Origin of the sequence: Pseudonocardia sp. CA-142604, assembly GCF_050948475.1 — a bacterium.
GTDB lineage: Bacteria > Actinomycetota > Actinomycetes > Mycobacteriales > Pseudonocardiaceae > Pseudonocardia > Pseudonocardia alaniniphila.
The window spans coordinates 3,398,718-3,454,992 of the sequence record NZ_CP192045.1 but is presented as its reverse complement, the minus strand read 5'-3'; the positions used below and the strand labels follow the sequence as shown (position 1 = coordinate 3,454,992).

The 56,275-nt window shown below is 68.5% G+C and carries 54 protein-coding genes and 3 pseudogenes (2 of these 57 only partly in view); 23 read left to right on the top strand and 34 right to left on the bottom strand.

What is annotated here, in order from left to right:
- The 5 genes from ACQPZQ_RS15845 to ACQPZQ_RS15825 all read right to left on the bottom strand — a co-directional run.
- Window positions 1-2,321: the 5' portion of a xanthine dehydrogenase family protein molybdopterin-binding subunit gene (locus ACQPZQ_RS15845; protein ID WP_433296344.1), read on the bottom strand. It extends 64 nt beyond the left edge of the window; 2,321 of the gene's 2,385 nt are visible here — the first part of the coding sequence; the start codon lies at window positions 2,319-2,321; the stop codon falls past the left edge of the window.
- Window positions 2,318-2,860 (bottom strand): (2Fe-2S)-binding protein, encoded by a 543-nt coding sequence (locus ACQPZQ_RS15840; RefSeq protein ID WP_433296342.1) that lies wholly within the window; start codon window positions 2,858-2,860, stop codon window positions 2,318-2,320. Before ACQPZQ_RS15840 ends, ACQPZQ_RS15845 begins: the two co-directional genes overlap by 4 nt.
- Window positions 2,757-3,242 (bottom strand): Rieske 2Fe-2S domain-containing protein, encoded by a 486-nt coding sequence (locus ACQPZQ_RS15835; protein ID WP_433296340.1) that lies wholly within the window; start codon window positions 3,240-3,242, stop codon window positions 2,757-2,759. Before ACQPZQ_RS15835 ends, ACQPZQ_RS15840 begins: the two co-directional genes overlap by 104 nt.
- 44 nt (window positions 3,243-3,286) lie before the next feature.
- Window positions 3,287-4,099, bottom strand: a complete 813-nt coding sequence (locus ACQPZQ_RS15830; protein WP_433296338.1) for an LLM class F420-dependent oxidoreductase — start codon at window positions 4,097-4,099, stop codon at window positions 3,287-3,289.
- A 274-nt stretch (window positions 4,100-4,373) separates the two neighbouring features.
- Window positions 4,374-4,664, bottom strand: coding sequence for a LysR substrate-binding domain-containing protein (locus tag ACQPZQ_RS15825; RefSeq protein WP_433296335.1), 291 nt, complete (start codon window positions 4,662-4,664; stop codon window positions 4,374-4,376).
- A gap of 750 nt (window positions 4,665-5,414) precedes the next feature.
- Between ACQPZQ_RS15825 and ACQPZQ_RS15820 the strand changes: the two genes are divergently transcribed.
- The 3 genes from ACQPZQ_RS15820 (at window position 5,415) to ACQPZQ_RS15810 (ending at window position 7,721) form a co-directional block, all read left to right on the top strand.
- On the top strand, window positions 5,415-6,023 hold the full coding sequence (locus tag ACQPZQ_RS15820) for a molybdopterin-dependent oxidoreductase (protein ID WP_433296333.1): 609 nt from the start codon (window positions 5,415-5,417) through the stop codon (window positions 6,021-6,023).
- A gap of 91 nt (window positions 6,024-6,114) precedes the next feature.
- On the top strand, window positions 6,115-6,735 hold the full coding sequence (locus tag ACQPZQ_RS15815; protein ID WP_433296331.1) for a hypothetical protein: 621 nt from the start codon (window positions 6,115-6,117) through the stop codon (window positions 6,733-6,735).
- Window positions 6,732-7,721: an Acg family FMN-binding oxidoreductase gene (locus ACQPZQ_RS15810; protein WP_433296329.1), complete on the top strand. Its 990-nt coding sequence runs from the start codon at window positions 6,732-6,734 to the stop codon at window positions 7,719-7,721. The genes ACQPZQ_RS15815 and ACQPZQ_RS15810 overlap by 4 nt, the downstream gene beginning before the upstream one ends.
- Window positions 7,722-8,234: 513 nt before the next feature.
- On the opposite strand, the gene ACQPZQ_RS15805 is transcribed toward ACQPZQ_RS15810, so the two are convergent.
- Window positions 8,235-8,480 (bottom strand): hypothetical protein, encoded by a 246-nt coding sequence (locus ACQPZQ_RS15805; RefSeq protein ID WP_433296327.1) that lies wholly within the window; start codon window positions 8,478-8,480, stop codon window positions 8,235-8,237.
- A gap of 243 nt (window positions 8,481-8,723) precedes the next feature.
- Entirely contained in the window at window positions 8,724-9,206 is a 483-nt protein-coding gene (locus ACQPZQ_RS15800) for a MarR family winged helix-turn-helix transcriptional regulator (protein ID WP_433296325.1), read from the bottom strand.
- Between the two features lie 239 nt (window positions 9,207-9,445).
- On the opposite strand from ACQPZQ_RS15800, the gene ACQPZQ_RS15795 reads away from it, so the two are divergent.
- From ACQPZQ_RS15795 to ACQPZQ_RS15785, 3 genes are all read left to right on the top strand, one after another.
- Complete coding sequence (locus ACQPZQ_RS15795) at window positions 9,446-10,531, top strand: SDR family oxidoreductase (RefSeq protein WP_433296322.1); 1,086 nt, start codon at window positions 9,446-9,448, stop codon at window positions 10,529-10,531.
- 422 nt (window positions 10,532-10,953) lie between these two features.
- Window positions 10,954-11,712: an enoyl-CoA hydratase/isomerase family protein gene (locus tag ACQPZQ_RS15790; RefSeq protein ID WP_433296319.1), complete on the top strand. Its 759-nt coding sequence runs from the start codon at window positions 10,954-10,956 to the stop codon at window positions 11,710-11,712.
- 572 nt (window positions 11,713-12,284) lie between these two features.
- The gene (locus ACQPZQ_RS15785; RefSeq protein ID WP_433296316.1) at window positions 12,285-13,103 is read left to right on the top strand and encodes a maleylpyruvate isomerase family mycothiol-dependent enzyme; all 819 of its coding nucleotides are present in this window, start codon (window positions 12,285-12,287) and stop codon (window positions 13,101-13,103) included.
- Window positions 13,104-13,303: 200 nt separating this feature from the next.
- Here the strand turns inward: ACQPZQ_RS15785 and ACQPZQ_RS15780 are convergent, their stop codons facing one another.
- The 5 genes from ACQPZQ_RS15780 to ACQPZQ_RS15760 all read right to left on the bottom strand — a co-directional run bounded on the left by ACQPZQ_RS15780 (window position 13,304) and on the right by ACQPZQ_RS15760 (window position 20,798).
- Window positions 13,304-13,504, bottom strand: a complete 201-nt coding sequence (locus ACQPZQ_RS15780) for a hypothetical protein (protein WP_433296314.1) — start codon at window positions 13,502-13,504, stop codon at window positions 13,304-13,306.
- Between the two features lie 1,499 nt (window positions 13,505-15,003).
- On the bottom strand, window positions 15,004-15,201 hold the full coding sequence (locus ACQPZQ_RS15775) for a hypothetical protein (protein ID WP_433296312.1): 198 nt from the start codon (window positions 15,199-15,201) through the stop codon (window positions 15,004-15,006).
- Between the two features lie 1,134 nt (window positions 15,202-16,335).
- Window positions 16,336-17,221, bottom strand: a protein-coding gene (locus ACQPZQ_RS15770) for an IS5 family transposase (protein ID WP_433299213.1) whose coding sequence is annotated in 2 segments (ribosomal slippage) — window positions 16,336-16,833 and window positions 16,835-17,221 — 885 coding nt in all. Because the reading frame shifts where the segments join, the coding sequence is not laid out codon by codon here.
- Window positions 17,222-17,830: 609 nt separating this feature from the next.
- Window positions 17,831-19,219, bottom strand: coding sequence for a mercuric reductase (locus tag ACQPZQ_RS15765; RefSeq protein ID WP_433296309.1), 1,389 nt, complete (start codon window positions 19,217-19,219; stop codon window positions 17,831-17,833).
- 928 nt (window positions 19,220-20,147) lie between these two features.
- Window positions 20,148-20,798: a CGNR zinc finger domain-containing protein gene (locus ACQPZQ_RS15760; protein WP_433296307.1), complete on the bottom strand. Its 651-nt coding sequence runs from the start codon at window positions 20,796-20,798 to the stop codon at window positions 20,148-20,150.
- Between the two features lie 135 nt (window positions 20,799-20,933).
- On the opposite strand from ACQPZQ_RS15760, the gene ACQPZQ_RS15755 reads away from it, so the two are divergent.
- The 3 genes from ACQPZQ_RS15755 to ACQPZQ_RS15745 all read left to right on the top strand — a co-directional run bounded on the left by ACQPZQ_RS15755 (window position 20,934) and on the right by ACQPZQ_RS15745 (window position 22,295).
- Window positions 20,934-21,482 (top strand): carboxymuconolactone decarboxylase family protein, encoded by a 549-nt coding sequence (locus ACQPZQ_RS15755; protein WP_433296305.1) that lies wholly within the window; start codon window positions 20,934-20,936, stop codon window positions 21,480-21,482.
- A gap of 139 nt (window positions 21,483-21,621) precedes the next feature.
- Window positions 21,622-21,975 (top strand): hypothetical protein, encoded by a 354-nt coding sequence (locus ACQPZQ_RS15750; RefSeq protein WP_433296303.1) that lies wholly within the window; start codon window positions 21,622-21,624, stop codon window positions 21,973-21,975.
- A 68-nt stretch (window positions 21,976-22,043) separates the two neighbouring features.
- Complete coding sequence (locus ACQPZQ_RS15745; RefSeq protein ID WP_433296301.1) at window positions 22,044-22,295, top strand: hypothetical protein; 252 nt, start codon at window positions 22,044-22,046, stop codon at window positions 22,293-22,295.
- 1,503 nt (window positions 22,296-23,798) lie between these two features.
- Here ACQPZQ_RS15745 and ACQPZQ_RS15740 read toward each other — a convergent pair.
- The 3 genes from ACQPZQ_RS15740 to ACQPZQ_RS15730 are packed head-to-tail and all read right to left on the bottom strand — an operon-like array spanning window position 23,799 to window position 27,269.
- On the bottom strand, window positions 23,799-24,551 hold the full coding sequence (locus tag ACQPZQ_RS15740) for a hypothetical protein (protein ID WP_433296299.1): 753 nt from the start codon (window positions 24,549-24,551) through the stop codon (window positions 23,799-23,801).
- On the bottom strand, window positions 24,538-26,088 hold the full coding sequence (locus ACQPZQ_RS15735) for a substrate-binding domain-containing protein (RefSeq protein ID WP_433296297.1): 1,551 nt from the start codon (window positions 26,086-26,088) through the stop codon (window positions 24,538-24,540). Before ACQPZQ_RS15735 ends, ACQPZQ_RS15740 begins: the two co-directional genes overlap by 14 nt.
- Complete coding sequence (locus ACQPZQ_RS15730) at window positions 26,088-27,269, bottom strand: hypothetical protein (protein ID WP_433296295.1); 1,182 nt, start codon at window positions 27,267-27,269, stop codon at window positions 26,088-26,090. The genes ACQPZQ_RS15735 and ACQPZQ_RS15730 overlap by 1 nt, the downstream gene beginning before the upstream one ends.
- A 262-nt stretch (window positions 27,270-27,531) precedes the next feature.
- On the opposite strand from ACQPZQ_RS15730, the gene ACQPZQ_RS15725 reads away from it, so the two are divergent.
- Entirely contained in the window at window positions 27,532-27,741 is a 210-nt protein-coding gene (locus tag ACQPZQ_RS15725; protein WP_433296293.1) for a DUF397 domain-containing protein, read from the top strand.
- A 44-nt stretch (window positions 27,742-27,785) separates the two neighbouring features.
- Here the strand turns inward: ACQPZQ_RS15725 and ACQPZQ_RS15720 are convergent, their stop codons facing one another.
- Together ACQPZQ_RS15720 and ACQPZQ_RS15715 are read right to left on the bottom strand one after the other, a co-directional pair.
- Window positions 27,786-28,493 carry an alpha/beta hydrolase gene (locus ACQPZQ_RS15720; protein ID WP_433296291.1) on the bottom strand — a complete coding sequence of 236 codons (708 nt, stop codon included), beginning with the start codon at window positions 28,491-28,493 and terminating at the stop codon, window positions 27,786-27,788.
- Between the two features lie 210 nt (window positions 28,494-28,703).
- Window positions 28,704-29,684, bottom strand: a complete 981-nt coding sequence (locus ACQPZQ_RS15715; protein WP_433296289.1) for an alpha/beta hydrolase — start codon at window positions 29,682-29,684, stop codon at window positions 28,704-28,706.
- Window positions 29,685-30,090: 406 nt separating this feature from the next.
- Here ACQPZQ_RS15715 and ACQPZQ_RS15710 point away from each other — a divergent pair.
- The 3 genes and pseudogenes from ACQPZQ_RS15710 to ACQPZQ_RS15700 all read left to right on the top strand — a co-directional run.
- Window positions 30,091-30,552: pseudogene (locus tag ACQPZQ_RS15710) on the top strand (MEKHLA domain-containing protein); the annotation flags it as partial.
- Complete coding sequence (locus ACQPZQ_RS15705) at window positions 30,549-31,625, top strand: hypothetical protein (protein WP_433296287.1); 1,077 nt, start codon at window positions 30,549-30,551, stop codon at window positions 31,623-31,625. The pseudogene ACQPZQ_RS15710 and the gene ACQPZQ_RS15705, both read left to right, overlap by 4 nt.
- Window positions 31,626-31,713: 88 nt before the next feature.
- Window positions 31,714-32,109, top strand: coding sequence for a hypothetical protein (locus ACQPZQ_RS15700; RefSeq protein ID WP_433296285.1), 396 nt, complete (start codon window positions 31,714-31,716; stop codon window positions 32,107-32,109).
- Window positions 32,110-32,278: 169 nt separating this feature from the next.
- On the opposite strand, the gene ACQPZQ_RS15695 is transcribed toward ACQPZQ_RS15700, so the two are convergent.
- Window positions 32,279-32,677, bottom strand: a complete 399-nt coding sequence (locus ACQPZQ_RS15695; protein WP_433296283.1) for a VOC family protein — start codon at window positions 32,675-32,677, stop codon at window positions 32,279-32,281.
- A 91-nt stretch (window positions 32,678-32,768) separates the two neighbouring features.
- Between ACQPZQ_RS15695 and ACQPZQ_RS15690 the strand changes: the two genes are divergently transcribed.
- Window positions 32,769-33,761, top strand: coding sequence for a helix-turn-helix transcriptional regulator (locus tag ACQPZQ_RS15690; protein WP_433296280.1), 993 nt, complete (start codon window positions 32,769-32,771; stop codon window positions 33,759-33,761).
- Window positions 33,762-33,870: 109 nt separating this feature from the next.
- Here ACQPZQ_RS15690 and ACQPZQ_RS15685 read toward each other — a convergent pair whose 3' ends face one another.
- The 9 genes from ACQPZQ_RS15685 to ACQPZQ_RS15645 form a co-directional block, all read right to left on the bottom strand.
- On the bottom strand, window positions 33,871-34,530 hold the full coding sequence (locus ACQPZQ_RS15685; protein ID WP_433296278.1) for a TetR/AcrR family transcriptional regulator: 660 nt from the start codon (window positions 34,528-34,530) through the stop codon (window positions 33,871-33,873).
- A 129-nt stretch (window positions 34,531-34,659) separates the two neighbouring features.
- Window positions 34,660-36,984: a hydantoinase B/oxoprolinase family protein gene (locus ACQPZQ_RS15680; RefSeq protein WP_433296276.1), complete on the bottom strand. Its 2,325-nt coding sequence runs from the start codon at window positions 36,982-36,984 to the stop codon at window positions 34,660-34,662.
- Window positions 36,985-36,995: 11 nt separating this feature from the next.
- The gene (locus ACQPZQ_RS15675; RefSeq protein ID WP_433296274.1) at window positions 36,996-39,098 is read right to left on the bottom strand and encodes a hydantoinase/oxoprolinase family protein; all 2,103 of its coding nucleotides are present in this window, start codon (window positions 39,096-39,098) and stop codon (window positions 36,996-36,998) included.
- A 14-nt stretch (window positions 39,099-39,112) separates the two neighbouring features.
- Window positions 39,113-40,714, bottom strand: a complete 1,602-nt coding sequence (locus ACQPZQ_RS15670) for an FAD-dependent monooxygenase (protein WP_433296272.1) — start codon at window positions 40,712-40,714, stop codon at window positions 39,113-39,115.
- The gene (locus ACQPZQ_RS15665) at window positions 40,711-41,454 is read right to left on the bottom strand and encodes an alpha/beta fold hydrolase (RefSeq protein ID WP_433296270.1); all 744 of its coding nucleotides are present in this window, start codon (window positions 41,452-41,454) and stop codon (window positions 40,711-40,713) included. Before ACQPZQ_RS15665 ends, ACQPZQ_RS15670 begins: the two co-directional genes overlap by 4 nt.
- A complete protein-coding gene (locus tag ACQPZQ_RS15660; protein WP_433299237.1) occupies window positions 41,451-41,759 on the bottom strand; it encodes a cysteine hydrolase family protein in 309 nt (102 codons plus the stop codon). The genes ACQPZQ_RS15665 and ACQPZQ_RS15660 overlap by 4 nt, the downstream gene beginning before the upstream one ends.
- Window positions 41,760-41,766: 7 nt before the next feature.
- On the bottom strand, window positions 41,767-41,916 hold the full coding sequence (locus ACQPZQ_RS15655; protein WP_433299728.1) for a hypothetical protein: 150 nt from the start codon (window positions 41,914-41,916) through the stop codon (window positions 41,767-41,769).
- 84 nt (window positions 41,917-42,000) lie between these two features.
- On the bottom strand, window positions 42,001-42,159 hold the full coding sequence (locus ACQPZQ_RS15650) for a hypothetical protein (protein WP_433296267.1): 159 nt from the start codon (window positions 42,157-42,159) through the stop codon (window positions 42,001-42,003).
- Window positions 42,160-42,244: 85 nt separating this feature from the next.
- Window positions 42,245-42,412: a hypothetical protein gene (locus ACQPZQ_RS15645; RefSeq protein ID WP_433296265.1), complete on the bottom strand. Its 168-nt coding sequence runs from the start codon at window positions 42,410-42,412 to the stop codon at window positions 42,245-42,247.
- Window positions 42,413-42,913: 501 nt separating this feature from the next.
- Between ACQPZQ_RS15645 and ACQPZQ_RS15640 the strand changes: the two genes are divergently transcribed.
- From ACQPZQ_RS15640 to ACQPZQ_RS15625, 4 genes are all read left to right on the top strand, one after another.
- Window positions 42,914-43,471: a hypothetical protein gene (locus tag ACQPZQ_RS15640; protein ID WP_433296263.1), complete on the top strand. Its 558-nt coding sequence runs from the start codon at window positions 42,914-42,916 to the stop codon at window positions 43,469-43,471.
- A gap of 108 nt (window positions 43,472-43,579) precedes the next feature.
- The gene (locus tag ACQPZQ_RS15635) at window positions 43,580-44,749 is read left to right on the top strand and encodes an acyl-CoA dehydrogenase family protein (RefSeq protein ID WP_433296260.1); all 1,170 of its coding nucleotides are present in this window, start codon (window positions 43,580-43,582) and stop codon (window positions 44,747-44,749) included.
- Window positions 44,750-45,380: 631 nt separating this feature from the next.
- The gene (locus ACQPZQ_RS15630) at window positions 45,381-46,274 is read left to right on the top strand and encodes a TIGR03619 family F420-dependent LLM class oxidoreductase (RefSeq protein ID WP_433296257.1); all 894 of its coding nucleotides are present in this window, start codon (window positions 45,381-45,383) and stop codon (window positions 46,272-46,274) included.
- Between the two features lie 1,152 nt (window positions 46,275-47,426).
- Window positions 47,427-48,002, top strand: coding sequence for a TetR/AcrR family transcriptional regulator (locus ACQPZQ_RS15625; RefSeq protein ID WP_433296255.1), 576 nt, complete (start codon window positions 47,427-47,429; stop codon window positions 48,000-48,002).
- 370 nt (window positions 48,003-48,372) lie between these two features.
- Here the strand turns inward: ACQPZQ_RS15625 and ACQPZQ_RS15620 are convergent, their stop codons facing one another.
- Window positions 48,373-48,855, bottom strand: a complete 483-nt coding sequence (locus tag ACQPZQ_RS15620) for a sigma-70 family RNA polymerase sigma factor (RefSeq protein WP_433299235.1) — start codon at window positions 48,853-48,855, stop codon at window positions 48,373-48,375.
- 385 nt (window positions 48,856-49,240) lie between these two features.
- Here ACQPZQ_RS15620 and ACQPZQ_RS15615 point away from each other — a divergent pair, with 385 nt between their 5' ends.
- Both ACQPZQ_RS15615 and ACQPZQ_RS15610 read left to right on the top strand, forming a co-directional pair.
- Window positions 49,241-49,855: an alpha/beta fold hydrolase gene (locus ACQPZQ_RS15615; RefSeq protein WP_433299233.1), complete on the top strand. Its 615-nt coding sequence runs from the start codon at window positions 49,241-49,243 to the stop codon at window positions 49,853-49,855.
- A 7-nt stretch (window positions 49,856-49,862) separates the two neighbouring features.
- A complete protein-coding gene (locus tag ACQPZQ_RS15610) occupies window positions 49,863-50,732 on the top strand; it encodes a VOC family protein (RefSeq protein ID WP_433296253.1) in 870 nt (289 codons plus the stop codon).
- 629 nt (window positions 50,733-51,361) lie between these two features.
- Here ACQPZQ_RS15610 and ACQPZQ_RS15605 read toward each other — a convergent pair.
- The 5 genes from ACQPZQ_RS15605 to ACQPZQ_RS15585 form a co-directional block, all read right to left on the bottom strand.
- Window positions 51,362-52,114: an amino acid ABC transporter ATP-binding protein gene (locus ACQPZQ_RS15605; RefSeq protein WP_433296251.1), complete on the bottom strand. Its 753-nt coding sequence runs from the start codon at window positions 52,112-52,114 to the stop codon at window positions 51,362-51,364.
- Window positions 52,111-52,779 carry an amino acid ABC transporter permease gene (locus ACQPZQ_RS15600; RefSeq protein WP_433296249.1) on the bottom strand — a complete coding sequence of 223 codons (669 nt, stop codon included), beginning with the start codon at window positions 52,777-52,779 and terminating at the stop codon, window positions 52,111-52,113. The genes ACQPZQ_RS15605 and ACQPZQ_RS15600 overlap by 4 nt, the downstream gene beginning before the upstream one ends.
- Entirely contained in the window at window positions 52,780-53,538 is a 759-nt protein-coding gene (locus ACQPZQ_RS15595; protein WP_433296247.1) for an amino acid ABC transporter substrate-binding protein, read from the bottom strand.
- A gap of 110 nt (window positions 53,539-53,648) precedes the next feature.
- Window positions 53,649-53,783 carry a putative leader peptide gene (locus ACQPZQ_RS15590; protein ID WP_433296245.1) on the bottom strand — a complete coding sequence of 45 codons (135 nt, stop codon included), beginning with the start codon at window positions 53,781-53,783 and terminating at the stop codon, window positions 53,649-53,651.
- Between the two features lie 345 nt (window positions 53,784-54,128).
- Complete coding sequence (locus ACQPZQ_RS15585) at window positions 54,129-54,503, bottom strand: winged helix-turn-helix transcriptional regulator (protein ID WP_433296243.1); 375 nt, start codon at window positions 54,501-54,503, stop codon at window positions 54,129-54,131.
- A gap of 78 nt (window positions 54,504-54,581) precedes the next feature.
- On the opposite strand from ACQPZQ_RS15585, the gene ACQPZQ_RS15580 reads away from it, so the two are divergent.
- Window positions 54,582-54,992, top strand: a complete 411-nt coding sequence (locus ACQPZQ_RS15580; protein WP_433296241.1) for a RidA family protein — start codon at window positions 54,582-54,584, stop codon at window positions 54,990-54,992.
- Window positions 54,993-55,231: 239 nt separating this feature from the next.
- On the opposite strand, the pseudogene ACQPZQ_RS15575 reads toward ACQPZQ_RS15580, so the two are convergent.
- A pseudogene (locus ACQPZQ_RS15575) lies at window positions 55,232-55,664 on the bottom strand (ammonium transporter); the annotation flags it as partial.
- 162 nt (window positions 55,665-55,826) lie between these two features.
- On the opposite strand from ACQPZQ_RS15575, the pseudogene ACQPZQ_RS15570 reads away from it, so the two are divergent.
- A pseudogene (locus ACQPZQ_RS15570) lies at window positions 55,827-55,943 on the top strand (alpha/beta hydrolase); the annotation flags it as partial.
- A 165-nt stretch (window positions 55,944-56,108) separates the two neighbouring features.
- A protein-coding gene (locus tag ACQPZQ_RS15565; RefSeq protein WP_433299726.1) for an SDR family oxidoreductase crosses the window boundary here: on the top strand, window positions 56,109-56,275 show its 5' end (the start). Its footprint extends 688 nt past the window's final position; 167 of the gene's 855 nt are visible here — the first part of the coding sequence; the start codon lies at window positions 56,109-56,111; its stop codon lies beyond the right edge, outside the window.

Here is a 56,275-nt window from a genome sequence, read left to right as displayed (position 1 = left end):
GGCATGTCCATCTCCCGCACCCCGAGGTGCCAGAGCGCGTCGATCACCGCATTGATGATGGTCGGCGGAGCCGCGATCGCACCCGCTTCACCTACCCCCTTGGCGCCCAGCGGATTGGTCTGTGCCGGGGTCTCGACGAACGAGGTCTCGAGTCGGGGAACCATGTCGAACCGAGGCATCGGAGGATCGGCCACCGGATGTCCCGAGTCGTCGTAGTAGGCGCCCTCGAACAACGCCTGCCCGAGTCCTTGGACGAGACCGCCGTGGATCTGTCCACGGGCCAGCAGCGGATTGATGACCACCCCGAAGTCGTCGACCGCGACGTACCGGAGCACGTCGACGTCACCGGTCTCCCGATCGACCTCGACGACAGCAATGTGGGCGCCGTACGGCGACGACATGGCGACCGGCTCGTAGAACTCGGTCTCCTCGAGACCGATCCCCATCCCCGATGGCAGCCCCTGACCTGTCCACGCCCGACGGGCGACCTCCTTGATGGATACGGAGTCCGAGCTCTCAGCCTGCCGGCAACGGCCACCTGCCAGCTCGATCTTCGATGCTTCCGAGTCCAGCATGAACGCGGCGATCTCCTTCAGGCGTTCCCCGACGCGTGCGGCAGCGACCTTCACCGCGCTTCCCCCGACCACGACGGACCGCGAGTTGAAGGTGCCCACCCCGACCGGGACCACATCGGTGTCGCCCTGCAGCACGTCGATGTTCTCTGGTGCCAGCCCGAGCTCGTCGGCGGCGATCTGGGCGAACGTCGTGACGTGACCCTGCCCGTGGCTGTGCGCCCCGGACAGAACCGTCGCGTGGCCGTCGGGATGAATCCTCACCACCGCCGACTCGAACCCGCCGCGGTCGAAGCCGATCGCGCTCAGAGTGCCCGCTCTGCCGGTTCCGCACGACTCGGTGAAGCTGCTGATCCCGGTCCCCAGCAGACGTCCGGACGCCCGGGCGGCGGCTTGCTCGTCGCGAAGCGCCCGGTAGCCCGCGATGTCGAGGGCGCGCCGCATCGTCTCCTCGTACCGGCCCGTGTCGAGCGTCGCCCCGACGGGCTGGCGGTAGGGCAGCTGATCGAGCTGGACAAAATTGCGCAGCCGTACCTCCGCCGGATCCAGGCCGAGCTCGTGCGCCACCCGGTCGACCGTCCGCTCGATGAGGTACGAGGCCTCGGGCCGACCCGCGCCCCGGTAGGCATCGACGGGGGTTGTGTTGGTGAACACGCAGTCCACCGTCATCTCGGCCTGCGGTATCGCATAGAGACCGAGCGCGAAGAGCGCGACGTTGACGGTGGGAACGCCCGTTCCCATCGACGACAGGTAAGCACCGACGTTCGCCGCGGTGTGCACGCGCAGGCCGATGATCGTGCCGTCCTTGCGGGCGGCGACCTCCACGTCCATCGCGTGATCACGACCGTGCGTGGTGGCCACCACGTTCTCACTGCGGGTCTCGACCCACTTGACGGGGCGGCGCAGGAGCAGCGACGCGGCCGTGACCGCGAACTCCTCGGGGTAGGTGTGCATCTTGGGGCCGAAACCGCCGCCCACGTCGGGAGAGACGACGCGCAGCCGGTGCTCGGGAAAGCCCAAGCCCGCCGCGAGGTTCCTGCGGAGGTTGTGCGGCATCTGGTTGGACGAGTACACGGTCAGCTTCTCGCGGCTGGGGTCGAAGTCGGCCAACACGACCCGCGGCTCGATCGAGAACGGCACGAGGCGTTGATTGCGGAGCGAGAAGGTGACGGTCAGGTCGGCCTCCTTCGCCGCCTCGTCGTATCCGCCGTTCCCCACCGTGAACGTGGCGGCCACGTTGTCGGGGAGGTCGTCGTGCACACGAACCGATCCACTGCTCATCGCTTGTCGCTGATCCAGCACGAACGGCAGCGGCTCGTACGTGACGTCCACCGCCGCGGCCGCGTCCGCCGCAGCGTTGCGTCCCTCGGCGATCACGACAGCGACGGCCTCCCCGACGTGACGCACCCGATCAAGCGCGAGTACGGGACGTCCGCGCACCTGGCTGCCGGGGATCAACCAGTCGGGACGGACCGGAGGGATGTCGCCGAGATCGTCGGCGGTGAACACCTCCACCACGCCGGGGAGCCGCCGCGCTCGGGCGGTGCCCAGCCTGACGATGCGGGCGTGCGGATGATCGCTGCGCACGAAATGCGCATACAGCTGGCCCGGCAGAACGATGTCGTCCACGTAGCACGCCCGGCCCCGCAGAAAACGAGCATCCTCGATGCGTCGCAGGGCCCGGCCGACCCACGGCGCGGCATCGGCATCATGTCGATGTGCGGCAGGCGGTTCGGCCACAGACGTCATGACGCCACCGTCCCCGAAGCACCGGGGTGGGTCTGATCGGACATCTCCACTGCAGCGGACAGGACCGCGTCCACGATGTGCTCGTAGCCGGTGCAGCGGCACAGGTTGCCACGCAGCCCTTGGCGCACCTGCTCCTCGGACGGGCGCGGCTCGTGCCGGAGGAGATCCACCGCAGCACAGAGCATCCCGGGAGTGCAGTAGCCGCACTGCAGAGCGTGGTGCTCATGAAACGCCGCCTGGAGCGGATGCAGCTCATCAGCGCCGAGGCCTGCGACGGTCGTGATCTCCGCGCCGTCGCACTGCGCGGCGAGGATCGTGCACGACTTCACCGCTTCGCCATCGAGCAGCACGGTGCAGGCACCACACCTGCCGCTCTCGCACCCGACGTGGGGACCTGTCACGCCGAAGGTCTGGCGAAGCGCATGTACCAATAGATCACGCGGCACGACCGTCCCCGTAAAGGCGGCACCGTCGATCACCAGTGTGATGGACAGCTGCGGCTCGATGAAGGAAAAAGCGTCGTCGGTTCTTATGGTCATGAGCCTCACATCTCAAAATTGTTCGCTTTCTGTCGCGCATTCCGCGTCGAGCGCGCGGTCTGCTCGTCGCTGCGGCGGGGTGCAGTGACTCGGGGCATGCCGCTCCCAGGGCACGCCCGGATACCAGCAGTATCTCGCAGTTGGTCGGGTTGGCGCCCTTGCCGGTCAGCGCGTCGAACTCCCACGGGTGCTTCGCGCAGGTCAACGTGCCCCCGGCGAGGTCGCCCTCACTGAGGTGGGAACCCAGATGGAGGCGGTGGTCCCCGAAGGCCCAGATCTCGACTCCGACGTTGAGCAGGACGATCTCTTCCCACCCGGCTGGACTCCCGTCAAGCTCGGCAACTGGTCTCGCTGGTGCTGATTGATTGATTAGCGGCGCCACCGTCTTCCGGTATACCCCTGGCTAGGCGTCGGGGTTCGCCGTCGTCACCGACGGTCGTCGCGCCAGGCGAGCGATTCCTTCAGCGGGGCGAGGTCGTATCCGTCGTCAGTGGGGTGGATCTCGGCGGTGTAGAGGGTGACGCCCTCGGCCGCGTAGTCGTCGGCGGCCGCAATTCCGGGCCAGTCGATCGCCCGCTCGATCTCCGCCTCGTCACGGCCGGCAGCGGCCGCGTGCTCCCGCACCAGGTCGTTCTTCCGGCGGAAGGTCTCGATGTCCAGGAAGCTGTGCCAGATGTGCGCATGCTTCCCGACCAGGGGCAACGTCTTCCGCTCCCCGGATCCGCCGATCAGGATCGGAATCCGCCGCAGCGGCCTGGGCTGCAACTGCTCCAGCCGTTGCTCGATGCGCCGCAGCCCGTCCTCGAACAGCGCCATACGGGAACCGACCGTCCCGTAGTCGTAGGCGTACACGCTGTAGTCTTTCTCGTACCAGCCCGACCCGAGGCCGAGGATCAACCGACCCCCGCTGATGTGGTCGACCGTGCGGGCCATGTCGGCGAGCAGATCCGGATTCCGGTAGCCGATCCCGGTCACCAGCGTGCCGATCTCCACTCGCGTGGTCATCTCGGCCCACGCCCCCAGCGTCGTCCAGGACTCGAAGTTGTTCACATCGGGCTGCTCCGCCAGCAGAACCTGCCCCTCGCTCGTCAGCTCCACGAACGGCTTGTGGAAATGGTCGTAACCGAACACGACGTCGACACCCATGTCCTCGGCACGAAGCACCGCGTCACGCCACGTCTGATAGTCAGGCGCTCCGCCGGGCCACATCTGAACACCGATACGCACACGACGAGTCATCGCCCGTCAACTCCATCTCGCTCGGCAATCGGAATTGCGCAGGTACTGACAGCGACGAGCGATCCTTCCGGCGGTCGCCTGCGCACCCTGCGTCAGTCCCAACACCCGGCTTTCCGCGGCCTTCCCACCCGGTCACGGGTCCTGCTTATGACCCGCCATCGGCGAAGGTGTTGACCTACCGGGCCGATCCCAGCCAGCTTCACCTCGGCGGTGACCGGCCCGTCGTCCGCCGGCTGGTTGTCCATGGCGTTCCCGTTTGCCCGCAGCGTCGCCGTCACCTGGTCTTGCCAGGCCGGGCTGTCCGAATGGGCGAATTCCATCCGATCTCCTCCGCCCGGACGGCGGCCAGAATGACACCCATCGACTCCCGCACGGCCACCACGGCGTCGAGCAGCGGGTTGTTGGGACGATCACGCACCAAGCCCACGTCCAGCTCACCCGCTCGTACCGCATCCAGCTGCGAGGCGCTGGACGAGTGCACGACCGTGACCCGGGTGTCGGGGTAGACGACCGCGAACTGCCCCAGCGCCGTGGGCAACCGGTCCGTGCGGAAACCCACGATCACCCGAGGATTGCGCAACGTTCAGGGTCGCCACCTCGAACAAGGAGCTCTTGATGAGCGCCAGATCGCCCATGTTGCTGGCGGGCGCTCAGACCTGCCAGCCCGACCTCGTCACGCGCGCCAGGGAGCTCGAAGCCGGGCTGGACGGAAACGCGACCGGGCCCGAGCGTCACGATCGGGCAGCCGCCGGACAGTGTCACTCCCCGGGGTTCGCCGTCGCGCTGCCCGTGAGCCTCACGGATTCGACGCACCCATGCACACCACCAGCATGGTCTAGCTGCAAAGCCGCCGTAGGCCCGCTGAGAATACAGGTCACCGCAGAGGAGGGGACGGGACGATGACCGAGAACAACAGGCTGCTAGTCGGGAGCGCCCCCGACGGCCGGCCCTCGGTCGCGTCTGATGCCCCGGCGTCGACCGCAGGCCGATCAGTCTCGACGTCGCTTCTCTGCACTACAGGCGCCTTGCCGACGAAGACTGCAGCCAGGTTTTCAATGCCCGGTCACGGCCACCGGATCGGGGAGGCCGAGTTCGTGACAGTGCCGACGACAGAAGTTACTCGCCGTGGGTGGGACAGCGGCGGCATGGGGCGTGCTCGCTGCGCTCCCCGCGGCTTCGGGCGTCGGTGCGGCGTGATCACCGCACGAGAGCGATGTGCGCCGATGACACGGCCCCTGCCCAGTAGGCAGAGCCCGACAACGCCAGAACCGAAGCGGCCCACATCGCATGGCAACGACAGCCGAGAAGGAGCACCATGCCAATCACCAGAGGGTTTGCGCGACGAGACGCCGCTGCACGTGACCCGCGCCTGCCGCCCGGTCAGTACGACGCCGGCGACTGGTGGCCCGTCCTCCATGCGGAAGCCACTCCGTCCCTCCACACCGACAAGTGGACCTTCACCGTCGACGGTCTGGTGACGGCCCCCACCACGTGGAGTTGGGAGGAGATCCGTGCACTTCCCGGATCTCAGTACGAGGGCGCCATCCACTGCGTCACCGCATGGTCGAAGTTCGGGATGAGATTCGACGGTGTCTCTGTCGACACCTTGCTGGACGCGGCAGGTCCGGTCGACGACGCGGCCTTCGTGCTCGCCCGTTCACACACCAGTTACACCACCAACCTTCCGATCGGGGACGTGACCGACGGCAAGGCCTGGGTGGTCTGGGATGTCAATGGGGCACCGCTGGAAGGAATCCATGGAGGACCGGCCCGGCTGCTCGTGCCCCACCTGTATTTCTGGAAGAGCGCGAAATGGGTGTCGGGCTTGACATTGCTCGCCGAGGACCAGCCCGGCTTCTGGGAGCGCAGCGGCTACCACGACCGGGGAGACCCATGGCTCGAGCAGCGGTACCAAGGAGATTGAGACGACAGCCACGAGACTTGCGAGTGTGGACATCGCTCCGGGCTCTTGGAGAACGTCTCCGTCGGCCCAGCGATGAGCCGCAGGAGCGGGCTTGATATTCGGCGGCAGGCTGCCCCGCAGTGCCTGCGGGAATGTCATATTCGGCGTCTCCCCCGGCGTGGCAACCGGCCGGAGCACGCTGGCGGCAACACGAATACGACGAACGATCCCGAGAGAGACGGACATGTCGAACGAAGAATCCACCGTGACGCAGGTCACGCGCGCAGACGCGGCGCAAAGCGTCCACCGCTACATGCAGACGAACGAGGCCAGGAACGCCATCGTTGATGGTGCGCGGTCGGCGGGCGGCCGGGTCACCGAGGTGGAGCGCGTGCTCACGGGCGGCTCCGGGTCGGGTCCGTACAAGCCGATTAGTGACCATGCGAGCGCGCCGAACGCGTTTGAGGGAGCGGGCAGCGTCATCCTCAGCGCGGATCGGCGGTTCCTCCTCACCACGAACGGCGGCGACAACTCGGTCCCCAGCTTCGCTGTGGGCGCCGACGGCAAGCTCAAGACAGCGCGGTTTCTGCTGAGCGAGCCCGATGCCACCGGCGACACCCGGCGTGAACCTCAGGGACCAACGGCCACCCACCAGGAAACGAGCGGCACTCGCCGGGAACGCCTTCCGGAGCGGATTCTCGTGACGAGTCCCAGCACCTGGAGGCGGCGATGACAAGCGATTGCGAGCTGACAAAGGCCGTCGAGGACGCCCTGAACGCACCGTCGGTGCGCAACACCCAGCCCTGGAAGTGGCGAATCCGACCCGACGAGGTAGAACTGCACGCCGACGAGGACCGCTACCTGGACATCACCGACCCCGACCGTCGCGATCTCGTCCTGAGCTGCGGGGCGGCCCTGCACCACCTGCAGGCAGCGCTCGCCGCCCGCGGCCGCGGCGTACGCGTCCGGCGCCTCCCCGATCCCGAGAATCGCAATCACCTCGCCACCGTCACCGTCGAGGATGACGCGCAGCCCGACTTGATCGCAGCCTCGCTATATCCCGCCATTACAAGCCGACACACCGATCGGCGCCGGATGAGCCATCGGCCAGTCCCCCGAGAGCTCCTGCAATCACTGCAGAAACACGCTCGGCGGGCCGGGGCCGAACTCGTGCTGACCGATCCCGGCGTTCGGGAGAAGCTCATGATGGCGCTGAGCGAGGCGACCGAGCTGCAGTACCAAGAGCCAGGCTACGCGGCCGAGTTGCGCATTTGGACCCACCGCCTGCCCGGAAGCCATGACGGCGTCCCAGCGACCAGCGTCCCTCCGCGACCGATCGGCGCCACGAAGGCAACGGGGTTGAGCCACTTCGGGCGACCCGCACTCGCTCAACCCCCACTACCGCCAGGACGATCGCCAGACGACGACGCCGCCGACTTCCTGGTTCTCGCGACTCCGGGCGACGACGTTCTGGACCAACTGAAGGCAGGCGAAGCTGCAAGCGCGGTGCTGCTGGAAGCCACCCGCATAGGGCTGGCCACCACTCCCCTGAGCCAGGCACTCGAGATCGCCGCCAGTCGACATCACCTGCAAACAGACGTGCTGGGCATCCCCGAACACCCCCAGCTGGTGATCCGCGTCGGGTGGCCCGCAGCTGGCAGCGCGGACCTGCCCATGACACCGCGGCGCCCTCTCCGATCGGTCGTCCTCCCTAGCTGACCGTGCGAGGAGGCTCGGGACGTGGCTGGCAAGCGCCATTCGGCGGGACCACCATCGGTCGCGGCACCCGTTCGGTCAGAGCCCCTCAGACATGCCCGTGCTGCGCCACACCACCCCGCCGCCAGGACACCCGACGCCACGAACTGGTTGAGCCGTGCCCTGGATCCGTCCTGCGCTTTCATGCCGGTCGCATCCAGCCCGGGCGAGGCAAGTACCTGATCAAATCGGGACAACGTCGGGCTACCAGTCGCGCTCACCCTGGCACCGACCGAGCTCGCCCTGCACAACAACGACCGCGCCTTCCGCCGCAAAGAGCAGACTTGACACCCGGGCTAGTCCGGGAGGCAACGGCACCACTGCTACTCCTCGGCGCAATCGGGTCCGCCCTTCATCGCCACCATCGGCGGCGACCGACGTGACCCGTTCTTCCACGCCGCCGGAGAACAAGTCCTCACCGCCACCCTGCTCGCCGCCGCGATCAGCGGCGGCACCCTGCGCGACGTCGTCGCCTGGCTACAACCCGGCCGCCGCGACGCCATCGCCGCCCTCGACAACGCCGGCGCCGGCATGGAGGCCGCCGACCTCGAAGCCACCCTGGCGGCATTCGGCTGGCAGGTAGCGCCTGCCCATCTCCAAGAGATGCTCATCGGTGCCCGGCTCCGTGCGGGTGACCGACCCCTCGACCGTGGCGTATCGCAGCGTTCGTTCGATTCTTAAGCTTCGGCGGATACCGCCGGCACCACTGCGGTCCGCCGACACGTCATGGCGACGGTTCCTGCGTGCACAAGCCTCGACCATGCTGGCCGTGGACTTCTTCCACGTCGGCTGCGCCTGAACAGCTACCCGATGAGCCGCAGCTTCGCCTGGGCGGGTGCGAGCGGGGATCGCGCGGTCAGGCCGACTGGAGCGGGAGCGCATTGCTGATCGCGAGGTGGGTGACGCGGGTGATGACAAGACCACAGCGACGAGGCATCTGTGCCTGGTGTCGGGTCCCGACCCTGATCAGCTGGATCTTCTGCGGGAAGGTTTCGTTTGTGGCAGGCGGGCGAGCACCTTGTCGGCGATTCGGCCCAGGGTCTCGACTTCGCGTTTAGTGAGCTGGTCGAAGACCAGGTCGCGGACGGTTTCGACATGACCGGGGGCTGCCTGCTCGATCGTTTGCCGACCAAGGTCGGTGGCCACCACCATGGCGCCGCGAGAATCCTCAAGACAATCCTCCCGGCGTATCAGCCCGCGCTGCTCCATGCGCTTGAGGTGGTGCGACAGGCGGCTCTTCTCCCACTGCAACGAACGCCCGAGCTCCAGCGCCCGCACCGTGCCCTCGGGCGCCTCGGTGAGCTGAGCCAGAACATCGAAATCGGCCAACGACAACCCGTGGTCCGCACGCAGCTGCCGGTGCAGCTCAGCGGTGAGCTTGGCGTGCATCACCAGGAACGAGAGCCACGAGTGCCGCTCCTGCTCGTCGAGCCACCGGGGTTCCGCCACCTTGCAACCGTATCACCAAACGGTTGACACATCATCCAGCCCTGAGGACGTACAGACGGGATCGCCGGCATCCCTTTTGGTTGACAAGTCATCCGCACGGCGGCTAGCTTCCGGTAGACACGTCAACCAGTTCAGTCGGGTTGGAGCAGGTCGCTGATGCGTCTGCCAGTTGCCGTCCGTCGGGCTACGGACCTGCTGAATCGGTCAGTCGTGCGCCAAGTTGCAATGAGGAGTAATACGTGAAGAACACAGTTCTGATCACCGGTGCGAGCGGACTGGTGGGCACCGCCGCGGTGGAGACCTTCCTCCGCAAGGGTTGGGAGGTGGTGGCGGTGTCGCGGCGTCGGCCCGACGTCGCGAGTGACATGCCCTTTCGGCATCTCGCCGTAGACCTTCGGGACGAAGCGGCGTCCCGGCAAGCGTTCGCCGGACTGTCCGAGGTATCCCACCTGGCGTACACGGCCTCGCACGAGAAGGCGGATCTGGTCGCCGGCTGGAACGAACGCGACCAGATGGAGATCAACGAGGCCATGCTGCGCAACGTCGTCGAGCCGCTCCTCGACAGCGGCGGGCTGCGCCACGTGAGCATCCTGCAGGGCACCAAGGCCTACGGCGTACACCTGCATCCGATCCCGATCCCGGCCCGAGAGGACGCGCCCCGCGACGACCATGAGAACGCGTTCTTCCTGCAGGAGGACTACGTCAAGGCGAAGGCGGCCGAGCGAGGGCTCTCGTACACCATCCTGCGCCCGCAGCTGATCATTGGCCGCAATCACGGCGTGACCCTGAACGTGGTCGCCGCCATCGGCGCCTACGCCGCCATCCGCCGCGAAGAGGGACTTCCGTTCAGCTTCCCCGGCGGGCCGTCCTTCGTGTGGGAGGCGGTTGACGCGCGCATCGTCGCCGACGCCCTGGAGTGGGCGGCCACCGCGCCACAGGCCGACGGTCAGATCTTCAACGTCACCAACGGTGACGTGTTCGAGTGGCGCAACCTGTGGCCGTCGTTCGCCGAGGTCCTCGGCGTGCAGGTCGGGCCGGACGAGCCCGCGAGCATGGTGACCTACCTGCGGCAGCGGACCGCGCTGTGGGACAAGATCGTCGCCCGGTACGGGCTCGCGCCGCTGAGCCTCGAGGAGGTGGTGGGCACCGCGGACCACCATGCCGATTTCTGCTTTGCCTACGGGGCCCCCGAAGGTCCACGCGCCTTCGTCAGCACGGTCAAGCTCCGCCAGGCCGGGTTCACCGAGACCATGCACACCCAGAACAGCTTCCGGGACGCGTTCCAGGCGCTGATCGACCGCAGGATCCTGCCGCAGGCGAGCTGAGCCAGGGCCCTTCGTCCCCGGGGCCGCGGCGGCATGCCGCATGACGCGCCGCAGCGACGGCCTCGAGTCGAACGGCCGACGCTGCAGCGCGGCCACCGCTGCCCCGCGATGCGCGCGTCCAGTGCGGCCTGCGGGGTCCCGTCGAGCTGCGCTCCGACCATCGCCCCGTCGTAGCCCAGGCACAGCCGGCGGGTCGGCGCGTCGACATCGTCGTGCCCGGCCTCCCGGAGGAGAGCCGCGAACAACATCCGGACACAGACGTAGTGCCGGATGAACACAGCGCCCACCAGCCCACCGATGCCGCACTCGGCACTGGCGTTGATGAACGGCAGCCCCGGTAGCCAAGGGCGGCGAACCACCCCACCAGCAGCCTTCGCCACCTACGTTCAGCGTGCAGACCTGTCTGTCTGAAAGGAGCTGATATGTCCCCCGCTTACTTCGACCGCTACGCGGAGCTCGCGTTCGAGCGCACCGCCGACGGCGTGCTGACCATGCGGTTCCACACCAACAACGGCCCGATCACCTTCACCGGCGGCACCCACGAGGACCTCCCAAAGGCGCTGGAGGAGATCGCCCACGACGCCGACAACAAGGCCCTGGTGATCACCGGCACCGGGGACGCGTTCATGGACTCGATCGACGGCCACAGCCTCGGAGAGATCTTCAAGCCCGCGCACTGGGAGAAGATCCGCCGCGAGGGCACCGAGCTGCTCCAGCGGCTGCTGGGGCTGCCGATGCCCGTCGTCGGCGTGGCCAACGGACCCGCCACGGTGCACTCGGAGTACCTGCTGCTCACCGACATCCACATCGCGTCCGAGCGGGCGACCTACGGCGACTTCCCCCACCCCACCTTCGGCATCACCGCAGGCGACGGGCTGCAGGTCGTCTGGGAAGAGGCCGTCGGCACCGCGCGGACGAAGTGGCTGCTCTGGACCGGCGAGACCATCGACGCCGCCACTGCCCAGCAGTGGGGCGTGGTCAACGAGGTCGTCCCACACGAGCGGGCCTACGCGCGTGGCCTGGAGGTCGCCCGCACCCTCGCCGCCAAGCCAGCGCTGTACCGCTCCCTGCAAAAGCAGACCCTCAACCAGCGGCTGCTGCGCCGCCTCGTCGAGGCCGTCCCCTACGGCATGGCCCTGGAAGGCCTGACCGCCGCGGACCTCGCCTACCAGCAGTCCTGATCTTTCTGCCGCCCCGGCAATCGGATGGAGCGGCGCCCCGGCACGGCGCGGCCCACCCGACCAGCCGCGGGCCGAACCCGCTGGAGCACGCATGGATCTGCGGCCGCTGCTGGTCGGCAGCCGCGAAGTGCCGCTCCAGGAGACCGCTGACCGTGTCACCGCAGCCGGGGCACAGCACACGTGCTCGCCTCGACGCCACCGTGCCCGGCGGTCTCACGCATCGTGGCCGAGGCTGACGCCCGGCGAGCCCGACCTGCTGACGAAATAACGCCAGCAAGGTTCGTGCCGCTCGGCTCGAGGACTGCGCCGTCGACGACATCCGCGCGTGGTCGACCTCAACCCGACCGCGCCGATCCTGCGGACCCGCGCCGCGCCCTCCGACCTGCGCGCCGAGGGCCGCACCGCGGTTGTGCTCACCTTGCCGGCGGCATCGCCCTGGTCGGGCTGCCCTTCTACGCCACCTACGCCCGACCCGCCGGCTGTCGACGCAGCCCTCGCCCCGCCACGCCGACCTCGACGCCGCCGTGCACCACTGCCCCAGCATCTGACCCCGATCCCCACCGGAGCTCCCGATGACTGTTCCCGCGACGACGATCGCCCTCGACGACCCGGACTTCATGATCGCAACGCTGGCCGCCTCGCACGACCACCTCGACCGCCTCACCGCCGACCTCGACCACGACGCGGTCACCGCGTCCACCCAGCTCCCAGGCTGGACGGTGGCCGAGGTGCTCTCCCACCTCGGCAGCGGAGCCGAGATCGGCGGGCACATCATGGGCCGCGCGCTGCAGGGCTCCGGCGACACCGTGGACCGCGACACCATGACCGGCATCTGGGACCGCTGGAACGCGATGAATCCGGCCCAGCAGCACCGCAGCCGTCACGAGTACGACGCCCGGCACCTTCAGATCCTCGAAGGGCTCGACACCAGCCAGCGGCGCACCGTCCGCGTCCCCTACTTCGTCGGACCGCTCACCGTCGCCGAGTACGCCGGCTACCGCCTCTCCGAACACGCGATGCACGCATGGGACGTCGCCGTCGCCCTCGATCCGGAGGCCATTATCGAGGCAGACACGGCCGCCGTCCTCTGGGCACGGCTCGCCCTCATCGCCGGCCGATTCCACGACGCCGGTGTCCGACGCGCGATCGCACCAGTCGACGTCGCCCTCCTGCCCACCGACTACGCGCCCGCCTCAAGGCTCGAGATCAGGCCCGACGGCGTCGCCCTCACCCCTGGCGAGAGCGGCAGCGTGCAGGTGCGCGGGCCGGTCGAGGCGCTCGTCCGGCTCGTCTACGGCCGCCTCGACCCAAACCGGCGGCCCCACGACCACCTCGACATTCGCGGCGAGCTCAGCCTCGACACGCTCACCTCATTCTTCCCTGGCTACTAAAGCCGTCGACCGGCGGCTGTGACCGCACACCAGGGTCGATCGATCGCCCCGGCCTACGCCGGCTGATTCATTCGGGAGCCAACACCGACAGCCGCCTCGGCGACGCGCCGTGCGCAGGCCGGTCGACCCACGCCTGGAAGCCTGGACGACAGTCGTCCTCAAGCAGCTTGCGAGCCGGGCGGAGGGCCTTCTGACTCAGGTCAGCCGCCAGGCGGCGCGTAGTGCAGGGCGACGTCGAGAGTGGTCGCGAAAGTGAGGTACATCAGCCACAGGCCGATGCAGGCCGGTGGCGATACGAACGACGATGGCTGCGTCGCGCCGACCTCGTACGCGCTTCGCCGGATCCGCGGGCATTCGCGCAACCGGTCATGCCGACCTTCGCGGCGCACGTTCGGCGTCATGCCACAATCCATTGCTCCGGCCTACGCCAGTCCCCACGACCACACGGCAACCCATCACCGACGGTGAGGCTACGCAGTCATCACGGTCCCGGGCGCGCTAAAGCACGGGCGAAATGTCCGTATCCATGGCGTTCGATCGCCATTTGAGACGGCTTCCGCAGCGTTCGGCTCACCGCCAATGAGCGGAAGCATCATTCCCGCGTCAGGCGGAAGCATGACGTCTCTTCGATGAATTGCGCAAACCGACACCTGCGCTCAGACATTGAGCCCAAATTACCCACCGTATCACTGTACTACTCAGAGGAAACGGACCACGATGTTGCGCGATCGACAACGCTATGCCCCGTCGCGCGAAAAGTACATGGGCAGAAATGATCGCGGAAGCAGCCGACAAGGAATTGATCGATGTCGAGATAACGTAGGACACATATCTGGACTCCGCCACGAGGCGTCAGCCGGGTGAGATGCGACCCTGCGATGATTCGCGCGAAGCATGCTCACGCCAAGGAGCAACAGCGTCTCAGTCCCCACTCCTCAAGCGAACCGCATGAGAACGACGACAAATCAAGATCACGGTAGAAAAGCTCTTGTAAAGAGAACCGCCTACACGTGTCTCGGACTCTAGCAGGCGGAACGAGTAGCGCATGCCGAGACCGAGGATGGACGCAAGGTAGGCGATCGATGATGGCCTACCGCGTTTGCTAGCACCCGTCCCGCTACCGGAACAAGCTGACAGGCCCGTACAAGCGCGCCTTGCGATCGGATGTCACTTCATCGCTCCCCGATCGATCCGGGCAAATCGGTGGACACCCCCGGGTGTCGCAGTCGTCGAGGGCACCGGCGAGACGTTCCGCGGGACACCGATTCACGGCATGTATTCGCTGCTGAAGGTTGGACGGTGAATGTCATGCGCACGCGAGGATCTCTGCCACCGGTATCTGCGTTTGGCCCGACGTGCGGAACTCGTTACTCCACGCGACGGCGACGGCCGTCTGCGCCACGCGACGGCGCAACGCTACGTCTACCGAGGCAGGGCACGGGTGGTGGTTGACATCGGCCATCGATACCCGCGCGGCGGGGCCATCGTCGGCCCTGGCGTTGCCGAGCTGCTGCACTCCGCCACCGTCGCCGTCGCCGGCCGAGTGCCGGTCGAGCGCGTGGTCTCCTGCTCCCCATAGGTCAGCAAGGCCTGGCTATACCCGATGAAGGCCTACCGCGGCATCGATCCGTCGGATTCATAGCTTCTGTGGTCACCCACTCACAGAGGATGCCCGTCGTGCAGGCGTCTCCTTCACATGATTCCAACCTGGCGTCAACGTCACGGCGGATAGCGGGCACAATGAGCTGGCCGCCCGGCGGCGCGGATCGAGCTGCTCCTGCCGCCCGTGGCGGTAGTCCCGCAGCGGTGTCGACCACCGTCAGGTGATCAACGCGTTCGGGGTGTCGCCGATCGCCATCTGACCGTGCGGGCGCTAGGCCTCCCGGCCGCAGAATCCTGTCTAGTCCTTCTCTGGGAGCCGGAACTTTAGGTCGCCCTCGACGTAGTGCAGCGAGGACGCTGTCCCGTCAAGGCTCACGACGCACGGCGCGGGCAGATCGCCACCGCCCAGCGTGCCTCCGATCTCGACCCAGCCGACAACGAGCATCCGCTCGCCCTCGGGCGTCACGCACTCCAGCGGGTAGCCCTGCATCTCCACGGCTCTACCGCCCCTCTGTAGCTGATCTTGGGCTCTTCCCTGCGGTGGCAGGAGACGTACCAGGTCAGTGCCGCAGCCCACATTCCGTAGGCCAGAAACCCGCAACCACAGGCGGTTTCCCTGTGGATCTCCGCGCAACCGGAGGACGGTGGCTACGAGCACGATCTGTCCCGAAGCGGCAGCGGCTTGTGATGCTTGCGAGAACGGCGACACTGGCAGACGTCACGATCAAGACGCCGTTTCCACGTTGATCACTCAACGCCCAAGATCCAACGCCGGTGCCGGAAGCCGCCGTCGCCGCCCTCCCAAAACGCGACCGCAATGGTGTCATTCTCATCCGAGGGCCTAGACAGCACTCCCGAACACACAGCAGTCTCGGCGCCCGGCACCACTCAGCCCGGACTGCCGGAGCGAGCCGCGGCTATACATTAGCGTGTTCCCGCCGCTGAACGCGACATGCTCCCCCATACGAAACCAGTCGCATCGCAGCGAGGAAGACCACGGCTACCGCGACATCAGACGGCGCCTCGAGACGGCCGGCGCAATACCGCTGCGGCTGATCGAGCTCCGCAGCGGGCGCGCCAGCATGACACTTATCGGCCTGGACACAAGGTTCGCCGTGATCCCGCGCGGACCGAGCGCACAGGCCCGGACACGGGTGCGGCCCAGCTGAGCAGCGGCTTTCGCCGCAATGCATCAAGCTGCTGCTCCCATCGGCCGCCGGCGAAGGACCCCCGGCTTGAGACTTCCCTTCTGGCCAGCGCGCTTCAGGCCAAGGGCCTAGAGGTCGCCGGCGGTTCGGCGTCGGACCCCGGGCGCATCTCAGCGAGTAGCCCGTTGGACACAATTCGGTGATCGGGATTCTCGAGTTGCAAGTAACAACAGTTGGCCGCCCGCCGCCCCGAGTTGCTGCTTCCGCGGTCGCAGGTTGGCTGCGAGTTTGACCAGGGAGCGCGAAAGTTCCGCTCGGAACTAAGCCCATCGGGTCAATACTTTCGTCCGCCAGACGGAATCCTTGCGCGCTCCATACTGCTCCTGCCGTGCCCGGATTCCCCGATCATGGAATTCGGGCAGGATAGAAAATCAAACTGGAGCGTATCTGCGTCAGGTAAGATCTCCTACTAGGAGCTGTCCTCAAAGCCACATGCGGAGGGTCGCGAGGTCGATCATGGCCTGGTATGAGGTGGCGGTCTTGTCGTAGCGGGTGGCGATGGCCCGGTACTGCTTGAACTGGTTGAAGCAGCGTTCGACCACGTTGCGTCGCTTGTAGGCAACCTTGTCGAACGCGGGTGGGCGCCCACCCGCCGAGCCGCGGCGAGCCCGGTGGGCTTGCTGGTCACGCCGCTCGGGGATGGTCGCCCGGATCCCACGTCGTCGCAGGTATGCCCGGTTGGCGCGGCTGGAGTAGCCCTTGTCCGCCAGCACCCGAACCGGACGCGTCGCCGGGCGACCTGGGCCGGGGCGGCGGAACTCGACACCGGCTAGGACCTGCTCGAACTGGGTGGTGTCGTTGACGTTGCCGCCGGTCAACACCACCGACAACGGGCGGCCGTGGCCGTCGCAGGCGAGATGGATCTTGGTGGAGGGTCCGCCCCGGGACCGCCCGATAGCATGATCATCTGGCTCGCCGTGTCCGCGGCAGGACCCGTCCACCCCCTGGGGACGACGGCGTGGTGATGGCCTTGCGGGCGCCGGCGGCATGCTGATGGGCGCGCACGATGCTGGAGTCCACCGAGACCTCACGGTCGAGCTCGTCGACCGCCTCGGCGATCACCCGCACCCGCACCACCAGCGCGGTGAGGGTGCCGTTGCGTGACCAGCGCCAGAACCGGTTGTAGACGGTCTTCCACGGCCCGTACCGCTCGGGCACATCCCGCCACGCCACCCCAGTCTTGGCCTTGAACAACATCCCATTGATCACCCGCCGGTCATCCACCCGCGGCCGACCCCTCGCCCCCGAGACCGGCAACAACGGCTCGATCACCTGCCACTGCTCATCAGTGAGCTCGTGCCTGCGCACCACAAGCCCAAGATCAAATCAGAACGGCCACACCCGCTTTGAGGACAGGCCCTAGCGCCCCCGCATCGCCTCCCGGTCGGGGCCCTGTCCGTCGCCAAGGCGCTCGCCGGCATACTGCTGAACAGTTGCCAATCCTCGTCGGACAGCGGCTATCGCCGTAGACCAGCAGCCCCAACCTAGGGCGCGCGCGGTCATGGATACCTGCGGCGGGGGGAGCCGCCAGCTGGACGACGACCACCGTGCTCAGCGGACCCCGAGCGACGCCGACGCCCCGCCAGGGAGTGTTCGCCGCGATCGCGCGGGAGGTCGATTGCACTCGCCGACTGCTGCGGCGAGGTGATGCACAGCGGCCACACGCCGGACGCCTGACGCACGGGTCCAGCCTGCACCGGACCCACTGACCTCCCGCCGCCGGCTTTCCGCACCGTCGACGACGACAGCGATGTGGGCAGCGCATGCGCGGCCCGGAACCCCGTGTCGTATCGGGTCATACCCGCCTGGTCGGCGTCGAGCACCTGGCCGATCTCCGCGGTGACCGCGGCGAACTCCCCACTGCACGGCCCGCTCTCGCTGCGATGGGCTCCAGCGCGTGCTCGCGTTCGTAGGTCTTCAGGCGTCGAACATCGCGAAGAGGGAGTTGAGGCCTTCGGCAAGGAGCGGGTGTGTGAAGATCGCATCCGCCATAGCGGAGTACGTGAGCTTGCCCAGCATGGCGACCTGGATCATGGTCATGACCTCGCCGCCTTCACCGCCGAGGACCGCGCAGCCCAGGATCTGCCCGCTGTCAGCGTCGACGACGGCCTTCATGAAGCCGCGCGTCTCCCCGGTCTCGATGGCCCGGATGACGGCGCTCATCGGGAGCTTTGCCACCCGGATCGCGCGTCCCTGCGCCCTGGCCTCGCGCTCGGTCATGCCGGCGCGGCCAAGCTGCGGGTCGATGAACACGGTGTACGGGACGATCCGGTCCCGCGTGCTTGCCTTCTCGTGCGTGATGAGGTTGGCGTGCAGGATGCGGTAGTCGTCGTAGGAAAGGTGGGTGAAGGCTGGGCCGCCCTTGACGTCTCCCATCGCGTAGACGCCGGGGACACTGGTTTCCAGGTACTCGTCGACCTCGATGAAGCCGTGGTCGTTGAGGCGGATTCCGGCCGCCTCGGGGGTGAGTGCCTCCGTATTCGGGATGCGGCCGATGGCCGACAGCAGGTGCGTGCCTTCGAGCTGTCGCTCACCGTCCTCCGTGCGAACGGTCAGCCGCAGGCGCTCGCCGTCGGCCGGCTCAACCCGGACCGGCATCGACGAGGTCAGGACCGTGATCCCGTCATCGCGCAAGATAGCGGCGACCTCGTCCGAGACGTCCTCGTCCTCGATCATCATCAGGCGCGCGGCGCTTTGGATGATGGTGACCTCACTGCCGAACCGGCGGAACATCTGCCCGAACTCCAGCCCGATGTAGCCACCGCCGAGGATGATCAGGTGCTCCGGGAGGTCGACCAACTCCATGATCGACGTTGAATCGAGCACAGGAACGTCGCCCGCGCCGGTGATCGCCAGCGGCTTGGGCCGGGTGCCCGCGTCGATGACGACCACCGGCGCGCTGATCTGCCGCGTCCCACCGCCCGTCACAGCGATCTCGACCGTCTTCGGCCCCGTGAAATGGGACTCGCCTTCGATCAGGTCAAGCCCGTCCTGCGCCAGGCGGCTCGCGTAGTTCTGCCGCGCGCCGGCGACCATGGCCCGCTTGCGCTCGCGCACCGCCGCCAGATCCACCGATACCGGACCAATACGCACGCCGTACTCCGCGCCGCGGCGCGCCTGATAGGCCAGGCGCGCGCTGGCCACCATCGTCTTGGTCGGAGTGCACCCCGAATTGACGCAGACGCCGCCCAGTCTGCCTCGCTCGACAAGCGCCACCTTCTGGCCCGCCTTCGCCATCTCGACAGGGAGGAACCGGCCGCCCTGGCTGGTCCCTATCACAATCGCGTCGAAGTGTTCATCGGCCATTGCGTCTTCTCCCCATGTCCTGGTGAGCGCGTTGGCACGGACCGCGTATAGGACCATCTTAGCTAGCCGGGCGGCGGGGTGAGGCGGTGAGAACGGGTAACCAGCAATAGCCCACAGAACTCAAGGAAGAGCGCAGGTCAGCGCCCCGCGTACCCGCTTGATGCCTCTGCCACGGCACAGCTGCGACGGGGCACCAGAGGACTGGTGGCTACTCGGTGATTCCGGGATCGGGCCTGCAGCGTGTCCGAGGAAGGCGATCCCCTCCATCTGAGCCTCCGACTTGTATCTAGGTACCGGTCGGCCGGCTAGATGATCACTGGTCATAGTCTGGTTGGAGCGGTCGTCCCGGACTCGCGCGTGAGCTTCCTGCCAGTCCGTTCCGGCCTGGTTCGCCAGCGATCTGTAGCCCGGTGCGGCGCCGACCGTAGCCTGGCTCAACATAAGCCCACCTGCGCGCCGCGCGTCCGCGTCCGGAGCAAGGTGGGCGGCGACGACCGCGCTGGTGAGCGGGCGAGGCGCGAGGGCGCGGTAGGCCGCGGTCCGCGGAACGATCCGGCGCTGGTGTAGCGCCGTCGGCGCTGCGCCGATCGCCACCAGGCTTCGGGCCAGATACCGGGAGGCGTACGCGTAGCCGACGTGTCACACAGCGGCGTCGGGTGCTGCGACGCGGCCGAGGTGAGGTTGGCGTCAGCGGCAGCCGCCGCCGCTGCCGCGGCATGACGGAGTTTCGGCTGACCGCCGCGGGGCACCTCGTATTGCGCCAGGCTGTCACGGTTCGGCCAGATCGACGCGTCGGCGCCAGATCTTGCGGTCATGCCGTCTGAGGCGTGACACACAGTGTGATCAGCAGGTGGCGAGATCGAGGCTGGAGGGCACCCGGCCGGCTTCGCGACGAAGTGGTAGCGGCGTCGTGAAAATGCCCGCCTGGCTACGGCCTTCGAGTGACGGTTGACCGGCTGTCGCTGTGGTGACGCTGGTAGTGACGGGCGACACGGGCGCGGTTGCCGCACGCCGGCGAGCACCACTCCCTGCGCGGGTGTTGCTTCAGGAAGTACAGGAGGCAGCCGGGGGCCAGGCATGCGCGCAGTTGCCGACGTTGCGGACCCGTGAAGAGGTCCACGGCCTGGTGGGCGATAAACGCGACAGCCAGGTCGCCGGTCGTTCCGTTCATCCGGAAAACCGGGACGGGGTCTCCTCCCGCCGGCCAACGCAGTTCGGGCCCGGCCCCGGCGAGAGTGTTGAGCGTGTCGATCGCGCTCTCGCGGGTCATAGCCGGGGACGTCACCGGCGGTCGCGGGTCTCCGGTCGCGTCCGCGGCCAATCGGCGGAGAGCATCGCGCAACCTGCGCAGCCGCTCGGCGAGCCCAGGCTCCGGCGCCGCGGCGACGTCAGCAGGGTCCTGGCTGCCGGTCTCGGAGCGTAGGCGGTCGTCGATCGCGCGTAGCCAGGCGGTCACTGTGGCGTCGTCGCTGAGCGCGTCCTGCACGTCACTCCGGTCGACCCGCAGCGTGTTCATGAGCTCCACCGGAAGCGGCTCGTCGAGCAACGTCGCTCCGGTGGGCACCTCAGCGCGTCGCATATGCCCACGCTAGCACGGAACCTAATGGTTTAGCGCGGCAACATCCATTTGACATCCGTTGACCCGCGTGGCAACGTGACTAACGGATAGATGCACGATCATCCGTTAGGCTCTCGCCTAGAAGGGGCCATCAGCATGTCCACTCTTTCCAAGGTCGAGCCCGCAGACGCCACCGAGCCTGTCGCCGAGGTGCTGGCCGAGGTCAAGAAGGCGCTCGGGGCGGTGCCGAACATGGCCAAGACGATGGCGCACAGCCCGGCGCTGGTCAGGGGCTGGCTCGCGCTGTCGGGCGCCCTTAGCGCCGGGGTGATCCCCGCGCCCGTCCGCGAACAACTCGCTCTCGCCACGGCCGAGTACAACGACTGCGAGTACTGCCTGTCCGCGCACAGTTTCATCGGCTCGAAGGTCGCCAAGCTCGACCCCGACGAGATCGAGCGTGCGCGACATGCCGACTCCGCCGACCCTCATGTCGCGGCACTGCTCGCCCTGTCCGACGCCATCGCTCGGGGACGCGGCATCGTCGAGGACGCCGCACTGGAGACCGCCCGGGCCGCCGGAGTGACCGACGCCGAGATCGCCGAGGTCGTCGGCAACCTCGCACTCAACATCCTCACGAACTACTTCAACATCCTGGCCGACACCGACAACGAGTTTCCCCTCGTCACGCCGCTCGCACACGCCTGAGCAACCGACTCATACCGCTGCAGGTCGGGGCTCAACGAGGAGCACCCGACCGCTGCGGCCGTTCGCGCCGCAGAACACCCTCCCAGGCCGGGGTCGCCCGGTTGAACAACACCAACTCCAACGATGGGACAAAGCGCTCATGGCTCTCAACCAAGATGAATTCGTTCGATTGAGCAGAATTTCGGAGTCGATCAGTAGAAGCGACCCTGAGCTGGAACGTACGCTCGCCGCCCCCATGCGTCGTTGCTCGATCTGGACCGTGCTGTTCTACGTGACGCTATCCGTCCTCGCGTTCGTGACCCCGGCAGTCGTGGCGATCAGCGATACCACCCCGCCGAGCAACTCCATCGCGAAGAGTGCGTCGCACGGGGACGAGAGGACGACGGCGGACTTGGCACCGCAGATTCGCGACCAGGTCGACGGGCACTCTGCTGGGCGGCCTGCGACGGTGATGGGCCTCCCTGTCAACTACGGCGCCGGCGAGACTCCGTGACGACTTCGGTCAGCCAGGGCCGTCCAGCTCACCGGAATAACCGACGGCGTGATCAGCGGGTGGGCGACGTGGCCGAGATCGAGGTGGAGAGCACCGGCCCGGCTTCGCAGCGAAGTGGTAGCGGCGTCGTGAAAGTGTCGGTCTGCCTACAGCTACGGCCTTCCGGCGGCGGTCGACCGGCTGCCGAATTGATCTCCTCGATGCCCGGTTCGGGCAATGTCGAATCACTGATGGATCGCCGCGACGAGCGGGAGGTGCTCGACCGGCTGCTCAAGGCGGTCCGGACAGGTGAGAGCCGGGCACTCGTGGGTGCGAGGTGAGCTGGGCGTGGGCGTCACCGCACCGACGCGTCACAATCGCCGAGTCTCCAGCAGAGCGGTGTCAGGGCTGAGCCGGCGCCCTCGTCAGCCTGGTGGTAACCGCCGTTCCCCGGACCCAGCACAACCCTTCAATCGAGATCCGCTCCCCACAACGGCCGGATCCGCTCGCATCGTGCACGGTCGCACGGCGAGCGGATCCGCCGACATGGCAGGACCGTGGAGGTGGGTCAGCTGCACACGCCTCAATCAGAGCTAACGGGAGGAACCGGGATGCAGGTACAGCAACGGGCTACCCGACGCCGCGGGAGCCACGAAGTCAGCGCCGCCATTCCTCGGTCAGCCGCAATCCGCAGGCTGGGCCTGCAAGCCAGGAGTAGAGACCCGCGACAAGGGTCAAGCGGAACGTGGTGGCGCTGTGCGACGTCCCTACCGGACAGTAGGGACGACCGTCGAAGTCGCTGACCTTCGAGCGAGCGGAATCAGTACTGGCCGCATCGGAGGGCTCCCCGCTACACGCATACGTTGTGGTGTCGCTACTGACCGGCGCGCGCCCGAACCGAAGAGCTGCGCGCGCTGCACTGGCACGAGGTCGACCTCGACGGACGTTCGGACGCCAGCCCGCCGATACCCCCCTCGGTCGCGGTCTACCGATCCATCCGCGCCGGCGGCGACACCAAGACCGTCAAATACGACGACTCGCGATGCCACAACGCTGTGTCGACGCACTCCACCGCCACCGCAACCACTCGCCACACCCACCACCACCAGACGCGCTCGTTATCGCCACAGCCAACGGCACCGCGCTCGACGCCCACAACGTCCGCCGGTCATTCCGCCACGTGATCGCCGCCGCCGGCCTCAACCCCGCCGCGTGGACACCCCGCGAACTCCGATGGTCACCCAGCAAGAAACCATGATCGAGAACCTGCGTCCCACGGCTTCAGGCTCAGGCGGGGTACGAGCCCTCAAGCCCAGACTTTCCGCAGGTAGAAACGCTGATGCGCGGCTCCCCCGTAGGGAACCGCCCATCGTGCCGTCGGGACGACAGGATTTGAACCTGCGACCCCTTGACCCCAGGCATACGACAATGCCGTCGGACCGCTACGACGAGACTCGAACACCCTGGTGAGGCGTCCGTGGGCGTCCATTTTCAACCAGACAGCATCGCTGTCGTTGTCACTCACTTTGTCACTCAGTCTCAAACCTCACTGACGCGCCATCCTGAGTGCGCAGTCAGGCCGCCGCAGCCGATCGGTTCAAGAGCGCGCGTGCTCATCTCCCGACCCGGCGTGGGCCGGGAAGCGCAAAGGGGCGCGCGGCCAAGCCTTTCGTCGGTGATCTCGACACCGATCCGCACCGGGCTGGCCTCGGCCCGTGTACGCCCCGGCCTCACCGAACCCTGACCCGCGACGCACGTGCCCGCGAGATCCTCACCCCCGCCAGCTCATTCGAGCTTCGGCGAGCAGTGCACCACGCCGGGCGTGCGCGAGTTCGCGCGAGTGGTCAGTGGAACACCGCGGTAGGGCGCACCTCCAGCGTCTTTGTCGCCGCGTCCCATGTCCCGACCCGGCCGAGGCACCGGAATGTCCCGGAGTACACGTCGTCCGTGCGCAGGCCGGCCGCCGCACAGACGATTCGGACCTGTGGCCCCTGGGCGGGATCGTCCGGCTCACCGAAAGGCGCGTTGAGCGTGACGGCCTCGGGGGTCCGGTCGACGACCCGGAACTCGCCCTGGATCAATAGAAAGGTGTGGATCCGCTGGAGGCGGACGTGCTCAGTCGGCGGCTGACGATTGAATGCTTTGTCCAACGCGTCACTCGCCTCCACCTCCTGGCTGATCAGGTCCACATCGACGATGTCGTGTGCGTTGTCCAGGACCCCAAGGACGATCGAGATGATCGAGATCGGCGAGTCGTTGACCACGTACCTCTCGAAGACCTCGCTGGTGACACCGCGCTCTGCGTCTGCCCTCAGCGGGTCGAGGTTGGCCGATCCCGCGAACCTCCGGCTCGTGCTGACCCTCTTCTCCACCTGGCGGCTCAGCGCCGCTGCGTACTTGCCTCCGTACCGGTGGTAGAGGTCCATGACGAGGCGCGCGTCGAGGTAGATGCAGATGTCCTGGCGGGGCGGGGACCTGTAGTAGGTCCGGTAGCGGAACACGATGGCCACCGACGCCGCCAGCAGCGCCGCTGTGGCGCCCCACACCAACAACCACGGCCACCATACGGCCAGCCAGGATTCGTCAACGACAGCCACGGAGGTCCTCGAATGCGGTGGTGAGGTCGGTGTCGGCGTCGACCGACCGGCCGCCGGTGGCCGTCGCGACTCTTGCCAGCTCGGCCGCATCGGCCTCGGCGAACCGGATGGTGAAGACCGGCGCTGGGGGCCGCCCCGCAACAGCGAGGCGGGCCAGGAACTCGTCGGCGGTGAGCCCAGCGTTGTTGATCCCGTCGGTCATCAGCACGATCGACACGGGCCGGGCGGCGTCCGTGGCGAGTACACGCGCCGCAATGCCGTACGCATGCTCGGCGGCGCTCCAGACCGCCGTTTGATCGTCGAAGGAATCCACGTTGACGAACTCGCGCAGTGCTGCCAGCTCGGCAGGGTCGTCGGCGGCGAACTCGCGCTCTGCGATGACCTCGCCGCCGAAGCGGACCACGGTGATCCGTTCCCCCGCGCGGAACCGCACGAACGACGCCTCGCCTTGCCCGCTCAGCTGGACGAACGCCGCACGCAGCGCTGCGATCCGGTTGCCGCGCATCGAGCCGGAGAAATCGAGCACGAAGATCACATGGGCAGGCGGATCGGTGCCGATCGCCTCGTAGTCCGCAAGCAGCGCGTCAACGACCTCCAGGCGATCCGGGAAGTACAGTGCGTTGCCCGTTGTCGCCGGCAGCTGCGGCGGGCGCGGAACGTTCGGGTCGATCGGTCGTCGCGCGGTCTGATCCATGATCCGCCGCTGCACCGGTTCCGTCAGCAGCCAGTCGACGACCCGGTCGTACGCGTCGCGCTGCGCCGGGTTCAGCAGCAAGAGCGGGAAATCGGACTGGATGATCCCGTCCGCCGGATAAATGATCTCCAGCGGCTCCGCCAACCGGCCGCTGGCGTTGAGCGACAACAGCGTCGACTCGGGGGCTACCAGCGCGTCGAGGTCAGCCTCGCGGGCCATGAATCCGTCGACGAGCGCGGCGGACGTCTCGGCACGCAGTGCGTGCCCGGTGAAAAAGCCGCGCAGGCGGTCGCAGGTGAGGTCCTCCAACTGCAGCGCGCGGCCTGTGTCAGCTGCTGCCGTAGCAACTCCGACGAGTGCGGCGAGCCCACTGCCCGAGCGCCGCGGATCGGCCATGCCGAACCGCACCTCGCCCGCCGCCGCGCTCGCGGCGATGTCGGCCCACGAGATCGGCCCGGCGGCCCGCAACCGCTCGGCCGTGGCCCGCTTCATCCCGACGACCACCGGCGACAGCATTATCGACGTGCTCAGCGGCCGCGGCCCGGTGTAACCCGATGCAGTGAGCTCGAGCTGGAAGTAGCGGTCGGACGACAGCCAGGCCGCGTCGTGCCGGTACTCGCCGGGCTGGAGCGCGCCCACCGCGTCGAGACCCTGGGCCATGTCGAGCTGCAAGTCGACACCGGTGTCCGCTCGGAGGTCGGGGAGTAGGGGCGCCAGGTCGGCCAGGTCGGGCGTGGCCAGCACCCGCAGCGTGAGCGGAGCTTGCGGGCTCACGACGCAACCTGACAGCACGGCGAGAGCCGCGAAGAGCAGGGCCACGGCACGCAGGATCGACGGGACCATCACGGCATCGGCAGGCAGTCGCCGACGGTTGTGATCATCGCCTCCAGCATCGGCACGTCCGGCAACAAGCCCCGCGTGTAGCTGGTCGAGATCGCCGGCGCGGGCACGCCACGCTCGGCAAGGAACCGCGGCAGCTCGGAGCTGGAGTTCTCGAGGCGCGGGTCGAGCACGCGGTAGCCGAGTTCCAGTGCCCGCCTGCGCAGCACGGAGTCCGTGCCCAGGAGTTCTGCCAGCGACTGGGCATCCTCGTTCAGCGCCACCACCGTCGGCTCGCTCTGGAACTCGACATCCGGGTAGAGCAGCACGCGGTCCTGGTCCGGCTCGCCGCCTCCATCGACGCGCTGCAGCTGGTAGGCGAGGTACTGGTGCTCATAGATCACGACGATCGGGAGGATCCCCCGCCCCTCAGGGATGAAGTAGATCCCGTCGGGATTGCGCGTCGGCAGGCCCTGCTCGCGGAACAGCGGCTTGATCTGGTGCGCCAGATCGACCGCGTCGGGCACCGAGACCGGCACGCCGCCGCGGATGACGTAAGCGACCAGACCGAGATAGGTGGCCGCACTGTTCGCCGCACACACATCGGTGGTCTGCGCGAGGACGGTGTTGCCGTTGGTGAAACCCCAAGCGCCGATGCCCAGCGCGTCCCAAGACTGGCCGGCGCGTGCCAGCTCGAGGAACTCATCGAGGTCAAGGTCGTAGTAGAACGGGTGCTCTGGGTCCTGGTTCGCCTGCGGCCTCGCGACACCCGCCGCGCGCAGCGTCTCCGCGTACTCCCGGTAGGTGGCAAGCACGATGGGACTTACGAAGACCCGGTGGGGAGAGGAGTACTGCTGGGCGGCGACCCGGCGCTCTGCGACCAGCTCCGCGGCGGGCTGACCTGACGGGAAGACGAAGTCGACCCCGTCGAGCGGCACCCGCGCCGCCTCGCGGGAGCCGAGGGCGGTCAGCCGCACCGCCATGTGGTGACGCAGGAGCTGGGCACGCACAACGGGGTCGTCGAGGTACTGGATCTTGGAGCCGCCGACACCCACGAGCGTCACAAGCCGCTGAAGCGGGAGTGCTGTCGTGCCCGACGCGATCAGTGCGGCGATCCCGACGATCGCGAGCGCCGTCGCAGGAATGAATCGCCACAGGAACGAGCGGCGCCGGTAGAAAGGAGCGGCCCGTGCACGGACCCTCAACGCCGGTTCGGCCGCCGCCGTCGGTTCAGACGCCGTCGGTTGGGATACGGACACCTTGTTCGTTCCCCCGCAGATCAGTCGCGCAACGCTTACGGACAGTCGCGGGCCGATGCTACCCGTTATGGGTATCGCGCTCCCCCGTTCGGGGGGACTCTCATACGCCGAGTTCAGCAACGGCGCCGGTCTCTCGTCAGGGGTTGGGCCCTGCTGCGTCACCGACACGATCGCCGGCGACCCGGCATCACCGCCGCTATCGAGGACCGTGAACCACACCGAGCCGGCCACCGCCACCTGGTTCAAGAGCAGCCGCAGCAACGCGCACGCCAACTGCGTGGAGGTGGCGTTCTTGAACGAGGGCCGGGTCGGGTTGCGCGACAGAAGGACGGGGAGCCGGCCCCGCGCACGTCTTCACCCGAGCCGAGAGGCGTTCCTCGCCGGTGCCAAGGACGGCGAGTTCGACCTCCCCGCATAAGGGCGCTGGCCTGGCCGCCGCGGAAGCGACAACCGCCTGCTGCGTCAGGCCAGGATCTTGGTCAGGAGTTCGGCCAGCTCAGCCGGCATGGACAGGAAGGGCGAGTGGCTGCTGGGCAGGTGGTAGACGGCACCGGTGCGGGTGGCCAGCCACTCTTGCCTCGAGGGCGGGATGGCTTGGTCGTCGTCGCAGACGATGTAGCTCGACGGGATGCTGTGCCAGCCCGCCTGCGTCACCTGGTCCGCGAAGGACCGAGCGCTGTGCGACACGAGTCGGGAGACAGCGTCGTTGCGCAGGTCTTCCGGCACGTCTCTTCCGTAGAAGGCGTCCCCGTCCGGGGGTGGGATGGCGCCCACTGCGCTCTCGGGGTCGGGCTGTGGCCGGCCGGCGAGGGAGGTCAGGCTCTCGCCGACGTCGGGCACGGTCGCGGCCAGGTAGATCAGATGCTGGACGTTTTCCGCGCCCGGCGTCGCCTGAGTCGTGGGGACTCCGCCGTAGGAGTGCGCGACCACGGCGAGCGGGCCGTCCATGTCGCCGATCGCTTCTCGAATGACCTGGGCATCATCGAAGCTGCTCGGCAGCAGGCCCGACTCGGTGACTGCCTCTGCGGCCACTGCACTCGGCAGCTGGACAGCTCGCGAGCGCCAACCCAGAGCAGCGAGTTCGGGCTCGAGCTGCGCCCAGCACCATGCTCCGTGCCAGGCCCCGTGGACCAGGAGCACTGTGGGGCGCTCGGACCGCGGAAAAGGCATCGGCTTCCTCCCATTCGATAGCAGATGTGGCAGCAAAAGGCAGACGACGTGAAACAGTCCGATGTATGTCCTCCGGTCCGACTCCGGGAAACCGGGGAACCTCATTGCATACCGTTGCGCGCGCCATTCCCGGTCAGCAGCCAAGGGCTGTCTGCGGTCGATCCCCCGTGTACAACACGTCGACGCTCAGCCGATCCGGCAACGAGGGCGTCAGCATTCCAACAGTGCCTGCGCTACCTGGTCGGGACGGGTCAGCATCGACTGGTGGCCGCCCGGGACCGTCACCGGAGTCAGGCCGAGCCTCGCCGCGAACTCGGTACCCGGCCGAGCCAGGACGAGGTCGTTCTCGCTGAGAACATATGCCACCGGTACGCCAAGCGTGGTCACGTCATCCACGTCGAGCGGTTTGGTGAAGTGGGCGCCCGGCTGGGGCACCAGGAGTTCGAACAGCAGTTGCCGTGCCTGCTCGCCCCATTCGGGCGCCAGCAGGGGCATCTGGTCACGTGTGATGGCGACGCTGCCGTCGGGAGATGCCTCGATCTGGGCGTGCAGCATCGCAGAATAGGACTGGTTCTCATCGATGAGAGCTACGCCGCGCGCCGGCACGAGGGCGTTGAAGTAGATGACCTTCGCGATGCGATCCGTCAGCCGATGCGCGGCGCCCGTGATGAGATAGCCGCCCCAGCTGTGACCGACCAGCACGACGTTGTGCAGGTCGTGCCGTTCGACCTCCACCACGACGTGGTCGACGGCTTCAGACAGGTGTCTGCCGGTACGGTCGTCGCCGTCCGCAAGACCGGGCACATCCACTGTCAGAGCATCGTGACCGGCAACCCGGAGCCGCCGAGCGACCGGCTGCCACGACCACCCGGCTTGGTAGCCACCGGGAACCAGGAAGAACGTGGTCGAGCTGCCTGACATGGTCATACTCCTTCGGTAGGCCATCTGATCGGGTCGGTGGTCCGGTCCCTGCGACCAGGCCGCCACCGCCGCTCTCACCGATGAGCGCGATTCGCAGTAGGGGTCGACTCCGAGCTCATGGGCGTGCGCGGCCAGCCAGGCGAGGCCCGCATGGGCGTCCTCGACGGAGGTCGGATGGGGGTGTTCGGCGGCAAGACGACAATCGACGGATAGCCAACGGAGGCCGCCGTCGGCGGCGTAGCCGGCGACATGGCGATCGACGGGTTGCACGGGTCGCCGCGATCAATGCCACCCGAGTGCACCGACGGGACGCGTATCGGCCAGTGCCTGGCGAACAGGTCGGCGGGGCGGGTGAGGTCGGCGTAGGCCAGGTCGGCATCTCCAACGTCCACCATGGTCGTCACCCTGACACCTCCGCCGCTATGTATGTAACGATCACTACATGCCTCGACCGTAGCGTGGCGGTCAGGACCAGGAGGCGGGTCCGAACCCCGTGTATAGTGAGCGCTACATACAACGCATTGGTTCGGCCGTGGCGCCATGGGTGTTGGTTCCGTCCGGTATCACTGCCCGTTTTGGCGCATTTCCACGGGTGGGCGCGGGGGGTGAAATGCTGTTGTTGCCGACGCAGACTGATGCTGCGTTTGCGGAATTGCTGAGGTGAAGTTTCGAGCGCGTCGTCGGCGCGGCGTTGCTGCCACCGGGTGTTGCCGGCACCGATGAGGCGCGCTTGCTCTACGTGGACGCCCTGTTCGTTCTGCTGGCTCACGACACGTCCGTGGACCCGCTGTTCGTCTACGCGAACCGCGCGGCCCAGGCGTCCTTCGAGCACGGCTGGGACGAGTTCGTCGGGATGGCGTCGCGGCTGTCGGCCGAGGCGGCATCCCGACGAACGCCGGAGGGGGTGCTGCGGCGCGGCTACGTCGATGGCTACCGGCGCCTGCGCATCACGGTCTCCGGGCGCCGGTTCTGGATCGACGACGCGACTGTGTGGAACCTCGTGGACGCCGGCGGCGCGTTACACGGCCGAGCCGCGCTCGTCCGCACGTGGACCGACGCCTGCCGGGCACCCTCCTCCGACCTCCGTCGGGCTGCTGCATCCCGCGACCCAGATCACACCACTGAAAGGGAGACATGAACGACTCGGACGGCTCGCTCGGCCTGAACGTCAACGGTGACCCGGGCCCTCTCACCCTGGCCGAGATGGACCTTGTCTCGGCGACCTGGCTCCGGGCGTTCCTGCCCATGACCGACGCGGGCGGTGGATCCCTCGTCGACCAGCCGGCGCTCCGCCTGGTCCTCGCAGCCGCCGAGCGCGGTCGCGGCACGGTGCTGTCCCTGAAGTTCCCCTACACCCATAGGCCCGTGCCGGTTCCCGGCAGCGAGGCGTTCGCGCGCGAGGTGCAGCGAGTCGACGCGCTGCTGCCCCTGGTGATGGACGTGGTCGACATCCTCGTCGTCGGCAACGAGCCGTTCCTCGAGACCCGCGAGGAGGACCGGGACTCCGGCCGCCTCAACGCCTTCTACGAAGCTCTCGCCCGGCACGTCATCAGATACCGCGACATGCGGTTCGGCCCCACCTGCCGGACCCGCCTCTACATGGGAGCACTGAACCACCTCGACCGCCCCGGCGGGCGCTCGGCGGCGACGGACCGGTGGATGACCTTCACGCGCGACACGCCGGCCCTCGACGGGGTGGACATCCACCCACATCTGTCGGCACCGGAGGATGACCGGCACTACCTCGACTACATCCTGCCCCGGCTGCGTCCCGACCAGACGTTCCTGGTCACGGAGTTCTCCCTGGTCCAGTTCTGGAAACGCCACCTGAGCGACCGGGTGGCCGCTCGGTACGCCGACCGGCACGGGATCCCCCGGGCGACGCTGGTGTGGGAGGAGATCAGGAGCGCCCTCGACCGGCCGTTCCCGCAACGGCGGTGGGACGAGTTCCTGCGGTCGAACCCGTGGTTCTCGCAGCACGAGGACTACCTCCGGCAGCAGGTCGAGACGTTCCGCGGCACCGGCCGGCTCGCGGTGGCGACCTACGCGGCGGTGCAAGGCGCGGCGAACGTGCAGGACTTCGGAGCGGACTCGGTGCCGTGGTTGCTCAACAGCCTGTTCTGCCCCTTCACCGTGCAGCGCGCCGACGACGGCGGGCTCGGCCGGAACACCACGTGGACCGACGCGTTCCGTGCGTTGCAGCCGGGATGACGAGACGCGCGGCGAACTGGTCCTTGATCTGCTCGGTTTCGGCCTTGGTGCCGACGAACCCCAGCAGGTGGTCGTCGGCGTAGCTGACGTGGCCGATGTTGTTGTGCAGGTCGCGCATCGTGATCTTCGACTGCAGTTCTCGGTCAGGTCGCACGGGTTCCGGCCCGGGCGAAGTTGTCACACCACGCTCGACGAGATCGCCACGGCGTGGACGGGCACGACTCGCACCCGGATCACGCTCGGCCGCGGCAGCCCGCACCGGCTCAACGCCCTCGACCTCGGTCCGATCCGCACCCGCCGGGCCCGCTGGTCGAACGAGCAGCCGCGCGAGGAGCTGACCGAAATCCTCGCCCGCTGGATCCGCCTGCTGACCGCCCCGGCGGCGGGGCGGCTTCGGTCGGTGCAACACCCGGTTGGAGCGGATCCGGCCCACCAGCTCGACCGGCAGGTCGGCCAGGATGACGCCAGCCGGGTGACGTCCTAGCCGGCGTCGGTGACGATCAGAATCCGCGGGTCACCGGGTCACCGGGTCACCGGGTCGCCAGTGCCCAGCCGTGATCAGCCGCTCAACCACCGCGCGGAGCTGGCCGGCGGTGACCACGGTGGCATCGTCGGCGGGCCCGAGCCGGACCGCATCCAACACTGCGGTCTAGTCAGCGGGCGAACTTCTCGATGGCGGCTGGGGTGACGGGGGTGAAGAAGTTGACGAGGTTGCCGTCGGGGTCGCGGAACAGGAGTGCGCGGTTGCCCCAGGGCATCGTGGTGGGTTCGTTGACGAAGTCCTGCACGAAGCCGGTCAGGTTCTGGTGCACGCTGTCCACGTCGTCGACGAGGAACTCGATGATGACGCTGCGGTTGTCGGCCGGGTGGGCGGAGCCGGGCGCGAACAGGGGGACGGTGCGGGTGCTGGCGATCGCGAGGGTGGCCGAGGCGGTCCTGAGCTCGGCGAAGTCCTCGTTGGCCCAGTTCGCCCGCACTGCGGTGGCGCGCTCGTAGAAGTCTACGAGGCGGGCGACGTCGCCGGTGATGATGCGGATCGAGACGAATTCCATGGGTTGTCTCCTGATCGGTCGGTGCTTGTGACCGCACGGTAGGGCGTATACCGGGCAGAACCCGCCCGGTATCTGCGGAAGACTTCTCGGTATGTCCCGACCGATTGCTCGCGTGCTCACCCTGCTGGAGCTCCTGCAATCGGGAGGAATCCGGACCAGGGCCGAACTCGCCGACCGGCTCGACGTGGACGAGCGCACGGTGCGGCGCTACGTCGACCACCTCATCGACCTCGATGTGCCCGTCGAGTCGGTGCGTGGCCGCTATGGCGGCTACCGGCTCGCCTCCGGTTACCGCATGCCTCCGCTCATGCTGAGCGACGACGAAGCGCTCGCCGTGCTGCTCGGCCTGGTCGCAGGGCGCCGAGCCGGCTTGGCGGTGGCCACGGGCACGGCGAGTGAGACGGCAGCAGCGAAGATCCGGCGGGTGCTGCCCGAGCGGCTCGGCCGCAGACTCGACGCCGTGCTCGGCTCTATCGCCTTCACAGCTCCAGCCGGTAAGCCAACCGCCCCGGAGACCGCAGTCCTGCTCTCGATCGCGGATGCGGTGAGCCACCACCGGCCGGTCTCGATTCGGTACACCGCCGTCGACGGCCGGCGCAGCCAACGCACGCTGCACCCATACGGGCTCATCGCCCACTCGGGTAGGTGGTACGTGACGGGTGCCGATCCCGCGATCGGCGAAGACCGGACGTTCCGGCTGGATCGCATCGCCAGTGCGAGGACCCTGCCCGGGTCGTTCGACCCGCCCGACGGACTCGACCCGGCGGAGCGGGTCCTGACGGGACTCGCCACCACTCCGTACCGGCACGAGGTGACTCTGCGGATCCAGGGGACTGCCGAGCAGATCCGCACCCGGCTTCCCGCCAGCATCGCGATCGTGGCGGAGTCGCCGCCGGTGAGCAGCGCAGACCCGGACACCATGCACTGGTCCCGCGTCGAACTGCGGGTGGAACGGCTCGACTGGCTGCCGGCCGTGCTCGCGTCGCTGGACCTGCCCTTCGTCATCGAACGACCGAACGAGCTCCGGGACCTCGTCGTGGCACTTGCCAGCCGGCTCACGCATTCCGCCCGGCGGCTGGGGTGAACCGTCAGGAATGAGAGAGGACTAGGCGGAGCCGTCCATCTCCGCTGACCGAGCCTGGCGGCCATGAAAGCGGCGGGCGGCGGCCCCCTTCGGGGGCATGGGGAGGGATTCACCGGTCCTTGCCGTCGGGAATTGTTCCCTCCTCGCGGCCGTGCTGTTGTGCCAGTCCGCGGATCAACGAGACGAACGGCGCGACGTGCGAGCTGTACGTCGCGCCGTCGAGGCTGTGGGCCACCGACAGCCCGTCGGTCATTGCCCGTCCGAGCACAGCCAGTTGCTCGACGAGGACCTTGCCGTCCTCGTCCCCACCCGGCGCGAAGATGGGGGTGAGGGCGTCGACCCAGGACGCGTGGGCGTGGTCGCGGATGCGACGCACGGTGCTGCGCACCGTCTCGGAGTCCTTGTGCGGTCCGACGCTGACGGCCAGTAGGAGACGAAGGTAGTCCGGGCGCCGGTCCAGCGAGCGGCACGCCGCCGTGAACCACGCCTCGAGGCGATCGATCGGTTCCCGACCATCGAACGAGGACGGATTCGGGAACAAGGCGTGCAGCTCGTCGAACGTGCGCTCCAGCAGGGCGGCGAGGACGCCGAGCTTGTTCCCGAAATGGTAGTAGATCGAGCTGGCCGGTAGCCCGGACTCCGCGCACAGGTCCGAGACGGCCATGCCGTCGTAACCTTTACTCGCGATGAGGGTTCGAGCCGCGTCCAGGATGACGTCGCGGCTGCTCGAACCGGCAGCGGACGACGCGGAGTTCGATGCCCTCACCACGGGACCATGGTAGGGACGGCCCGGAGTAGGAGCGTCGGGCGGGAGCCGATCCTGCGTGACCACCACCGGCCCCGTCACCGTGCCCCACGGCAGACGACGTCATCGACGGCCCGCGCCACGGCTGGCCCGTCACATCCAGCTCCGGTAGTCGTCGTCGGGCAGCGGGTGGTCGACGGGGACGACGCGGGAGTGCACGGCGGTCAGGCAGCCCGGGCAGAACAGCTGCCGGAAGACAACGTCCGCGTCGACGTAGACCGACGGGTCGTGCCAGATGTGGGGGCCGGCTTCGGCGGGAGCGCCGTCGCGGCGGGCCAGCGCGGACGCGAAGGCTCCCCCGGCGAGAGGACCGTGTTCCGCACCGCACTGGGCGCACACGACGGTTCTCCCCTCCGACGATTCCCGGACGGCGAGGTTGTCGTCGAGTCGGCGGGCCCCGCTCAGGTCCGGCGCGGCGATCGGCCTGAGTGGCGCATCGGGCAAGCCCGCGCCGGTGGCGCGCCGGCGGCGGAGCTCCTCGCGGGTCTCCTCGGTCGCGGTCACGTCGACCTCGCCGTCCTCCCGCAGGACGACGCCGTAGACGTCCCGCGCTGCCTCGGCCGAGACGCGGACCTGGAGCACGTCGTCGCGCACGCTCCCCGCGGGGCGCAGCAGCGGATCGCCGTAGCCGCCGCCCGCCTGCCAGTGCAGGAACAGCGCGTCGCCGGCACCGAGGGTCGACTCCCCCTCGCACGGCAGGACCTCGACCGCGCCGCCGAGCTCGTCCAGGTCGGCGGGGATGGTCGTCGCCCCGGCGAGCTGGGGCACGTCGATGCCGCGCACGACCAGGTCGAGCTGGGAGTTGCCCGGGTAACCCCCGGCCAGCCCGACGTTCTGGTTGGCGACCTTGCCCGTGCCGGAGACCACCAGCGACATCGTCCCGGCCTGGTCCGGGTGCTGCACGTAGCAGACCGAGCCGCTCATCCCGCCCCGCTGCCGACCGGGCCCGCCGGAGTCGGTCTGCTCCCGCCGCCACAGGGCGACGAGCGGGTAGAGGTACTCGGTCATCTCGACGTCGGGGGCCCGCGCGGAGGGGATGATCAGTCTGCCGCCGGTGTCGACGCCGTCGTGGTGCACCTGGGCGCCGTAGCCGCCGGCCATGACGTCGAAGACGGGTGAGACGAACCCCTTGCCGGCGCCGCCGCGGACGTCCACTCCGGAGACCACGCACAGGTCGGTGGTGCCGTTGCAGATCGACTGCACATCGGTGCGGTGTGCGGGTTCGGCGTCCAGCATCTTGGCCAGCACTTCGGCGACGAGGTTGCCGGCGCCCCAGGCCGGGCCGAAGGGGCCCTTGCCCACCGCGGCAGGGAACGAGGCGTTGGTGATCGTGTCCTCGTCGGTGACGATCTCGAAGCAGCGCATGAGACCGCCTGCTGCCCACGGGATGTCGCCCGCCAGCAGCGGCAGCACGGTGAACACGATTCCGGCCCGCAGCCCCGGATAGGGACAGTTGATGATGCCGGTCTGCCCGGCGGTCCCGCGGAAGTCGAAGACGAGCCGGTCGCGCTCCTTCGACATCGCCACCTTGATGGCGTGCAGACCGCGGTCGCCGGTCTGCGACTGCTCCTGGTAGCCCACCGCGGTCCAGGTGCCGTCGGGCAGTGTCGCGAGCTTGGCCCGCAGGCGACGCTCGGCGTCGTCCATCATGCGGCGCATCACGGCCTTGACGGTGTCGGCGCCGTACTTGCCGATCAGCCGGAGGATCTGATCGGCCGCGTTCTTGTTGGCCGCGACCTTCGCCCGCAGGTCCAGCCCCACGAGGTGCGGGAGCCGCGACCGGCGCACCCAGGCATCGGCGACGTCGCGCTGCAGCACCCCGCCCCGGACGACCTTGATCGGCGGGGTGGGGAGCGCCTCACCGAACACGTCCTGGGCGGAGGGGCTGAACGAGCCCGGGCGCGGACCGCCCAGGTCGACCTGGTGGGCGATCGCCGTCGTCCACCCGAAGAGCTCGCCCTCGTGGAAGATCGGGGCCAGGATCGCCGCGTCGTTCTGGTGCAGCCCGCCGCCGATCCACGGGTCGTTGCACAGGAACATGTCGCCCTCGGCGATGCCTGGGTTGTCGCTGCGGTGGCGCAGCGTCCAGGTGATGGCCAGGTCCATGGAGCCGATGAGGCCGATGTTGTACGTGCCGACCTGTACCTGCTCCCCGAGCTCGTCGCAGATGGAGAAGTTGAAGTCGTTCGACTCCGTGACGACGTGCGAGCCGGACATCCGCTGCAGGGTCTCCCCCATCTCCTGGGTGATCGCCCAGAGCCGGTGCCGGACGACCTCGTAGGTCAGGGCGTCGACCTGCTCGGCCTGCTCGTCGTCGATCTGGTGCAGCGGCAGCGTGGCCGAGATCTGCGCCACCAGCTCCGCGCGCGGGAGGGGGCGGCTGGTGAACTCGTCCGCGCCGGGGATCTTCGATGCCATGGGAGTCGTCCTCACTGGTAGCGCAGCACGAGGTTGCCGAGGCGGTCGACGCGGCCGGTCACGCCGGCAGGGACCACGACCACCGTGGTCGGCACGTCGACGATCGCCGGCCCGACCAGCTCGTGGCCCGCGCGCAGCCTGGCGTAGTCGTAGACGGGAGTGGACACGAAGCCGATCTGCGAGTCGAGGCAGACCTGGCGCTCCTCGAGCAGGGCCGCGGACGGGTCGGTGTCATCGGCCTCCGGGACGTCCGGCAGGACGACCGGGAAGCCGAGGCCGGCCCTGGCCCGCATCCGGTAGGTGATCGCCTGCACGCCGGCCTCGCGGAAGCCGGCTCCGGAGCCGTTGATCCGCTCGTACTGCTCCTCGAAGCGCTCGACGATCTCGTCACCGGTGCGCTCGGTGAGCTCCGTGTCCGGCAGCGTCACCGCGAGCTCGTTGACCTGCATCGAGTAGCGCAGGTCGATCTCGCGCTGCAGCGTCACGTCGCGGAACTTGACCTTCTGCCGGTCCAGGGCACGTTGCAGGTCGGCCTCCAGCCGGTCGAAGTGGGACTCGAGCACGGTGTGGGCCACCGGGAACGCCGAGGGATCGGACAGCTCGGCGCTGAGCGCGACGTCGGAGGCGGCGAGCCCGTAGGCCGAGAACGCCGAGGCGACCGGGCCGAGCGGGACGACGACCTCGGCCACCCCGAGGTCCTGGCAGTAGCCGGCGCAGTGCGCGGGGCCGGCACCACCGAAGGCGTAGGCGACGAAGTCGCGCGGGTCGTACCCGGCCTGGACCACGGCCCGCCGGAGCAGGTCGCCGGCCTGGGCGTTCTGCACCTCGTGGATGGCGATGGCGGCCTCCTCGACGGTGAGGCCGAGCGGCGCCGCCACGTGCTCGCGGATCGCCTCGCGCGCGAGGTCCCTCCGCAGCGGCTTGCGTCCGCCGAGCAGGCCACGCTCGTCGAGGATGCCCAGGACGAGGTTCGCGTCGGTGTTGGTGGGCCGGGTGCCGCCGCCTGCGTAACAGGCGGGGCCGGGAACGGCTTCCGCGCTCTGGGGGCCGAGGCGGAGGTTCCCGCCGGCGTCGACGGACGCGAGCGCACCACCACCCGAGCCGATCGTGTGCACGCGGATGGTGGCCGCGTTGATCGGGAACTGATTGACGATGGAACCCGGCGCCATGACCGGCTCCCCGTCGACGATCAGCCCCGCCAGGAAGGTCGTGCCGCCGACGTCGGTGGTGATGACATTGCGGTGTCCGAGCTGCTCGGCCAGCCGCTGGCCGCCGATGACCCCGCCGGACAGCACGGACCCGACGGTCGTGATGGCGTGCTCCGGAGCCCGGTCGGCGGTGATCGTGCCGCCCTCGCTCTGCATGACCAGCAGCGGGCCCTTGAGCCCGCCGTCCTCCAGCTGCCGTTGCAGCGGCGTCAGGTAGGTCCGCAGCCGCGGCCCGATCTGAGCGTTCATGATCGTCGTGGACGTCCGCGAGAACTCGCGGATCCGCGGGCTGACCTCGCACGACAGCGTGACGTACAGATCCGGGGCGATCTCGTGGATCAGCTCCCGGACCCGCCGCTCGTGGTCGCCGTTCTTGAACGACCACAGCAGGCAGACGGCGATGGCCTCGACCCCCTGCTCCACGAGCGTGCCCGCGACACGCCGCACCTCGTCCTCGTCGAGCGGAACCAGGACCCGGCCGGCGTGGTCGATGCGCTCGGTGACCTCGAGCGCCCGGTACTTCGGGATCAGCGGCGCGGGCTTGCGCTGCCGCAGGGTGTCCTGGATCTCGTGCGCGGACCGGCCGAGGGTGCGGCCCTCGGCGTTCATGATGTAGATCGAGTCGCGGTGGCCCTTGGTGGCGATCAACCCCACGTCGGCCACCGAGCCCTGGACCAGGGCGTTGATGGACGCCGTCGTGCCGTGGGCGATGTAGTCGGTCTGCGCCAGCATCTCGCCGACGCCGATCCCCAGCCTCACGGCGAGCTCCTCGATCGCGCGCATGACGCCGACCTCGCGATGGGGCGGGGTCGTCGGTGTCTTGGCCGACACGATCCGGCCGGCGCCGTCCGACGCGACGGCGTCGGTGAAGGTGCCGCCGACGTCGATGCCCAGTGCGTATGGCATGTGGCTCCTGGTCTTCAGCCCTGGCGGGCGGCGATGCGCCCGGTGACCGCCCGCAGCAGCTCGTCGGCGCGGCCCTCGGCGCCGCCCATCCAGGCGACGTGCTGGTCCGGGCGCACGAGCAGCAACGGCGTGGGATGGCGGCCGGGCAGGTCCACCACGGTGAGCGGGACGCCCTGTGCTCGCGCGGCGTCGATCCAGACCTGTACGTCGGTGGCCTCGTCCGTCCGCAGCAGGGTGAAGTCCGGGCCGAGCGCGTCAAGCACGGAGCGGCCGTCCTCGAGCCAGGCGTGCGGCAGCCGGAACCCGATCTGCGCCCGGTCCTGGTAGCCGCCCATGCCGATCGCCGGCTGCTCCTCGCCGCCGACCACGAGGGGCGAGCCCGCGTAGTGGTAGCCGAAGCTGAAGCCGTCGGGCGAGTAGCGGGCCGGTTCGGTCACCGCGAGCCGCTCTGCGAGCGCGGCGCGGGCGCGCTCCCCGTCCACTCCGGGCAGGTGGATGTCCGGCGAGACCTCCGCGAGGGACGCCCGGGCCGCCGATGCCACCGCGCTCGCGAACTGCTCCCCGACCGGCTTGCGTTCGAGCTCGTAGGCATCGAGCAGCTCCGGCGGTGCCCACCCGTGGTGCACGGCGGCGAGCATCCAACCCAGCGTGGCCGCGTCCTGGATGCCGGCGTTCATGCCGAAGCCGCCGACAGGGATCCAGATGTGGGCCGCGTCCCCGGCGAGGAACACCCGCCCCTCGCGGTAGCGCTCCGCGACGAGCTGGCGACCGGTCCAGCGCACCGTCCCGAGCACCTCGTGCTCGACAGCTCCGCCCACGGCCTCCTGCAGCAACTGCTCGGGGTCCTCGTCGTCGGTCTCGTGATCGGGGCCGAACGCAACGTGGTTCAGCCACAGGTCGCCGCCGTCGATGGCGATCAGCGAAGCGAGCCGGCGGCCGTAGGTCCAGTACGTCCAGGCCCGGTCACGAGCGGCGAGCCGGCCCAGCTCCGCCGAGCGGACGAACGTCGACACGAAGTTCTGGATGGCGTCGACACCCCGGTAGCGGATCCCCAGCTGCCGCCGGACGGCACTGTGCGCGCCGTCGCACCCGATCACGTAGGCACCGCGCAGGACCCTCGTCGTGCCCTCGGACTCGATCACCGCCTCGACCCTGTCCTCGAACCGGTGCAGCTCGACCAGCCGGGCCCCGCGCTCGACGGTCAACCCGGGAATCTCACGCGCACGGCGCTCCAGGATCGGCTCCAGGTAGATCTGCGAGATCCGATGTTGCGGCTCCGGCGTGGGCCAGTCCTCACGGCCCTTGCCCGCGAGCACCTCGCCGGACGAGGGCTGGTCGAGCCGGAAGAGCTCCTCGCCGACCATGGTCGTGCGGTACAGGATGGACGTCGGGTGGTCCTCGGGGAGGCCGGCTCGGCGCACCTCGTCGGCGACGCCGAGCCGCCGGAAGATCTCCATCGACCGGGCCGAGGCGGTGTTGCACCGCGGGTTCACCGGCCGCTCGGTCGTCGCCTCCACGACGACACACGGCACACCGCGCCCGGCCAGGTCGATGGCCAGGGTGAGGCCGGTGGGACCGGCGCCGACGATCAGGATGCCGCTGTCTGTGTGGCTCATGCGGTCAGGAACTCCCCCACGAGAGCACAGAACTCGTCCGGTCGGTCGACGTGTATCCAATGCCCGGCGCCCGGCACGACCTCGAGGCGCGCAAACGGAAGAGCATCGACCAGACGCGAGGAGACATCGACCGGGCTGACCCGGTCCTGTTCCCCGTGCAGGGCGAGGACCGGATTGGGCACGGTGGCGAGATCCACGGACGGCTGGTGCCCCGCCTCGAACATGGCCCGGAAGGCCTGCTCGGCACCGGGCCGCAGCGCCTGGTCCAGGCGACGGTCCGCGAGCTCGTCGAGGAGATCCCGATGGGCGCCCTCGTCGGCGACGAGGCGGGCGAGCGTGGCACGCATGGACTCCCTCGTGGGATCGTCGTAGAAGGGAACGGCACGGGGCGCCGGCCCGGTGCTGGCGCCGCCCATCACGACGGCACGTTCGACCCGCTCGGGAGTCTCGGCCAGCAGCGCCAGCGCGGCGGCGCCACCGGCAGCCGAGTTACCGAGCAGGTGCACGCGGGAGAGCCCGTGCTCGTCGAGCAGGTCCAGGACCTGGTGAGCGCGGGCCCGCGCCCAGGCCGCCGGCCCGTACAGGCCCTCCGTGCCCGCGATCCGCGTGCCGAATCCCAGCAGATCGGGGGCCAGGCACCGGAACCGTTCCGCGAACCGGGGCCGGACGCTCGCCCAGTTACTCGCGGCGTCGACGCCGGGACCGCCGCCGTGCAGCAGGACGAGCACGGACGGGGTCACGGCAGCAGGGACAGGAACGTGTCGGCGTCGGTGACCTCTGACGACGTCAGACCCATGATCCGCAGCGCGGCCAGGTGCATCTCGCTCGCGGGCATGGCGCCGAAGCCGACATCCGGGTAGTCGCAGGACGCGCACGCGTCGGCGAGGACCGCGGAGCGGAACCCGCACTCCAGCGCACCGCGGGCAGTCCCGAGCACCCAGCACTCGGTCGTCATACCGGTGAGGACCACCGTGTCGACGCCGAGCGCGCGCAGCACGATCTCCAGATCGGTGGCATAGAACGAGTTGTAACGGTGCTTCTTGATCGCCGGTTCACCGGGCCTGTGGGGTGATCTCGGGGTAGATCTCCACCCCGCGCCCGCCGTCGACCAGCGCCTCCCCCGCCGCGACCGGCGGGTACAGCTCGCGATGGATCCCCATGTCCGCGCCGCCGGGCCGGTGCACGTGCGTCGGATAGGCCACCGGTACGCCGTAGGCCCGCGGTGCGTTGGGTCTCGATCGCGGTTGCGCTGACGAGAAGCTCCTTCCGTGTGGTGGCTGCTGTGCTCAGGCCTGGCTCGCCTGGGTGTGACCGATCGCGGCGAGGATCCGGTTGAGCCGCACCAGGGCGTCACGAGGACGCGAGGCGATCGGGTAGTCCGTCGACTCGGGCAGGAACCGCAGCCCGGCCACGAAGGGGATCGCCGTCGCGACGGCGCCGAGCACGAAGATCGACCGTACCCGAACGGACCGGCCAGCGGGCTGGTAGCGACACCGGCGACGATCGACCCGAGCCCGTAGCCGGTCGTGATCAGAGCGACGGACAGGCCCCGGCGCCGGTGGTTCGAGTGCTCCGGGACGAGGCCACCGCGAGACCGGCGAGTGTGAGCTTGCGGCGGCCGATCCGGTCGGCGAGCGGGGCGAGGCACAGCGCACCGAACGCCATGCCGGCCAGACCGCTGCTGAGCAGGATGCCCACCTGCGACGGCGACAGGCCCCCATTCCCGAGCGATCGCCGGCCCGACGAGGGACGTCCGCAGGAGATCGAACCCGTCGACCAGGTTCATCACCAGGCACAGGGCGACCGCCTTGACCAGGACACGACTCATCGGTGCGGTCTTGACCCGCTCGAGGACGCTCATAGGAACCTCGTTTCGTCGCGACGCTTGGCTCAGGCCCGCGCAGTCGGGCTCGTGGGCGACCGTCTCGGACGAGGGATACAGTCGAATGTATGGAACGATCACTCTACATGGTGATCGGAATGGCGCCGGCCATCCCTCGTCCGCCCCAGCCGGACCGGCCGGTCGCGGGACCGGGCAGTGGCGCACACCACATTCGCTTGCAGTGGTCGAACCCGACGCGGGATGGTCCAAGCAGACGTACTAGTTCGTCTACTTGGCATTCACCAGTCGATCCGACTGCCCCACTTCTTTCCGATGAACCGCGCTAGTGGGGCATCACACCAGTCGAAAGGATCACCATGACGACCGTTGCCGCTTCGAGCTCAACGGGAATCGCGTCCACTCTTCGCAGGCTGTATTTCATCCGGTTCGGGTTCGCGATCGTCTGGGCCGGATTGATGTTCGTGGTCGGGTCGAGCATCGGGCCGCTGAGCGCGACGCTGATCGTGCTCTACCCATTGTTCGACGTGGCCGCCGCGATCGTCGACGCCCGCTCGTCCCGGGCGAGCGGATCAGCCCTGGGCATGTATGTGAACATCGCGATCAGCTCGCTCACCGCCATCGGCCTGGTCGTCGCCGTCATGTCCGGCATCCCGGCCGTCCTGCAGGTGTGGGGCGGATGGGCTGTCGTCGCGGGAATCGTCCAGCTCATCGTGGGCCTCAGGCGCCGCAAGCTGGGAGGCCAGTGGGCGATGATCGCCAGCGGTGGCATCTCCGTGCTCGCGGGGACGTCGTTCTTCCTGCAGGCATCCAGCGACGGAGCAACGCTGAGCAACGTCGCCGGCTACGCGACGCTCGGCGGAATCTTCTTCCTCGTCTCGGCGCTGCGCCTCGGCCGCGCCGCGAAGGGGAACTGACGTGCGGGCCTTCCCCACCCTCAGCGAGGTGCGGCTGCGGCCGCTCGAAACCTACGAACACGCCGCCTGAACACGACGGTCGGCGATCCCTTGCGAGGAGATGTTTCGATGACCACGACAGACGTCCGTCCCACTGACGTCGAGACCCTGATGGCGGCGGCCCGGTCGGCAGTGCCGGTACTCGCCGCGAACGCGGGCCGCGCCGAGCGCGACCGGCGGCTGCCCGCCGAGAGCACCGCGGCGCTGCGGGACGCGGGTGCGTTCGCGCTGGCCACCCCGACCCGGTTCGGCGGCCTGGACGCCGACCTTCCGACCACCGTTCGCGTGATCTCCGAGCTGGGCCGCGGTTGCCCGTCCTCGGCCTGGCTGGTCGCGGTGAGCGCCGAGGCGCAGCCGGCCTTCGCCCCGCTCATGTCCGAGGAGGTACTCGCGGAGTTCTACGCCGACCCCGACACGCGGCTGTGCGGTGCCGGGAACCCGCCCGGCCGGGGACGGCGGGTGGCCGGAGGCGTGCGCGTCTCCGGGCGTTGGCCCTACGCCTCGGGCTGCGAGGACGCGCCGTGGGCCATCACCCTGGTCCTGGTGAGCGATGGTGACGGGCCTCCCGAGTTCGCACTCCTGCTCACGCCGACCTCGGAGCTGGAGATCGAGCGCACCTGGGACACCGCCGGAATGCGCGGCACCGGGAGCCACACGCTGGTGGCCGACGACGTGTTCGTGCCCCAGGCCCACGTACTGCCTCTGCCCACGAGCCCGAACGGCGCACCAGATCTGTTCGCCGGGCGGCCGGCGCGTCCCCTCGGCGGTGGCGTCACGCTCCTCGCCGCGCTGGTCGGAGCCGCTCGCGGGGCACTGGACGTGGTCGGTTCCACGCTCCATGAGCGCAAGCCGCCGATGACGCAGTACGACAGCCTCGCAGCCTCCCCCGGCGCCCGGCACTGGTTCGCCGAAGCCACCCACCTGATCGAGAGCGCCCAGCATGACCTGCTGGTGCTCGCGGCAGAGATCGACCGGCTCATGGCCGAGCCGACGCTCGCCGACCGGGACACCACGGCCCTGCGCATGCGGCTGAGCTCGGTCGTGCAGCGGTGCCAAGAAGGGGTGAACCTGCTGCTGGACCTGAACGGAGCCTCCAGCTTCGCCGTCGACAACGCACTGCAGCGGTTCTGGCGCGATCTGCACGTCGGCAGCCGGCACGTGCAGTTCAACCCGTACCTCGCGCTGGAGAACCACGCCGGGCTGCTCGCGACCGGCCGTCCCACACAGGAGGCTCGATGATGGAAGACGAGATGACATCCGTGTCCCGGGGGCCCTCGGTACGGGGCAACCGGTAACGGACCCGGAACGCGAGGCTGTCGTTGCTGCGGACGCCCGGGCACAGATCGGTCGTGACGGCATCGATCCCGAGTGGGTGGCCCGCGTGGTCGCCGACCAGATCGCGGCCAGCACCCAGGTGCAGAACGATCTGCTCCGACAGCGGACCGAACATCCGGATTCCCAACCGGCCGAGCGTCCGAACCTCGTGTAGATCCGACCCGAGATCACCCGCATCAGCAACGAACTGGTCGCCGCACTGAAGATCGCCGAACCAGCCCGGGCACAGGAGGGCTGCTCGTCCTCGCTGGCCGCGGCCGCACGGACGCGGGGGGAGCTGGACGATATCCACAGGACTGCACTGAACCGGGCCTTGAGGTCTGTCTGCGATCAGGCTCCGAACTGACTCGTCCGACCGCAAGGCCGTGCCCGCGGCATCAGGCGGGGCGGTGGTAGTTATTGCCTCGCGAATTAATCTTCACCACTCGCAAGTGCGGCGGGAACTGATATGCGCGAGGATCCGCATGGCGCCGCAAGAATTAGGAATCGAAACCCTGGCACTCAAGAATGAGCACATCGCAGAAAGAGGCAAGCTATGAAATTGGGTATCAGTCTTCCGCAATTCGGCCCCATGCTGACCGATGCGGCTTCGTTGCGGCACTTCGCCACACGAGCGGAAGAGCTCGGCTATGGTTCACTGTGGGCCGGTGATCGTCTCTTCGTGCCGCTGCGTCCGAAAAGTGCATACCCCGGTGATGACTACTCCTTCTACCTCGAGCGTGTTGGCCGCAACGCTGACCCGCTCACGATGGTAGCCACGGCTGCTGCTGTGACAAGCCACGTCCGGTTCAACTTCAGCACGTTGAACGCCCCACTGCACGAGCCCGTCCAGCTGGCGCGCACCTTGACGACGTTGGACTTCCTCAGCGATGGACGGCTGGACGTCGGGTTCGGCTTGAGCTGGGTGCGCGACGAGTACGACGCGCTCGGACTGGAATGGGCGAACCGAGGTCGACGGATGGATGACATCTTGTCATTCCTCGACGCCTGGTGGACCACGAACCCGGTCACTTTCGAAAGCCCAACACTGTCGTTGCCACCCGCGCAGGTCGACCTGCGTCCGGTGCAACCCGGCGGTCCTCCGGTCTGGCTCGGTGGTGTCAGCGAGGCGGCGCTGCACCGGGTCGGTCGGCGCGCCTCGGGCTGGCTCATTTTCGATTCGCTCCCGACCGAGTTCGCGGCATCGCTGTGGGAGGTGGCCCGGCGGTCTGCGGACGCAGCGGGCCGCGACCCGGACGCACTGAAGCGGTCGGTCCGCGTCAACGTCGAGCCAGGAGAGCAGGTCGACCGGATCATTGAACGACTGGACAAGGTCGCAGCGTCCGGTGCGGACGAGGCGGTTGTCGAGTTCAACCTCGCATTGTCCACTGTGGACCAGGCTCTCGAGTTCGCCCAGGAGGTCATCCGGAAGCGCGGCGGATGGCGGTAGAGACTGGCGCGGAGTCACCGGACGTAAACCCGGCCGTCAACCGTCACGGCATCCGAACTCAACCAGACGTTGGCGTGGACTCGGCACGCGGCCGAGCACCACCCGACGTAGGCACCCGCCTCCGACGAGTCGAACAGCTCGCCGAGAGCCACACGATCCCGAGCCTGCGACTCGCGCAGCACGAGCCGCTCGGTCCTGATCGGGGGCCGGCGGCCAGACAGCGGATCCAACGTCACTTCGGCCGGCGGCTATCGCACGCAGCAACACCCGCCTTGAGGCGCTCGTGCCACCTGGTTCCCGACCAGCACGGCGTGTCCTCACCGACCACGACCGCGTTCCAGGTGCGGGCCGGGTCCCTCATGGCATCCCACCCCCTCGTAACCGCGGTCGGAACGTGGCGATCGGGTTTGTCGAGCAGCCACAGACCCATCGCGACGAGGCTCACGGCGTGAACCGGCATCAACACGTCTTCTAGTGTCAGCGCCGATCCACCGGCGCGTCGGGTGGCTGGCTCGTCGACGCAATCAGGACCTGTGCCGTCTATGCCGCGACGACGGCGTTGGTCGTGTCCTTCACCGAGGCGTTCGCCGAAGAGCCTGCGCGGTACCGGCGTTCACGTCATGGCGGCGCACCCGGGGGCGGTGGCGACCGGATTCTTCGATGGCACGTCGGCCACGAGCCGACGCGCCCGAGGTCGCCGCGTCCCGGACTCTCGATGACTACGCCCGACGGCACGCGGCCTCCTACCCGGGCCGATCCGTGACACGAGTGATGACCTGGCCTGCGCGCCGGTTGCCGCGCACGGCGGTCACACGCCTGGCCGGCGCCTTCAATCGTCGTCAGGGCCTGCCCGAGGTCGTCGACCCCGTGTGAGGGCAAGGTCCCGGCGCCGCCCGACGACGTTGCACCGAACGTCGCGGGTCAGGTGGCGGAAGAACCGGTACCGGAAGTCCGTCGCCCGTGGACACCGATGATCGGCAGCTCGCCATGTAGACTGACTAGTAGGTCTTTCCACGGCCACAACACCTCATCCGAGTGATCGAGGAGCTAGCCCGGGAAGGCCGGGAAGGGTAGTGCTCGAGACGAGGTGGAGCACCGATGACACAGTCAGCCGGCCGGACGCGAAGTGCCGGCGCGACACAGTCGTCACCGGTGCGGGAACGGATCCTTGCGGCGGCGAACGAACAGTTCTACGCCGAGGGGATCCGGGCCGTCAGCGCGGACCGGCTGATCGCGGCGGCAGGCGTCAGCAAGGTGACTTTCTACCGGCACTTCCCCTCGAAGGACGACCTGGTCGTCGCCTACCTCGACGGCCGCGCGGCAGTCGAACGCCACGCACTGGAGCAACTCCGCAGCCAGACCGGCGACGCCTGCGGCACCCTCCTCGCCATCGCGCACGCCATCGCGGACATGAGCTGCTCCCCCGGGTTCCGCGGATGTCCGTTCATCAATGCCGCGGCCGAGTTCGCCGACCCCGCCCACCCCGCGAGGAAGGCCATCGCCACCCACCGGGCCTGGTTCGCGACGTTCGTGAAGGACCTACTCGGGGAGATGGCGATCCCCGACCGCGAGACCGTCGCCGACCAACTGATCATCCTGCGCGACGGCGCCATGGTCACCGGCTACCTCGGTCCCGATCCAGCCGCCCTCACCGACCCGCTGATCAAAGCCGGTCGTGCTGCGATCAACGATGCGCGAGCGAACACCGGCCGACCGAGCGAGGCGTAGCTCGGCGATGACCCGTCGTAGCGGTCCCCGGGATGCCGAGCCCGAGCGATTGATTGACCCGCGAGGTCAGCGTGGTCAACGAGCTCGCCGTCTCGGCCGACTCACGGGCGCCGCGGCGCGTTCGCCATATCAGCCACGCAACATAAATCGTGAAATATGGCTTCTGCCGTACAGTGTCGGGGTATTCGACAAGGTCGAGCCAGCCCTCTGACAAGATGAACACGTTGGGATCGACCACGGACCTTCCAAAATTCAAGTACAGACACGTCGGTTCGGCACGCGCGAGCGGAAGAACCTTGCACAAAACGGCGACATACGCTCCTGAAAGTCAGTCGGATGGTCCGAGTTGCACCGATCTCGACGGCCGTGGTTACCCTGGTTGCAGTTCGATCTCTTGCAGTAGCAGCCGCAATGCCCGTAAGGCGTGGTGCGTGCGTGACTTCACGGTGCCAAGAGGGACGTCGAGTCGGTGTGCGGTCTCGGCGAGCGATCGGCCTTCGTAATAGATCTGCATCAACACATCACGATGCTTGGGTGTGAGCTGGTAGAGCGCGTCGTCGAGAGCCTGACGCCGCAAGACCCCCTCGACATCGTCGGCCGTAACCGCCAGATCGACAACCTCGTCGGACGACACGATTGCCGGCCGCCTGGCTTTCGCGCGCCACATATCAGTTAAAAGGTTGCGGGTCGCAGCGAACAGCCACCCACGCAGCGCGTCGGAGCCGGGCTCGAGGTGGCCGGCGCGGCGCCAGGCACGCACCAGCACTTCCTGTACGACATCCTCAGCCAGAGTGCGGTCTCTGGTGAAACGGAGAGCAAACGAGAACAATGGCACAGCCATTTCGTCGTACAGCGTACGGATGAAGGCTTCGATTTCCGCTTCTTCATTCCCAGCGCAAGGTCCGATGGGGATCTACTTCCCTCTTTATCTAGACTAACTAGTACGTCCGCCCCTGACAAGTCGTCACCGGTTCAGGTCCGGCCGCGCGTGAGCGACACCGGTAGTGCTCGACCGAATCGCCGGTCACCCGCTGGACCGACGACCCGAGCCGGCATCGGGCCTCGAGACCACCCAGGTCGTGGCCTACCCGTCTGCCTTCGGCACTTCTAGGCGTCCGGCAGCAGACTCGCGCGTCGGCTCGGCCGAGCGGCGGAGCGGCCGCGTTATGACGCACCGCGTCATCAGATTATAGTGAGCGTTACATACAAGTCGAGGGGTAGGTGTCGGTGTGACGACCATGGTGGATGTCAGGGACGCCGAGCTGGCCTGCACCGAGTTCGGTGCAGGCAGTCCGGTTCAGTGGCTGCACGGTTCCGGGCCAGGTACCGCGGGCATGAGCAACTTCGGGGCGAACCTGTCGTCCTTCGGGGACTACCGGAACGTTGTGGTGGATCTTCCGGCTTGGGGGCGCTCGCCGCGGCCTGCGACGGACGAGCCGTTGCTCTTCCACGCGGCTGAACGCGTGTGCCCCGCGATGGAGGCTCTCGGGATCGAGCGAGCCCATCTGGTGGGCAACTCCTATGGTGGCGGTGTCGCGATGCGGATCGCCATGGCTCACCCGGAGCGCGTGGAACGGCTCGTTCTCATGGCGCCCGGCGGAGTGCTCCCGGCGGACCCGCCGCCGTGGCCGGTCGGGCTCGAACACGGACCCACGCTGCTCGTGTGGAGCCGGGAGGACCAGACCGTTCCGCCGACCTGGGCGTCCACGATCCTGGCCGGCATCCCCGACGCAGAGCTACGCGTTCTGCTCCACTGCCGGCACTGGGTGCAGTACGAGCGAGCGCACGAGTTCAACCACATCATTCGTGAGTTTCTGCAGGGCGGAGCCGCGGCCCCCACATCGGAGCGATGAGGTCATCATGGGTATCCGCAAGCTGGGCTACGTCGGCCTCAACGTCACCGACGTCGACGCGTGGGTCACCCTGTTCGAGCGCACACTGGGCGTCAGGGTTACGTCCGTCAAGATCGGCACGCAAGAAGTGGCCCTGGCGGAGCTCGACGAGTTCAAGTACCGCCTCGCCCTGCATCCCTCCGCGCAGGACAGCCCACGTGAGGTGGGGTGGATCGTCGATTCACCGCGCGAACTCGATCGGATCACCGAGCGGCTGACCGACGCCGGCTTCGCCGTCCAGGAGGGATCCGCGGACGAGACCGAGTTGCGCGGCGCCACCCAGCTGCGCTGGTTCACCGACCCGGTCGGCTACCGCGTGGAGTTGGCGGTCGGTGAGGCCAAGGTCCGCACCAGCCCGGCCCGCCCGGCCGACGCGCGTCCCGGGGTCACCGGTCTCGGCCACCTCGTCCTGGCCGGCCCGAAGCTCGACGAGCTCCGCGAGCTCTACGAGTCCGTACTCGAGTTCAGGCTGACTGACTACCGCGCCCCCGGCCTGTACTTCCTCCGCTGCAACGCCACTCACCACAGCATCGCGCTGGCGCGCGCGGACACGCCTTCCATCCACCACCTCGAGATCGAACACGACACGATCGACGACGTCGGACGCGCCCACGACCGGGCCCAGGCGGGCGGCGTACCCATCTCGATCAGCCTCGGCCGGCACATGAACGACAAAGCGATCTCGTTCTACATCCGCAACCCCAGCGGGTTCCATCTCGAGATCGGATGCGGCGGCATCGAGGTGGGCGACGGCTGGATCCCGCACGATTTCGGGACGTCGGACGTCTGGGGACACCGCCACACCGACGCCAACCCCTTCGCATCCCCCGCGTCATGACCAGCGAACCGCAGGGCTCCGATCTCTCGGGCGGCACGCCGTCGTCACCGGTGCGGCGAGCGGCATGCGGCGACGACGCGCGCCGGCGTCTGCGGCTCCACTCCCCTGGCACCGCTGCGGCGTTGTCCCAGCGCCGGGTCGTGGCCGACGTGTCCTCGCCGACGCGCTCATCAGGCCCCGGGCCAGTGCGACGCCCTCGTCGCCGCGGTCAGCCGGCTCCGCTACGAGCAGCAGGCCGGCCGTGCGCAGGCGAATCTCGACGCCGGCCACTTCACCTCTCCGGCGGGCGGGTGGCGTCGGGGTCTGTCAGCTCGACGAACTCGGACCAGAAGGGGTTGCCGATGGCAGGCCGACCTCCACCCCGGTTGGCGTGCGGATGGCAACCCGGAGTTCCTCGCGCACCTTGTCCGCGTCGGGGTCGTCGGCGTCACTCGGGACCGGGGCCATCAGCCGGCTGAACGCCTGGCTGGTCGGCGACCAAGGAGCACTTCGTCCGCGACTTCGTCGAGGACCGCGACAAGGTCATGAGCCTGGACCGCTGAGACCTGCGGTAGCCGCGTCTGACGACGCCGGGGTCCGCGGCACCTTCGGCCAACCCCGGCGTCCGCCGTACGGCTTCCGTCGTGCGATCAGATCGGATCCAGGATCCGTCGGAGGAACTGCCGGGTGCGGGCCTCGGCCGGGTCGCCCAGCACCTGGGCGGGCGGTCCGGACTCCAGCACCACCCCGCCGTCGATGAACAGCACCTGATCGGCCACCTGCTGGGCGAAGCGGATCTCGTGGGTGACGATCACCATCGTCCAGCCATCGGCGGCCAGGTCCTTGATGACCCGGAGCACATCGCCGACGAGCTCCGGGTCCAGCGCCGAGGTCGGCTCGTCGAAGAGCATCAAAGTGGGCTTGAGCGCCAAGGCGCGGGCGATCCCGACGCGCTGCTGCTGGCCGCCGGAGAGCTGGTACGGGTACTCGTCGGCCTTCTCCCCGAGCCCGACCTGCTCCAGCAGGGCCAGCGCGTCCCGGATCGCCTCGGCCTTCAGCCGCTTCTGCACAACCACCGGACCCTCGATGACGTTCTGCAGCACCGTCCGGTGGGGGAACAGGTTGTGCGCCTGGAACACCATCCCGCTCTGGGCGCGGAAGCGGGTCAGCGTCGCGCGGTCGACGGGCCGGGCGAAATCGACCGAGACTTCGCCGATGCCGATCACGCCGGCGTCGGCCCGGTCCAGGGCGTTGAGTGTGCGCAGCACCGTGGTCTTGCCCGACCCCGACGGCCCGATCACCGCGGTGACGGTGCCGGCCGGGACGGTGAACGTGATGTCACGTAGTACCTGCAGGTCGCCGAACGACTTGCGCAGGCCCCGCACGGTCAGCAGATCGGTCATCTGGCCACGTACCTCTCCAGTCGTGCCTCCACCCGGTTCTGCGCGAACGACAGGACGACGCAGATGATCCAGTAGTAGACCGCGGCGACCCCGTAGAGCGCGAAGAAGTCGAACGTGGGCGCCGCCGCGAGCTGGGCGACCCGCAGTAGCTCGGTCACCAGGATGGTCGAGGCCAGTGAGGTGTCCTTGACCAGCGAGATGAGGGTGTTGGACAGCGGCGGCACGGCGGTGCGCGCCGCCTGCGGCAGGATCACTCGCTGCAGCGTTGTCGCGTACCCCATGCCGATGGTCTGCCCCGCCTCCCACTGCCCCTTCGGGATGCTCAGGATCGCCGCCCGGATCACCTCGGCCGCGTAGCCGCCGACGTTCAGGCTGAACGCCACCACCGCCGCCGGGAACGGGTCGATCACCACCCCGAACTGCGGCAGCGCGTAGAACACGATGAAGAGCTGGACCAGCAGCGGCGTGCCGCGGATGACGGAGATGTAGCCGCGCGCGAGCGCCGACAGCGGCCCGGCCTTCGAGATGCGGGCCAGCGCCACGAACAGCGCGACGACCAGGCCGAGCGCGAAGCTGATCGCCGTCAGCGGGATGGTCTGCGTGACGGTGGCGACCAGCATCGGCCACAGGTTGCGCCAGATCAGCTCCCAGGTCGAGGAGTCCACCTAGCTGCCGCTCACGTCGGAACCGAAGTACTTCTCCGAGATCCGCGTCAGCGTGCCGTCCGCCCGCAGCTCGGCCAGCGCCCGGTTGACCTCCTCGATCAGTCCGCTGCCCTGACGCGCCGCGAACGCCTGCTCGCTGGTGTCGCCGGTGGTCCCGGCGACCTTCACGCCGGTGTCGCCAGTGGTCTGCTGGTACTCCCCCACAGCGAGGGTGTCGTTCACGGTGGCGTCGACGCGGCCGTCCTTGAGCAGCTGGACGGCCTGCACGAAGCCCTCGACGGCCTCCACGTCCGCCCCGGCCTCGCGGGCGACGTCGGCCCAGTTGCTGGTGGCCGACTGCGCGGTGGTCCGGCCCCGCAGGTCGGCGAGGCCGCTGATGTCGCTGTTGTCGGCGCGGGTGACGATCACCCCCTCGGACACGGTGTAGGGCTCGGACAGGTCGTACCGGGCCCGGCGTTCGTCGTTGATCGTCACCTGGTTCGCAACAAGGTCGAAGCGCTGCGCCTGCAGCCCGGCGAAGATCGCGTCCCACGGGGTCTGCACGAACTCGACGGTGCGGCCGAGCCTGGCTCCGACCGCTTGAACGACCTCGATGTCGTAGCCGGTGAGCTGACCGTCGGGACCCTGGTAGCTGAACGGGCTGTAGGTACCCTCGGTCCCGACCCGCAGCGTGGTGGTGCTGCCGGAACCGCCGCTGCAGCCGACGAGCATGACGGCGGACAGCAGCGCGGCCGCTGCGACGAGGAACGTGCGACGCACGGACTTCTCCTTCAGATGACGGACGGCGGCGCGCTGCCGGGGCAAGTAGCGCAGCGCGCAACCCGACCCGGTCGGGGCGAGTGGTGTGGCTATCGAGGTGAGTGGTGTGGCTATCCGGACGCAGGGCGCCGGGGGCAGCGACAGAGCGCGGCGGGGGTACGGCACAGGTCGACGTGCCGACGGGACCACGCCGGCCACGGCACTGCCACCTGCCAGCCCCGTCGAGCCCGCACGATCACTCCCATCCGCTGCAAAGATCCACACACTAGGTGCCGATGGGGCAGCCTTGTCAAGGCTGTGAAACGACATTTACCTGCCAGGTCGCCGAACCCCGCCGCGGTCATTTGCTCCGCGTCCCGCGGCTGAAACTACGGCTGGAGTATTGGGCCGTGTTGAAAAATGCCGTGATCGCGCTCTTCGCGCCCGGGCGGCCCCTGGCTGCGTTGCCGGCATGCCCGATAACGGGCGAGGCGTTCGAGGATCTCGTCCGCGGTCCGTGTCCAGACGTAGGGCCTCGAGTCGGTGTTCCAGGTGGTGATCCAGGCGCCCCGGCCAAAGCTGCGTGACAAGCCACTGGCTAGCACAGCCGACTAACGCTCCTCATCGAAGTCGGCGCGTGCTCGTTCGACGTGGGGCAGCGTGACGGTGGTCCAATGCAGGAGCGCGTCGATCAGGTCCTGCAGCGTCCTTCCGAGAGGCGTGATGCGGTATTCGACGGCGACGGGCCGGGTGCTCGTGACGACGCGCTCGACCATGCCATTGCGCTCCAGGCGTCGGAGTGTCGCCGTTAGCGACTTCTGCGTGACGACGGGAATCGCCCGGCGGAGCTCGTTGAAGCGCAACGGCCGCTCGCACAGGGCGTCGAGAGCGTGGATCGACCACTTGTCGAGCACCTGGTCCAGCAGGTCGCGGTGGTCCTCGGTGAGGTGAGGGCCGTCCGGTCGGGGCGGAGCGGTTTCCGGCATGACACCTGGTCTCGTTGAAGTTCCCTTCGGAAACCGAGTATATCTCGGATACCTCATCCGACGACGAAGGGACTTCTCATGACAGTGCAGTTGCTGACCCCGGAGGGCATGTTCGCTCCCGTTCCGTACCACCACGTCTCGATCAGCTCGGGTACCCGCCAGGTGCATGTGGCCGGCCAGATCGCGCGTGACGCCGACGGGAACGCGGTCGCGACAGGTGATCTGGCCGGTCAGGTCGCGCACGCACTGCGCAACACGGCGCGCGGCCTGGCCGGCGCCGGAGCGAGCTTCGCCGACGTCGTCCGGCTCCGCTTCTTCGTGACGAACTGGAGCCCGGACAAGTACCCCGACTTCATCGCCGGCATCGATCGCGTCGCGGACGAGATCGGGCTCCCGCGGCCACTGCCGCCCCTCTCGGCGATCGGCGTGGACTACCTGTTCGAGCCTGACGTGCTCGTCGAGGTGGAGGCGTTCGCCGTCCTCGACTGAGGGTCGACCGTCACCGAGGCCGCCAGCGACGTTGCGGTCCACCAAGCCGCCGAGCTGGCCATATCGCCGCGGACGGCGATGCCCACGTCCAAGCAGGCCGACCAGCCCGGCGCGGCGCGGCGCGCATGTCCACGACGCCGTGAACCATCACAACTCAGTTCCCGCCGCTCAACCCACCCAGGAGCTCGTCCTTGCCGATGACCTACCCGTGCCGAGCCGACGGAACGCCTGGGCCGCGGCGGGTTGCTGTCGCGGACCTGCTCGACCAGCAGCCATCCGAGCACCGCGGCGCAGGCCGCCACCGTGGTGTTGGTGAACGCAAGACCGGCCAGGTCGGCCGCGCTGAGTGCTGAGCCGTCGTTGAAGCCGTACCAGCCGAACCACAACAGGCCGACGCCGAGCAGGACGAAGGGAAGGTTGTGTGGACGGGCTGATTGGCGTGGCCAGCCGGTGCGGCGGCCGAGCACGATGGCGAGTGCGAGGGCGGCGGCACCGGCGTTGATGTGCACGGCGGTGCCGCCGGCGAAGTCCTCGGCTTTGAGAGTGTTGGCGATCCAGCCGCCGTGGGAGTCGGCGCCGGTGACGCCGTCGAATGCGAATACCCAGTGCGCGACCGTAGACGATGGTCGTCCACAGGGCCATGAACAACGTCCAGGACCAGAATCTCACCCGGGGCCTGCTGCTCGACGCGGTCCGGGACCACTGACCCTCGCCGGCACCCGGACCGACGAGGCCGAAGGCACCTCGACCGTCAGGCGGGCGGCCAGCTCCGCAGCGCGGCGTCGGCGACCCGGTGCAACTCGTCGCGGCCGGCGCCGCTCGCGGCAGGTCAACATGGCCCGCCTCCTGGGCGGAAGCCTGCTGACCGTGGAGGGCGCCCAGCACGGCGTCGCACTGTTCGGGCAGAGCGAGTGCATCGACGGGATCGTCGCCGACTACCTGATCGATCTGCAGACCAGACCCGACGGCGCCGCTGCACCTTCTAGCCGCCCGTGCCGAACCGCGCACGTCAACGTGAGGCACGTCGCGGGACGAGGAACTTGCGTGTGCCGCGACGGCATACCGTCTGCTGCTCCGGAGGGGGCTGATCACGGCCTCAATCGGGCAGGGGTTCGAATGGGCAGCTATGCAGTGACGGGTTCGGCGTCGGGGATCGGCGCCGCGGTGACCGAACGGCTCCGTGCCGCCGGGCACTCCGTGATCGAGGTGGATCTGCGCGACACCGACGTCGTCGCCGACCTCGGGGCACCGGAAGGCCGCCCGGCCGCGGCCACCGGGGTCCT

Excerpts from the sequence above, each read along its gene's own strand:
- ACQPZQ_RS15840 (WP_433296342.1), bottom strand. The coding sequence starts at position 2,860 with ATGACCATAAGAACCGACGACGCTTTTTCCTTCATCGAGCCGCAGCTG.
- ACQPZQ_RS15830 (WP_433296338.1), bottom strand. The coding sequence starts at position 4,099 with ATGACTCGTCGTGTGCGTATCGGTGTTCAGATGTGGCCCGGCGGAGCG.
- ACQPZQ_RS15820 (WP_433296333.1), top strand. The coding sequence starts at position 5,415 with ATGCCAATCACCAGAGGGTTTGCGCGACGAGACGCCGCTGCACGTGAC.
- ACQPZQ_RS15810 (WP_433296329.1), top strand. The coding sequence starts at position 6,732 with ATGACAAGCGATTGCGAGCTGACAAAGGCCGTCGAGGACGCCCTGAAC.
- ACQPZQ_RS15790 (WP_433296319.1), top strand. The coding sequence starts at position 10,954 with ATGTCCCCCGCTTACTTCGACCGCTACGCGGAGCTCGCGTTCGAGCGC.
- ACQPZQ_RS15785 (WP_433296316.1), top strand. The coding sequence starts at position 12,285 with ATGACTGTTCCCGCGACGACGATCGCCCTCGACGACCCGGACTTCATG.
- ACQPZQ_RS15780 (WP_433296314.1), bottom strand. The coding sequence starts at position 13,504 with ATGACGCCGAACGTGCGCCGCGAAGGTCGGCATGACCGGTTGCGCGAA.
- ACQPZQ_RS15765 (WP_433296309.1), bottom strand. The coding sequence starts at position 19,219 with ATGGCCGATGAACACTTCGACGCGATTGTGATAGGGACCAGCCAGGGC.
- ACQPZQ_RS15760 (WP_433296307.1), bottom strand. The coding sequence starts at position 20,798 with ATGCGACGCGCTGAGGTGCCCACCGGAGCGACGTTGCTCGACGAGCCG.
- ACQPZQ_RS15755 (WP_433296305.1), top strand. The coding sequence starts at position 20,934 with ATGTCCACTCTTTCCAAGGTCGAGCCCGCAGACGCCACCGAGCCTGTC.
- ACQPZQ_RS15750 (WP_433296303.1), top strand. The coding sequence starts at position 21,622 with ATGGCTCTCAACCAAGATGAATTCGTTCGATTGAGCAGAATTTCGGAG.
- ACQPZQ_RS15735 (WP_433296297.1), bottom strand. The coding sequence starts at position 26,088 with ATGGTCCCGTCGATCCTGCGTGCCGTGGCCCTGCTCTTCGCGGCTCTC.
- ACQPZQ_RS15720 (WP_433296291.1), bottom strand. The coding sequence starts at position 28,493 with ATGCCTTTTCCGCGGTCCGAGCGCCCCACAGTGCTCCTGGTCCACGGG.
- ACQPZQ_RS15705 (WP_433296287.1), top strand. The coding sequence starts at position 30,549 with ATGAACGACTCGGACGGCTCGCTCGGCCTGAACGTCAACGGTGACCCG.
- ACQPZQ_RS15695 (WP_433296283.1), bottom strand. The coding sequence starts at position 32,677 with ATGGAATTCGTCTCGATCCGCATCATCACCGGCGACGTCGCCCGCCTC.
- ACQPZQ_RS15690 (WP_433296280.1), top strand. The coding sequence starts at position 32,769 with ATGTCCCGACCGATTGCTCGCGTGCTCACCCTGCTGGAGCTCCTGCAA.
- ACQPZQ_RS15680 (WP_433296276.1), bottom strand. The coding sequence starts at position 36,984 with ATGGCATCGAAGATCCCCGGCGCGGACGAGTTCACCAGCCGCCCCCTC.
- ACQPZQ_RS15675 (WP_433296274.1), bottom strand. The coding sequence starts at position 39,098 with ATGCCATACGCACTGGGCATCGACGTCGGCGGCACCTTCACCGACGCC.
- ACQPZQ_RS15670 (WP_433296272.1), bottom strand. The coding sequence starts at position 40,714 with ATGAGCCACACAGACAGCGGCATCCTGATCGTCGGCGCCGGTCCCACC.
- ACQPZQ_RS15640 (WP_433296263.1), top strand. The coding sequence starts at position 42,914 with ATGACGACCGTTGCCGCTTCGAGCTCAACGGGAATCGCGTCCACTCTT.
- ACQPZQ_RS15635 (WP_433296260.1), top strand. The coding sequence starts at position 43,580 with ATGACCACGACAGACGTCCGTCCCACTGACGTCGAGACCCTGATGGCG.
- ACQPZQ_RS15630 (WP_433296257.1), top strand. The coding sequence starts at position 45,381 with ATGAAATTGGGTATCAGTCTTCCGCAATTCGGCCCCATGCTGACCGAT.
- ACQPZQ_RS15615 (WP_433299233.1), top strand. The coding sequence starts at position 49,241 with ATGGTGGATGTCAGGGACGCCGAGCTGGCCTGCACCGAGTTCGGTGCA.
- ACQPZQ_RS15610 (WP_433296253.1), top strand. The coding sequence starts at position 49,863 with ATGGGTATCCGCAAGCTGGGCTACGTCGGCCTCAACGTCACCGACGTC.
- ACQPZQ_RS15605 (WP_433296251.1), bottom strand. The coding sequence starts at position 52,114 with ATGACCGATCTGCTGACCGTGCGGGGCCTGCGCAAGTCGTTCGGCGAC.
- ACQPZQ_RS15590 (WP_433296245.1), bottom strand. The coding sequence starts at position 53,783 with ATGGGAGTGATCGTGCGGGCTCGACGGGGCTGGCAGGTGGCAGTGCCG.
- ACQPZQ_RS15585 (WP_433296243.1), bottom strand. The coding sequence starts at position 54,503 with ATGCCGGAAACCGCTCCGCCCCGACCGGACGGCCCTCACCTCACCGAG.
- ACQPZQ_RS15580 (WP_433296241.1), top strand. The coding sequence starts at position 54,582 with ATGACAGTGCAGTTGCTGACCCCGGAGGGCATGTTCGCTCCCGTTCCG.